This window comes from Variovorax paradoxus, from assembly GCA_016806145.1.
Classification (GTDB): domain Bacteria; phylum Pseudomonadota; class Gammaproteobacteria; order Burkholderiales; family Burkholderiaceae_C; genus Variovorax.
On record CP063166.1, the window covers coordinates 1 to 55,961 of the forward strand.

The following is a 55,961-nucleotide window of genomic DNA, read 5'->3' on the forward strand; positions in this document are numbered from 1 at the left end:
ATGTCTACTGACGGCATCGGCGAAAGCCTCTGGCAGGCCTGCGTCGACCAGCTCGCGCAGGAGCTGTCCGAACAACAGTTCAACACCTGGATCAAGCCCCTCACCGCCGAGGTCGCCGACGACCTCTCGCGCATGACGGTGTTCGTCGCCAACCGCTTCAAGCTCGACTGGATCCGGGCCCAGTACGCCGGCAAGATCGCCGGCATGGCCGAGAAGATCTACGGCCAGCCTGTCGCCATCGAGTTAGCGCTTGCTCCTCGGGAAATCCCCGTGCGTGCTGCACCGGTGGCGGTCATGACCGAAACCGACGTGCCGCGCGACGTGGCCGGCCCGGGCGAGGAACCGCCGGCCGCCGGCTTCAAGAACCGGCTCAATTCGGGCCTCACCTTCGACACCCTGGTCGAGGGCACGGCCAACCGCATGGCGCGCGCCGCGGCGATGCACGTGGCCGGCATGCCGGGGCATCTGTACAACCCGCTTTTCATCTACGGCGGCGTGGGCCTGGGCAAGACCCATCTCATGCACGCGGTGGGCAACCGGCTGCTGGCCGACCGGGTCGATTCCAAAGTTCTCTACATCCACGCCGAGCAGTTCGTCTCGGATGTGGTCAAGGCCTATCAGCGCAAGACCTTCGACGAGTTCAAGGAGCGCTATCACTCGCTCGATCTGCTGCTGATCGACGACGTGCAGTTCTTCGCCAACAAGGACCGCACGCAGGAAGAATTCTTCAACGCCTTCGAAGCCCTGCTGGCCAAGAAGTCGCACATCGTGATGACCAGCGACACCTATCCCAAGGGCCTCGCGGACATCCACGAGCGGCTGGTCTCGCGCTTCGACTCGGGCCTCACGGTGGCGATCGAGCCGCCCGAGCTCGAGATGCGCGTGGCGATCCTGATCAACAAGGCCCGCGTCGAGGGCGCCGAGATGCCCGAGGAAGTCGCCTTCTTCGTGGCCAAGAACGTGCGCTCCAACGTGCGCGAGCTCGAGGGTGCGCTGCGCAAGATCCTGGCCTATTCGCGCTTCAACCAGAAGGAGATCTCGATCGCCCTGGCGCGCGAGGCGCTGCGCGACCTGCTGTCGATCCAGAACCGGCAGATCTCGGTGGAAAACATCCAGAAGACGGTGGCCGACTACTACAAGATCAAGGTCGCCGACATGTACAGCAAGAAGCGCCCGGCCTCGATCGCGCGGCCGCGGCAGATCGCGATGTACCTGGCCAAGGAGCTGACGCAGAAGAGCCTGCCCGAGATCGGCGAGCTGTTCGGCGGACGCGACCATACGACCGTGCTGCACGCGGTGCGCAAGATTTCGGGCGAGCGCCAGCAGCTCACCGAGCTCAACCAGCAGCTTCACGTGCTCGAGCAGACGCTCAAGGGTTGAAACTGAAAACCGAAGTCAACCAGGCCGGACGCCGCGACAGCGGAGAATGGCGGTCTGTGCGGGGCGGTGGGGCCCCGACCGACCAAGCTGATTCAAAGAGATAAGAGAAGAGGTAGAAGACATGATCGTCCTGAAGGCAACACAAGACAAAGTCCTCGCCGCGCTGCAGTCGGTGGCGGGCATCGTGGAACGGCGACATACCCTGCCGATCCTCGCCAACGTGCTGATCCGCAAGACCGGCGGCCAGATCCAGCTGACCACCAGCGACCTCGAGATCCAGATCCGCACCACCGCCGAGCTCGGCGGCGACGAAGGCAACTTCACCACCACCATCGGCGCGCGCAAGCTGATCGACATCCTGCGCACCATGCCGGCCGACCAGACCGTGAGCCTCGAGTCGAGCGCGAGCAAGCTGGTGCTCAAGGGCGGCAAGAGCCGCTTCACGCTGCAGTCGCTGCCCGCCGAAGACTTCCCGCTGGTGCAGGAAGCCGCCAACTTCGGCCCGGTGTTCAGCGTGCCGCAGAAGACGCTGAAGGACCTGCTCTCGCAGGTCTCGTTCGCGATGGCCGTGCACGACATCCGCTACTACCTCAACGGCATCCTGTTCGTCGCCGAGGGCAAGCAGCTGAGCCTGGTCGCCACCGACGGCCACCGCCTGGCCTTCTCCTCGGCCACGCTCGACGTGGAAGTGCCGCGCCAGGAAGTGATCCTGCCGCGCAAGACCGTGCTCGAGATGCAGCGCCTGCTGTCCGACGCCGAAGGCGCGATCGAGATGCAGTTCGCCAACAACCAGGCCAAGTTCAGCTTCGGCGGCATGGAGTTCGTCACCAAGCTGGTCGAGGGCAAGTTCCCCGACTACAACCGCGTGATCCCGAAGAACCACAAGAACTCGGTCACGCTGGGCCGCGCGCCACTGCTGGCCAGCCTGCAGCGCACCGCGATCCTGACCAGCGAGAAGTTCAAGGGCGTGCGCCTGAACATCGAGCCGGGCACCTTGCGCATCGCCTCGAACAATGCCGAGCAGGAAGAAGCGCAGGACGAGCTCGACATCGACTACGGCGGCGACGCCATCGAGATCGGCTTCAACGTCACCTACCTGATCGACGCGCTGGCCAACATGGGCCAGGACATGGTGAAGCTGGACCTGGCCGATTCCAACAGCTCCGCGCTGTTGACCATTCCCGACAACGCGTCCTTCAAGTACGTCGTGATGCCGATGCGGATCTAGTCACCCCGCGTCGCCACAGCGCCTTGCGCACACAGCCCGCGGTTCGCCCCCGCGGGTTTGCGCTTTCAAGAGGCCTGAAAAACCGGGTGCCCGCGAGTCCGTGGACCCCGTGAATCCGTGAGAGATAGAGGAATATCCGAATGAGCGCAGAAGAGAACAAACCGGAAGTGCCGCACACCGAACCGGTCTACACACCCGAGATCGACAACGCGGTGCCGATCGAGGTCAAGCCCGACACCTCCTATGGCGAAGGCTCGATCACGATCCTCGAAGGCCTCGAGGCCGTTCGCAAGCGCCCCGGCATGTACATCGGCGACACCTCCGACGGCACCGGCCTGCACCACCTGGTGTTCGAGGTCGTCGACAACTCCATCGACGAAGCGCTCGCCGGCCACTGCGACGACATCGTCGTCACCATCCATTCCGACAACTCGATCTCGGTGACCGACAACGGCCGCGGCATCCCGACCGGCGTGAAGATGGACGACAAGCACGAGCCCAAGCGCTCGGCCGCCGAAATCGCCCTCACCGAGCTGCACGCGGGCGGCAAGTTCAACCAGAACAGCTACAAGGTCTCGGGCGGCCTGCACGGCGTGGGCGTGAGCTGCGTGAACGCGCTGAGCGTGATGCTGCGCCTGGTGGTGCGGCGCGAAGGCAAGATCCACGAGCTCGAGTTCAGCCGCGGCTTCGTGCAGGACCGCCTGCTCGAAACCGTGAACGGCTTCGAGGTCTCGCCGATGAAGATCATCGGCGACACCGACAAGCGCGGCACCGAGGTGCACTTCCTGCCCGACACGGAAATCTTCAAGGAGAACAACGATTTCCACTACGAGATCCTCTCCAAGCGCCTGCGCGAGCTGAGCTTCCTGAACAACGGCGTGCGCATCCGCCTGAAGGACGAGCGCACCGGCAAGGAAGACGACTTCTCGGGCGCCGGCGGCGTGCGCGGCTTCGTGGAGTTCATCAACAAGGGCAAGACCGTCCTGCACCCGAACTCGTTCTACGCGGCGGGCGAGAAGCCGGCCGACACCTACGGCGGCATCCCCGGCACGCACATCGGCGTCGAGGTCGCGATGCAGTGGAACAGCGGCTACAACGAGCAGGTGCTGTGCTTCACCAACAACATCCCGCAGCGCGACGGCGGCACCCACCTCACGGGCCTGCGCGCGGCGATGACGCGGGTCATCAACAAGTACATCGAAGAGAACGAGCTGGCCAAGAAGGCCAAGGTCGAGGTCACCGGCGACGACATGCGCGAAGGCCTGTGCTGCGTGCTCAGCGTGAAGGTGCCCGAGCCCAAGTTCTCGAGCCAGACCAAGGACAAGCTGGTGTCGAGCGAAGTGCGCGCGCCGGTGGAGGACATCGTCGGCCGCCTGCTGACCGACTACCTGCAGGAGCGCCCGAACGACGCCAAGATCATCTGCGGCAAGATCATCGAGGCCGCGCGCGCCCGTGAAGCCGCGCGCAAGGCCCGCGAAATGACGCGCCGCAAGGGCGTGCTCGACGGCATGGGCCTGCCGGGCAAGCTGGCCGACTGCCAGGAGAAGGACCCGGCGCTGTGCGAGGTCTACCTGGTGGAGGGCGACTCCGCCGGCGGTTCCGCCAAGCAGGGCCGCGACCGGAAGTTCCAGGCCATCCTGCCGCTGCGCGGCAAGATCCTGAACGTCGAGAAGGCGCGCTACGAGAAGCTGCTGACCAGCAACGAAATCCTCACGATGATCACCGCCCTGGGCACCGGCATCGGCCGTGCCGGCGCGACCACCGCGGGCGGCGGCGCCGACGACTTCAACGTCGCCAAGCTGCGCTACCACCGCATCATCATCATGACCGACGCCGACGTGGACGGCGCGCACATCCGCACGCTGCTGCTGACCTTCTTCTACCGCCAGATGCCCGAGCTGGTCGAGCGCGGCCACATCTACATCGCGCAGCCGCCGCTGTACAAGGTCAAGGTCGGCAAGGAAGAGCAGTACCTGAAGGACGGCAATGCGCTCGACGCCTTCCTGCTCAAGGTCGCGCTGAAGGACGCCAGCATCGAGACCGGCGGCGCCACCTCCACCACGCTCAGCGGCGACACGCTGGCCGAGCTGGCGCGCAAGCACCAGGTGGCCGAGGCCGTGATCCACCGGCTGCGCAACTTCATGGACGCCGAGGCCCTGCGCGCCATCGCCGACGGCGTGGCGCTCGACCTCGACACCACGCCCGCGGCCGAGGCCTCGGCCGTGGCGCTGCAGGCCAAGCTGCGCGAGCTCAACACCACCGGCGTGCCAGCCGAGGTCAGCAACGAGTTCGACGCGCGCACCGATAAGCCGCTCTTGCGCATCAGCCGCCGCCACCACGGCAACATCAAGAGCAGCGTGATCACGCAGGACTTCGTGCACGGCGCCGACTACGCCGCGCTGTCCGGCGCCGCCGACACCTTCCGCAACCTGCTGAGCCCCGAGGGCGCCGTGGTGCGCCGCGGCGAGGGCGAGCGCGCCAAGGAAGAGAAGGTGCTCGATTTCCGCCAGGCCATGCTGTGGCTGATCGGCGAGGCCGAGCGCGCCACCGCGCGCCAGCGCTACAAGGGCCTGGGCGAGATGAACCCCGAGCAGCTGTGGGAGACCACCATGGACCCGACCGTTCGGCGCCTGCTGCGCGTGCAGATCGACGACGCGATCGAGGCCGACCGCGTGTTCACGATGCTGATGGGCGACGAGGTGGAGCCACGCCGCGAGTTCATCGAGCAGAACGCGCTGCGGGCGGCGAACATCGACGTCTGAGTCGATTTCCGCCCTCACCCTCACGCCGCCGTGGTTCGTACCCGGCGGCGTTTTTCATGGGGCGCCCGATCGCCGCGCCCGGCGCTTTCGCACCATTCGCATGCCGCTTCGCGGCGGAGTGCGCGCACGCAACGCGGGCGGCTCGCGCGGGCGACCAAGGGTTTGTCTGAGGGTGGGCGACCACACAGTCTGTAAACGCTTGTCACAAGCCCGTCACCAGCTATTAAAACAATAGCGTTCAAAGCCTCGGCGAGGATCGTTCCTCGTAAACGCTATATCTAGCCCGAGTCTTGCTAAGCAAAATCCTCGACGAATTCCGCGTCACCCCTGATCGAGGACACCGAAGCAATGAAATCCATGCGTCTCAGCCGGTCCCTGGCCGCCCTTGCAACGTGCGGTGCGGCCGCCTTCCTCGGCGCGACCCTTCCGGCCCACGCGGCCCCGAATCCGCCCATCCAGACCGCCCAGGGCGTCGAATACATGTGCGGCGGCAACAGCAAGGACGAAGCCGCGTTCATGCAGATGGTGTCGCCGCGCTGGGCCGCCACGATCGAGCTCGGCATCAACGGCAGCCCCGCGCAGCGCGCGAGCTTCCCGGCCCGCGCCAAGGTCGAGGTGCGCGAGCGCTACACCGGCCGCGCGATCATGGAAGCGCAGTCGCAGGGCCCGTACATGCTCGCGCGGCTCGACCCGGGCGCCTACGACGTCAACGTCACGCTCGGCGGCCTCACGCTGACGCAGCCGCTGGTGGTGTTCGCGGGCGTGCCCGCGAAGGCGACCTTCATGTGGCCGTCGAACTTCGACATGGCCTCGGTGCTGCCGCCGCAGCCCGAAACCCAGGCGATGGCGCAGACCAGCGCCGCGCGCTGAGGCGCCGCCCGCGCGCTTCCACGGCCGGCGGCCACCCGCCGCGCCGTCTCGTTAAGTCCTGTCTAAGCCGTGCGCCGCACAGTGGCGCCGTGGTTTTCCGCCACGAGAGCAAGGAAAGAAAGGACTGACCATGACCCCCCTGATTTCACCGCGCGCGCGGCCGCTGGCCGCCGCCCTGCTGTGCGGCGCCCTCGCGTTCGGCGCGCTCGCCACCTCCGCGCAAGCCGCGTTCAACCCGCCGATCCGCATGTCGCACGGCATCGAATACATGAGCGGCGGCATCGGCAGCGACGAGGCGAAGCTGATGGAAACGGTCCTGCCGCGCTGGCCGGCGAGCTTCGAATTCGCGATCAAGGACCACCAGGGCGCGGACTTCGCGGCCGACGTGCACGTGACGGTGCGCGATGGCCGGGGCGTGGCGCTGCTCGACAACGTGGTGGCGGGCGGGCCGTTCATGGTGGCGCGGCTCGAGCCCGGCAGCTACCAGGTCGAGGCCACGCTGCGCGGCCAGACGCTCAAGCAGCCGCTGCAGGTGGTGTTCGGCACGCCCACCAAGGCCACCTTCCTCTGGCCGGCGGGCACCGACATGGCCGCCGCCGGCACGCGCGCGGTGCAGTAGGCACGCGAAGGTACGGCGGCACGGGCGCCGGGTGCATGCGCTCACCTCGCCACCGGCGGCCCGGTGCCGGCCGGCCCGGCATGCTGCGCTACTGAAAAAATAGCGTTGCGGCGACTTGAATGCACGGCATGCGCCTTGCAGATGACGTGTCCCGGGCAGTGCCCGAACCCATTGCCCCGATGCCGATCCGTCCCCTGAGCGTGCTGACCGCGCTCCTGCATGCCTACATCGCCCTGCGTCTGCTGCCCACGGCCGCGGTGCTCACGCCGGCGTGGCCGATCGGTCTGCTGGCGCTGGTGGTGTCGGCGCTCACCATCCCGCTGCCCTTCCTGTCGCGGCACGCGCCGCGCAAGAAGCCGCTGCACGGCGCACTGCAATGGACCGGCCTGCTGAGCATGGGCTGGTTCTCGTCGCTGTTCGTGCTGACGCTGGTGCGCGACGCCGGCCTGCTGCTGACCTGGATCGCGCAGCGCGTGGCCGGCCTCGCGGTGCCGTGGGACACGCTGCGGCCCTGGAGCGCGCTGGCGGTGTTCGCGCTGGCCACGCTCGTCTCGCTGATCGGCTTCGTCAATGCGCGCCGCACCGCCGACGTGAAGCACGTCGACGTGCCGATCCGTGGGCTGCCGGCCGCGCTCAAGGGCTTCACGATCGTGCAGCTCAGCGACATCCACGTCGGCCCGACCATCCGCAACAGCTACATCCAGCGCATCGTCGACGCGGTGAACCGGCTCGGCGCCGACGCGATCGCGATCACCGGCGACCTGGTCGACGGGAGCGTGCCCGAACTGCGCGAGCACATCGCGCCGCTGGCCGGGCTGCGCGCGCGCCACGGCACCTTCGTGGTGACCGGCAACCACGAGTACTACGCGGGCGCCCATGCCTGGATCGACGAACTGCGCCGCCTCGGGCTTCAGGTGCTGCTCAACGAGCACGTGGTGCTGCAGACGCGCAACGTGCGCGGCGCGCAGAACGACGAGGAAACCTTCGAGAGCCAATTGGTGCTGGCCGGCGTGACCGACTACACGGCCGGCCATTTCGACGCCTCGCACGAGAGCGATCCGCAGCGCGCGCTCGACGACGCGCCGCCGCTGGTGCACACGCGCGTGCTGCTCGCGCACCAGCCGCGCAGCGCGCCGAAGGCGGCCGCGGCCGGCTTCCAGCTGCAGCTCTCGGGCCACACGCATGGCGGCCAGTTCTTCCCGTGGAACCTGTTCGTGCCGATGCAGCAGCCCTTCACGGCGGGCCTGCACCGGCTGCAGGACATGTGGATCTACGTGAGCCGCGGCACCGGCTACTGGGGCCCGCCCAAGCGCTTCGGCGCGCCGTCCGAGATCACGCTGCTGACGCTGATGCCGGCACGCGGCTGAGCGAGGCTCAGCTTGCGGCCTGCTGCGCGCCGAGCCGCCGCGCGTTGGCGGTGGCCACCGCGTGGATCGGCTTCAATCCCTCGCTCGCGATGCGCGCCGTGCTGTTCGGCCAGCGCTGGGCCGCGTTCGCGGCGCGCGAGGCCGCGCGGATCAGCGCATCGCCATGCTCGGCGGCCTGCGCCGGCGTGACGCTGCCGGCCAGCGAGAGGAAGGCCGCGGCGCCATGCAGGCATTGCTGGCAGATGCGGCTCGCGAGGCCGATCTGGCTGCTGTGCCATTGCCGCGCCATCGCGAACCCCGAGGCATGCGCGGCCTCGAGCTTCTCGTCGCCCATGCGCCGGAATTCGACCAGGTCGTCGGCACTTGGCGCGAGCCCCGCCTGCGCGATGCGCTCGGTGCGCAGGCGAATCACGGTGCCCGATGACAGCAGCATCTCCTGCGTCTTGAGCGCGAGCTCGGTCCATTCGCGCAGCGGCCACAGCGGCCACGACGAAACGCTGAAGGAGGGAAGGGAAGAGGTGGATGACATCGTGGGAGCGGCGTAATGCCTGCGAGGGAGATCGGCCCACTATAGGCCTGTCGCGCTGCGAATGCTGCAGTGCAACAAGAAGCCGAGCGCAATTCGTGGCGTCTCGCGCATGTTGTTGGCGAAGTCCTACCCCTCGACGTGGAAATCGCGCATCGGCACGACACAAAACTGAACGCAAAGTGAATATGACCTCTCGGTTTTCATCATTCGCTTTGGCGCTCCGGATCATGAGATTCAAAACACCCGCCCCGCTCCGTGCCGCCGCGCTGGCCGGACTGCTGGGCTTGCTGGGCGCCAGCGCCCACGCCTTCGAGGACGGCCAGCGCGGCTTCTACGTGGAAGGCGGGCGCGCCCCCCACGGCCAGATGGGCAGCACCAATGCCTTCACCGTCGGGATGACGCTGCCCTGGTCACCGCGACAGCCGGTGCAGGAAGGCGCGCTCACCTCCTACTGGGACGTCTTCCTCAGCGATTGGCACGCGCCCGCGCTCGACGACGGCCGGCGCGACTACGTGCAGATCGGCGCCATCTACACCTGGCGCTGGCGCTTCGCGCACGGCACTTCGCCCTGGTACGTCGAAGGCGGCGTGGGCGGCAGCGTGATGGACCACGTCTACCGGACGCCGGACCGCAGCTTCAGCACCGCCTTCCAGTTCACCGAGGTGCTCGGCGTGGGCCGCAGCTTCGGCGAGCACGGGGAACACGACCTGTCGCTGCGCGTGCAGCACTTCTCCAACGGCGGCATCAAGAAGCCCAACCCCGGCGAGAACTTCGTGCGGGTGCGCTACACCTATCACTTCTGATGCGCGACGCGGGCCCGGCGCACGCGCCGCGCGCGCAGCTCGGTCGCGAAGTAGGCCAGCGTGGCGACCACCAGCGGCAGCAGGTAGTAGAGGCCGCGGTAGGCGAGCAGGGCAGCCAGCAGCTGCGCCTCGGCCACCTGGTGCGCGAGCAGCGCGACGAACACCGCTTCCAGCACGCCGAGCCCCGCCGGCACGTGCGTGATCACGCCGGCCACCGCGGCGACCAGCAGCACGGCCAGCACCTGCGGATAGGCGACCTGGCCCTGCAGCAGCAGCCAGATCACGCCACCGATCAGCGACCAGTTGGTGCACGACAGCAGGAACTGCAGCAGCGCCATGCGCAGGGTCGGCGTGCGCAGCTCGTGCCCGCGCACATGCCAGCGCTTCTCGTGCGCGAAGGCGCACACCAGCAGATAGACCGCGGCCAGCACCAGCAGCGCCGCGCCCAGCAGCCGCAACTCCTCGCCATCCACCTTCCACGCCGGCGGCAGGCCCAGCGGCCAGAAGAAGAAGGCGGCACCGGCCACCACCAGGTAGCCGATCCAGTTGGTGAGCATGCTGAAGCCCAGCACGCGCGTGATGGTGTCGTTGCGCAAGCCCAGCCGCGAATAGAGCCGATAGCGGAAGGCCACGCCGCCCACCAGCGAACCGAGGTTGAGGTTGAAGGCGTAGCTGATGAAGGTCACGCCCATCACCGTGCCGGCGCGCAGCGGGTGGCCGGTGAGATGGCGCCCCAGCAGGTCGTAGGTGCTGTAGAGCGCGAAGCTGCAGGCCGCGAGCAGGCCGGCGCCGAGCAGCGTGAGAAGCGGCAGCGCCGTGATCGCGTCGCCGACCTCGTGCCAGTCGATGGAACGCGCCTGGCTCACGAGCAGCCAAGCCACGAGCCCGAAGAAGCCCCACACCAGCGTTCGCTTGGCCCAGGGCCAGGCGCGGCGCCAGCCGCTGGCGGGCAACGCATGCAGGCGGCCGCCAGCCGCCGTCGTCATGCGGCCTCCGTCGACGCGGGCGCGCCCTCGACGCCGTCGCCGTGGTCCCGGCGCCGCCGGTCGCCGAGGTCGGTGACCTCCACCGGCTTGAGCCGCGGCACATGGCGCGGCAGCCAGCCGAGCAGCGAGGGATACCAGCGCATCAAGTGGAAGATGAAGAAGCTGCGCACCAGCCGCCAGCCGCTCCATTCGCTGGCGAGGTCGGCCGTGTCGATCTGCTTGCAGCTGTGTTGCATCAGGTGGTCGAGGCGCTCGTACAGCAGCGTGTTGAAGGCCGCGTCGCGCACCACCACGTTGGCCTCGAGGTTGAGCGACAGGCTCAGCGGATCGAGGTTGCTCGAGCCCACGGTGCTCCAGCGGTCGTCCATCAGCGCGACCTTGCCGTGCAGCGGCCGCTCGCAGTATTCGTAGATGCGCACGCCCGCATGCAGCAGGTGGTGGTAGAGCATGCTCGCGGCCGTCTTCACGATCGGCATGTCGGGCTCGCCCTGCAAAATCAGCCGCACGTCGACGCCGCGCCGCGCCGCGCGCCGCAGCTCCTTGATGAGCCGGTAGCCCGGAAAGAAATAGGCGTTGGCGATCACGATGCGCTCGCGCGCGCTGCGGATCGCGGCGCGGTAGTGGCGCTCGATGTCGTTGGTGTGGTGGCGGTTGTCGCGCGTGACGAACATCGCTTCCACATCGCCGACCACCGTGTCGCCCACGGGTGGCGCCTGCCTGAGACGGCGCCGGAACCAGCCCGGCCCCTTGCCGCCGAGCGCGATCGCACGCAGCGCGAAATGGTGGATCTGCGCCACGATCGGCCCGGTGAGTTCGACCGCGTAGTCCTGCTTGGCCTTGGGGCCGAAGTCCATCAAGTGGTCGGCCGAATAGTTGATGCCGCCGACGAAGGCGCGCTCGCCATCGATCACCACGATCTTGCGGTGCATGCGGCGGAACACGTTGAGCCGCTGGCCCAGGAAGCGATGGCCCGGATCGAACACGCGCACCTTCACGCCGGCCTGGCTCAGCTCCTCGAGGAACTCGCGCGAGAGATCGGGCGAGCCGAAGCCGTCGATCATCAGGTCGACCTTCACGCCGCGCCGCGCCGCTTCGCACATGGCGGCATGCAGGTCGAGACCCACCTTGTCCTCAAACAGGATGAAGGTCTCGATGACCACTTCGCGTTGCGCCGCGCGGATCGCCTCGAACACGCGCGGGAAGAACTGCTCGCCGTTCTCCAGCAGCTCGATGCGGTTGCCCGCGACCCAGGGGTTGCCGTTGCTCATGGATGGATGCGCCTTCAGAGATCGATCTCGGCCACCAGCGGCGCATGGTCGGACAGGTGCGACCAGGGCCGGCGCGGCAGCACCACCGGTGCGTGCACGCCGGCATTGCGCACGTAGATGCGGTCCAGCGGCAGCACGGGGAAGCGCGAGGGGAAGGTCTTGGCCGCACGGCCGTGCGCGTGCACGAACACCTCGCGCAGCGACGCGCCCTCGGCCAGGGTCGCATGCGCGCGGCCGCGCCAGTCGTTGAAGTCGCCCGCCACGATCAGCGGCGCATCGGCCGGCACCTCGTCGCGCACGATGTGGCACAGGAGCTCGAGCTGCTGCTGCCGATGCGCCTCGGCCAGGCCGAGGTGGGCGCAGATCGCATGCACGTCGACCGTGCGGCCCGGCAGGCGCAGCACGCAGTGCAGCAGCCCGCGTTTCTCGGGACCGGCCACCGACACGTCGTGGTTGCGGTGGTGCACGATCGGAAACTTCGACAGCAGCGCATTGCCGTGGTGGCCCTTGGGATAGACCGCGTTGCGCCCGTAGGCGAACTGCGGCCACATCGTGTCGGCCAGGAATTCGTAGTGTGGCGCCTCGGGCCAGTTGCTCACGCGCCGCGAATGGCGCGAATGCGTGCCCAGCACCTCCTGCAGGAACACCACGTCGGCGCCCACGGTTCGCACCGCGTCGCGCAGCTCGGGCAGGATGAACTTGCGGTTGAGTGCGGTGAAGCCCTTGTGGGTGTTCACCGTCATGACCTTCAGCGACACGGGCGCGGCGGCAAGTCCCGCCACGGTCGCGGGGCCGGGCGGGTTGGCGCCCACGGCGTGGGCGGCTTCCGCGTTCGCGGCGGATTCGTTCGTGAAGATCGGTGTGGAGGACATCGGATTTCGGGTTGTACGTGCTCGATCCGGGCCCGCCTGTAGGAACGCGCCACCTTCTTGTGGCGCCTCCAGCCCTCCGACGCGAGAGGCTCGCCGCGCCTTCGCGCGTGGCCGGCCGGCTCCTACAGGCAGCCCTGACGCACCCCCACAAGGCCGCGACGACACGACTCCTACGGTGAATTCAGGACGTCGGGAAAGGCGTCCGCGATTTCTTCACCCACATTCACGAGACGCAAAGGAAACCGATCATGAAACACGCACAGCAACGACTTCTTCGAGCTACCCTGCTGGCCGGCCTGATGGGTGCCGGCAGCTTCGCGATGGCGCAGACCTCCTCGATGCCCGCGGCGCCCGATCCGGCGGTGGGCGGTCAGGCCAGCACGCAGTCGCCCACGGGCGTGGCCAACCCCACGCAGCGTCCCGACGGCTTCGAGCCGGTGTCGCGCGAGGCCGTGAAGGCCGAGGCACGCGCCCACAACCGCAACAACACCAACACGCTGGTGCCCAAGGGCGAGGCGAGCACCACGATGAACGGCCAGCCGAACATGGTGATGGCACCGACCGGCGACCAGTCGCGTTGGGAAGTGAGCCAGCAGGGCCGCAAGGTGAAGCCGCACTTCGGCCAGCCGGGCGAGCGCCCGGAAGTGCCGACCAACCCGACCGAGAAGACCGGTACGCCGAAGTAACCGGGTCGAGCCGAAAAAAGGCCCGCAACGCGTGAAGCGTTGCGGGCCTTTGTCATGGGCCGCCCTCGACGCTCGGGTCGAGGGCTTCGTCGGCTCAACCCTTGGCCGGTTGGGCGTCGGGGCCGCCATGGTGGCCGCCGCGATGGAAGCGATGGCCGCCGAAGTGCATGCTCTCGGCGTCGAAGGTCTTCTGCTGCTCGGGCGTGAGCGCGGCATAGAAGGACTTCGTGGCGTCGGCGCGCTTGGCGAACATCGCGCTGCGTTCGGCCTGGCGGGCCTGCATGCGTTCGATGCGCTGCGGCGTGGTCAGCTTGGCGAAGTCGGCGCGGGTCATGCGCTGGCCATCGGGACGCGGGCCGGGCGGCTGCGTCGCGCTGGTGTAGCTGGACCATGCGCTTTCCTGCGAGGCATTGAGCTTCAGCTTGTCCTTGAGGGCCGCGAGCCGCTTGGCGCGATGTTCCTGCATGCGTTCCAGACGCTTGGCCGGATCCATGCGCTTGTGCTCCGCGTGGGCCTTGCGCTGCGGCGCCGCGCCGTCGGCCTGCGCCACGGCAGCGGCGGGTGCCGCGGTCGTGGGCGCCGGCGTCTGGGCGAAAGCGCCCGACGATGCGAGGGCGGCCGAGCCCAGCAGGCCGGCCCAGAGGATGCGTTGGCGGAGAGAGATCATGAGAGTGCTTCCTTTCGAAGAACCGCCGCCGATGGGCAGCTGGTGAGACGAAGTGTGGAAGCCTTCTGTAACCCGTCGGTGAGCCCTGCGTGAGCCTGCGTAAAGAATGGTGAATGGCGACGCGGGCCGTCGTGGATTTCCGGCGCGCGAGCTACTTGGGACGCGGCCTCTTCAGGCCCCGGTCAGGCGACTTGAGCTTGCCGGTGCGCAGTTGCCGCACCGCCTGCGCCACCGCGCGCGCGACGTTGCGCACCTCCTCCTGCAGGTCGGCATCGGCATCGAGCGTGTCGTGGCTGGTGGCATAGGGCTCGTAGTAGCCGATGTAGCGGTCGAGCTGCGCCGCATTGCCCGCATCGATCAGCCCCATCCAGTCGAGCCAGTCGCAGAGGTTGCGCCGCACGCTCTCGATGCCGGCCACGTCGCCATGCACCACCACGCCGTAGGCGCGGCCATCGAGGTGCTTGGGATAGCCCCAGCCCTCGAGCTCGAGCGCCTTGGCCTCTTCGGCCTTCTTGCCGTGCGTGCTGGTGGGATCGGGGTTGCCGCCATCGGCGCACACCAGCCGGTCGATCATCAGCTTGAGCGGGCTCGTGGCCTGGTACCAGTGAGCGGGCGTGAGCACGATCACGCCATGCGCCGCGGTCCAGCGTTCGTAGATCTCGTTCATCCAGTCGCCGGTCTGGCGCAGCGAATGGTTGGGATAGCAGCTGCAGGGCCAGTGGCACAGCGGCATCGCGGTCGAGACGCAGCCCTTGCACGCGTGGATCTCGCGGCCGTAGTCGGAGGTCAGCAGGCTGAGGTCGAGCACGTCGGTCTTCACGCCGCTGCCCTCGAGCACCTCGCGCGCGAGCTGCGTCAGCCGCCAGGTCTTGGAGATCTCGCCGGGACAGGTGCCGTCGTTGCGCGGCGAGCCATTGACCAGCAGCACGCGCGAATGGCTCTGCGGATCGGCCCACTTCGCATGCGCGGCGTCGATGCGCGCCTTGGCCTCGAGCCATTCCACCGAGAGCTCGTAGTCGGGATCGGCATAGCCGGGCCCGGCCTTGCGCGTGACCGGCGCCTTGCGGCCCTCGTGGTAGGCCTCCCAGGCAATCAGCTCGATGCGCCGCAGCGATTCGGACTCGGCCTGGAAGGCCGGGTCCTGGAAGTCCTGCATGAAGCGTTCATGGAACTCGGCGCGCTGCAGCGTGGCGGGCGCCTGTCCTTTTCGGATCGTGGGGGGCATGCGGGCAACGTAGAAGCCCCGCCGAGTCTCGCGCGACGCCTTGCATGCCGACACGCGGTAGGCGCAGGCCGCACCGCCGCGTCGGCGCAGGCTCAGCCGAAGCGGCCCTGGCGGAAGTCGTCGACCGCCTGCTTGATCTGCTCGGGCGTGTTCATCACGAACGGGCCGTACTGCACGATGGCTTCGTTCAACGGGTGGCCCGCGATCAGCAGCGCGCGCGCCGGGCTGTGGTTGGTCGAGCCCGCGCGCAGCAGCACGCCGTCGCTGCCGGCCTCGTTCGCGAGGATGGCCATGCGCCGCGTCGGCACCTCGCTGCCCGCGATCCACAGCGATTCGCGGAACACGTAGACCAGCGCGTTGTGCGACGGTGGCAGCGGCTGCGCGAACTCGGCGCCCGGCGGCAGCGTGATGTCGAGGTACAGCGGCTCGGTGCGCTCGCGCCGCACGGCGCCCTCGATGCCGTGGCTCGCGCCGGCGATCACGCGCACGTGCACGCCCGCGGCGGTGGTGAACTCGGGGATCTCCGCGCTCTGGATGTCGCGGTACCAGGGCTCGCGCAGCTTCTCGTCGGCCGGCAGGTTGAGCCAGAGCTGGAAGCCTTCCATCAGGCCCTCCTGCTGCTCGGGCAGCTCGCTGTGCACCAGGCCGCGGCCCGCGGTCATCCATTGCACGCCACCGTTCTCGAGCAGGCCCTCGTGGCCCGCGCTGTCGCGGTGCCGCATGCGTCCGGCGATCATGTAGGTGACCGTCTCGAAGCCGCGGTGCGGATGGTTCGGAAAGCCGCCGACGTAGTCGCCGGGGTTGTCGCTGCCGAAGGCATCGAGCATGAGATAGGGATCGAGCCGCTTCTGCAGCGGCTGGCCGAGCACGCGCGTGAGCTTCACGCCGTCGCCATCGCTGGCCGACACACCGGCCACGATGTGGTCGATGCCGCGTGGCGCGGCCACGGGCTCGGTGGGATGGTGGAGATGATGGTGGTTCGTGTGGGTCATCCGGCCATGGTGGCACCAATGGCCCGACCGCGCCACCCGAGGGGGCGGGCGCTCAACCCCCGGCCGCGGCCTCGAAGCGCGCGCGCATGTGCTCGGGGTACCACTGCGTGAAGCGGATCGCGCCGACGATGGCCACGACCGTGACCGCGATGCCCACCCACAGCGGCAGCGAGGGCACATAGACCATCGCCACGTCGGCCAGCACCATCAGCGCGAAGGCCACGGCCCAGGCGGCGGTGATGACCATGTTGACCAGCTTGAAGCCCGGCAGCACCCAGACCTCGGGCGGCGTCTGCTCCTTCGCGTACTGCAGGGTGAAGGGCTGGCCGATGGCCATCGAGGCCAGCACCACCAGCAGCAGGCCCGCGTCGACGCGCAGCCGCACGCCGAGCAGCGACCACTCGGTGTGGGTGGCGAGCGCGTACGCGGCGAGGCCGCCGAACAGCAGCACGGTGCCGATCTCGAGCACCTTGACCGTGCGCTTGGGCGTGAGCCAGTCGCGCAGCAGCAGCACGGCCGACAGCGCCGCCGCGGCCGAGAGCGCGGGCACCACGCCGAGCAGGCGGTCGAACAGCGCGAAGACGATGAAGGGCGCGAAGGCCAGCAGCATGCTCATGACGACGCTCCGAAGCGAACGGTGGGTTGCGCATCGGCCCGCACGGCGGCGCCGGGCACGCTGCCCTCGGCATCGAACCAGTTGCCATGGAAGCCCACGGGCACGCGGTGCGGCAGCGCGGCGGTGCACAGCGGGCCGTTGGCCACGGCGCGCGCATCGAAGACCGCGAGCTCGCTGGTGTGGGTGGCGCCGCGCCAGATGGTGGCGAGCAGCCAGCCGTCGCCTTCTTCGGCCTGCGCCGAGCGCGGCACGAACACGGCCTCGGACATCGTGTCGGGCGCCGGCAGCCTGTAGATGCCGCGCTCGCCGTTGGCATGGTCGACGTGCGCGAGGCCCGCGAAGTTGCGCCGCGCCTCGGTGGGCCCCTCGTCGTCGCGCAGCACGTACCAGCCGTGGCGGTAGGGCAGGCCGGCGAAGCGGTCGTCGATGCGCGGGAACTCGCCGGGGCGCGGATCGAGCACGGTGCGCGTGAATTCGCGCGCCGGGTTCGCGAGCTCGAACCGCCAGCGCACCAGGCGCGCGGGCGGATCGCCCGCGCCGATCGGCGAGCCGTCGGGACGCGGGAACAGCGGCGGCGTGTCGAACTGCATCACGTCGGCATACAGGCTGCCGTCGGCTTCCCAGGCATTCATCACGTGGAACACGTAGCAGGCCGGGCCGCGCCACCAGACGATGTCGGCGCTGCTGCCGCCGCGCGGCATCAGGCCGACGCGCGTGCCGAACTCGGGCTCCCAGGCATAGGGTGGGCGGCCCTGCTGCGCGCGCTCGAGGCTGGCGGTGATCGGCATGATCGGGAACATCACGTGGCCTTCGGTCACCATGAAGTCGTGGACCATGCTGGCATAGGGCGCCTCGAAGCTCTCGAAGCGCGTGACGCGGCCGTCGGCCGCGATGGCGCCGAAGCTCATGCCCGCCGACAGCGGCGCGGGCGTGCCGTAGCCGAAGAACAGCAGTTCGCCGGTGCGCGGATCGGTCTTGGGATGGGCCGTGAAGCTGCCGTGCAGGCGGCCGTCGAGGTCGGTGGCGCCGAGCGTGTCGAGCCCGGGCAGCGTCAACTCGATCGGCAGGTGCGCTTCTTCCAGCGCGAGCATGCGGCCGGCATGGCCGATCACGTTGGTGTTGCCGGTGCCGTCGTCCTCGCGCTTCGGCGCCTCGCCCTCGGTGCTCTGGAAGCCGACGCGGCGCCGCTCCTGCCCTTCGACCGTGGCCTGCCAGCGCTGGGTGCGCACCCAGCGGTTGCGGTAGTGCACCGCGCCGTCGGCGATGTGGAAGGCATGCAGCATGCCGTCGCCGGCGAACCAGTGGGCGCGCGGATCGGGCGCCACCGGGTTCGGGCCGTTGCGCACCAACGTGCCGCGCAGGCCGGCGGGCAGCGCGCCCTTCAGCGGCAGCGGACCGACGTCGGTCTCGAAGTCGATCGGGCCCATGTTGGAAGGCGGGGCGCTGCGGGTGACGGCATCGTTCATCGGGGTTCCTTCGGATCGTCGGCCGGGGCCGGTAGGGGGTTGGAAAAGCGGGGAGGGCTTATCTTTCCAGTGGAAATATCGTCGAGCCATCCGATGAAGTCAAGAGATTTTTCCAGTGGTAAGATTTTTGGATGCCTGCTGCTTCCCGTCCGCGCCGTTCCCGTTCCACGGAACCGGCCACCGCCGAATCTTCGCCGGCCACACCGGCCGAGTCCGCCGCGCCGGCCCGCCGCTACCACCACGGCGCCTTGCCCGATGCCTTGCTGGCCGCGGCCGAGACCGTGCTGCGGCGCGACGGCATCGCCGGGCTCGGCCTGCGCGCGATCGCGCGCGAAGCGGGTGTGTCGCACACCGCGCCCAAGCACCATTTCGGCGACACCACCGGCCTGTTGAGTTCGCTCGCCGCCGTGGGGTTCCATCGCCTGGCCGACGCGATGCGCACCTCGGCGCCCGAGGGTGCCGACGCCAGCGCGCGGCGCAATGCGATCGGCCGCGCCTACGTGCATTTCGCGCACGGGAACCCGGCGCTGTTCGGACTGATGTTCCGCACCGAGAAGATCGACATGCTGCATCCCGTGCTGGGCGCCGCGGCCGCCGAGGCGATGCGCGTGATGGCCTCGATCATCGGCGGCGCGCCGCGGCTGCCCGACAGCCCGCCCACCTCGCTGAGCAATGCCGAAGCCATGCAGATGACCTCGGCCTGGGGCTATGTGCACGGGCTCGCGGTGCTGCTGATCGATCACCGGCTGCGCGGCATCCTCAAGCTCGCGCCGGGCTTCGACGATCCGCTGGCGCTGGTCGACGCGGCACTGGACGAGGTGCGCTTCGGGCTGGAGCTCGAGCCGCGCGACTGAGCCTGCCGCTTCAGCTCGAAGGCTGCCAGTACCGGTACTGCCAGCGCGTCTCGAAACCCGCGCGCCGGTACAGCGCCAGCGCGGGATCGTTCTGCGCCTCGACCTGCAGGAACACCTTTTCGAACCCGCGCTCGAGCGCCACCCGCGCCAGCCCCGCGAGCACGCGCCCGGCCAGGCCACGCCCGCGCTGCGCGGCGTCGGTGCGCATGCCGTGCACGCTGGCCCAGCCATGGCCGAAGGCCATCGCGCCCGCGGCCACGGTGCGGCCGCCTTCGCGCACGCTCGCATAGAGCGAACCCTGGGCGCGCGCCAGCACGCGCACGCGGTGGGCGCCATCGACGGGATCGAAACCCTCGCCGAGGAACAGCGCCGCCCAGGCCTCGTCGGGCGCGGTGTCGACCTCGGCCGGCAACGCGCCGGCCGGTGCCACGGCCTGCATCTGTCGCAAGGTTGCGGTCTGCACCAGCGTGGGCTTGGCGCCGCGATAGCGCCGGGCTTCGAGTTCGGCACGCAGGCCGTCGAAGCATTCCAGGTCGGCCAGCCGCAGCATCGGCGGGAGCCCCTGCGCGGCGTAGCGCTGCTCGATCCGCTCGAGCGTGCCCTCGGCCGCCGGCGCATGGCGCAGCGGCACCGCGGAGCGGGCACGCGAGACCGTGCCGTGATCGAAGGGCAGCAGCCAGCCCTCGATGTCGCCGACGACATCGGGCGACACGGCCGCGACCGTGGCGCGCTCGATCGCTTCGACCTCGGCGCTCATGGGTTCGGCTCCGGCGGCGCGAACTTCGCGCTGGCCACGCTCTTGAGCAGCGCCTCGCGCTGGTTGCGGCTGATGCCGCGCACGCCCTCGGCCACCCACTTCACGCGGTCGGGATCGATGGCGCCGTCGCGCCGCCACTGCTCGAGCACCGCCTGCGGCTTGTGCAGCATGGCCGCGAGCCAGACCGCCTGCGCGGGTTCGAGACTGCGCGCGCTGCGCTTGAAGTAGCGCTTGGCCGCGGCTTCCGCGCCGCACAGGTTGCCGCCCCAGGGCGCGTTGTCGAGATAGAGCTGCAGGATGCGCGCCTTGCCCAGCGTCTGTTCCATCTCGACCGCGTAGAGCAGCTCGCGCAGCTTGCGCTCGGCCGTGCGTTCGCTGCCGGTCGCGAGCAGCTTCGCGAGCTGCTGCGTGAGCGTGCTGCCACCGCGCTTCTGCGCGCCTTCCTTCTGGTTGTTGTCGATCGAGGCCAGGATCTCGGTCAGGTCGTAGCCGGTGTGGGTGAAGAAGCGCTGGTCCTCCGCGGCGATGACCGCGCGCGCGAGCCAGCTGTCGTTGGTCAGCTTGGCCGAGGGGCCGCAGCTGGTGCGTGCGCCCAGCATGGCCTCGGTGCCCAGGCCCTCGACCGTGAACTGGCTGATGGTGGGCAGCACCGAGAAGGTGGCTTCGGGCAGCACGACGTGGCCGCGCAATGCCAGCGTGCCGCCGATGCGCGCGCGCTGCAGCTCGGGCAGACCGGGCACGAGTACCGCGTACCAGCGCGCGATCGGCGCGTCCTGGATATCGATGCTGAGCTGCAGGTTCTTCGGCGCGAGGCGGCCTTCCCATTTGCCCTGCAGCGTGGCGGCTGGATCGCCCGCGGGCGATCCCTGCGGCGTGGCGCCGAGCGTGCCGTTGAGCGTGTTGCCGTCGCGGCGCACCGTGGCCACCAGCTGCTGCACGCGGATCGGCTGCGCGCCGAGTGCCGGCAGCTCCACGCTGCATGGCGCGCAGTGCAGCTCGAGCAGGCCGTCGGCCGCCTTCCAGGCGAAGCGCACGGTGCCATGGCCGGTATCGAGCGAACGACCGTCGAGCCATGGCGCGAACCAGGGCGAGGTGGCGATGCGCACCGCGGTCGGCACGCCGGTCTCGAAGGCGAGCGGACCGGCCTTCACCGTGGTGCGCCATTCGCCGGGCGCGGGCGCCAGCGCGAGCTTGACGATCAGGAAGATGGCCACGCCGGCCGTGATCACCAGGGCCAGCAGGCCGAAGAGGAAGAATCTGAGAGTTTTTTTCAGCAACGGGTTCACATCGGTCTCGCCACGGTGACGGCTTGCCACGGTCCGTTCGACCGGCCGCTGGCTGCCGCCCAGTACCAGGCTGAAGTGTCGGTGAAAGCGGCGCCGTCGGCGTCGACGATGCGCTCGCAGACGCGTAACTTTTGCCCGCCGTGCCGTTGCGCAACAAAACAGCGCCACAAATGCGATTCGCCGGCCTGCACCTGCTGCTCCAGCCGCTCCTGCGCGATGCGGTAGCCGAGCGCCCGATAGCAGTCGGCGGCCGGATGCAGCATGCGCGTGGGCTCGCGCACCTCGCGCATCACCAGGGTCTGGCGGCCGTCGGTCATGCGGCCGATGGCGCCCGGGAAACGGTCGGCGAAGCGCTGCTCCACCTCGCTGAGCGCGAGCGGCCGCAGCGCGGCGCCGTCCCATTCGCGCGGCCACTCGGTCGTGCTCGCCACCGGCGCGGCCACGGCCGGCGCGCGCAGCGCGGCGGCGCCCGACCACAGGATGCACAGCAGCATCGCGACGGCGAACAGCGTCTTGTGGCCCATGCGGTTGATGAAGTGGTTCGCGAACAGCCGTTCAATGAGCAGTGTCGACACGGCGGCCTCCCTGGGTGGTGATCAGGCCCGGAACGGGCCGCATGACGAAATCGAGGCCCGCATCGCTGCGCTCGCGCGCCATCAGCCGCGCGATGGCACCGCACACCAGCGCCAGCACGACCAGGCCCAGCGCGTTGTGCGCCCACGGCGCCAACGGATGGCCGGCGCCCTCGCAGGCGATCAGCACGCTGTTGCGCACGATGTTGCCGGCCAGCACCGCAAGGCCGACCAGCGGCAGCCGGGCCAGGAAGCCACGGTCGGCGCGCCGCGCCCACAGCGCGACGGCGCAGGCCGTGAAATAGCCGAGCCAGACCATCTGCACGCCCGAACACGGCGCATCGACGATCACCATCCGGCCATCGATCAGCAAGGTGCTGCCTTCGCGCGCCACCTCGAAGCCCGGTGCCAACAACCAGCGGCTGGCCTCGGCCGTCACCACGCGCAACGGATAGCCGGCATAGAACTGCAACGACGAGAGCAGCGGCAACGCCAGCACCGCGAGGCCCGCGACCGGCACGGCCGCCACGCGGCGCGGCAGGAAGGCCATGAGGCCCGCTGCCAATGACAGCACCGCCAGCAGGCCGGCCGCGAGCGGCGGCAGCGCGGGCAGGCCGCCGAGGCCGGTGCGCAGCACGGTCGCCGCGAGCGTGCCGGCACCCGCGAGCGTGAGCCAGCCCAGCCGTGGCGCGGCGCGCAGTTCACCGCGGCACTGCCAGGCCAATGCCGCGAGCGCGACCAGCGCCAGCAGCCCGAGCGGATCGTCCGATCCGTCGACCATGCGCCGCAGCATCCAGCCCCAGGTCGGCACCAGCGCGGCGAACTGCAGGGCCAGCCAGCCGGCGGCCGGGAATCGGTCGATGCGGATGCCCCAATCCACGATGCGTGGATGGCGGTGGGCAAGCGTTGCCAGTGACATGGTGTCGTGCTCCCCGCGTCAAGCCGTGAAACGGCGCGAATCATGGCGGCGCGCGCGGCGGCGCAGCATCGCCAGCATCGACAGCACGACCGCGATGGCGCCCAGCGTCTCGGGTTCGGGCGTGCTCGGCACCTCGGCACCGAGTGCGCCGCCGTCCACCGCGCTGTCGCTCACGCCCTGTGGCATCGGCAGCGGCTGGTTCACGCTCGCGCTGTCCTGCGGCGCGGCATTGCGCACCACCTTGTCGACCGCGATGAAGCTGGTGTACTGGGTCAGCAGGCTGTACTTGAGGCCGAGCTCGGTGATGCGGTCCTTGAAGGCGGCGCTGCCTTCGAGCGCTTCCTGGTCGCTCAGGCTCTGGATGCGATGGCGCGCCCACAGCGTGCGCAGCGCGGCCGTGTCCTGGCGCGTGCGCGCATCGATGCGCACTTCCTGACGGTACAGGCCTTCGGCGCCCTGGCCCTCGACGATCACGCGCCCGCGCGCTTCGCCGCGCCACTTGCCGAACACGATCACCGGCCGTTCACCCAGCACGTCGGGCAGCGCCTGCGGTTCCACGTCGTACACGTCGAGCCCACCGAAGGTGGCCTTGACGCTGGTCAGCACCGGCGACTCGACCATGCGGCGGAAACGCGCGGCCTGCTCGGGCGCCTGCACCGGGTCGGTGATGATGAAGGGCTCGCCCATGCCGGCACGCGCGATGCCTTCCATCAGGCTGCGGTTGACCGAGGAGCCGATGCCGAAGGCGAACACGTTGGCCTTCGACAGGTTGTTGCGCACCAGCTCGAAGGCCTCGCGCTCCACCGTCACGTAGCCGTCGGTCACCACCACCACGGTGCGCGAGACCTTCTCGTCCTTCGGTTCCGCGTACACGCGCTTGAGCGCCGGGATCAGCTCGGTGCTGCCGCCGCCGTTGAAGTTCTTGATGGTGGCCAGCGCCTGTTCGATGTTGGCGCGGGTCGCGGGCACCGAGGCCGGCGACAGCATCTTGTTGCTGCCCGAGAACAGCAGCACGTTGAAGGTGTCGCTGGGGCGCAGGCCGCCGATCAGGCGCTCGAGCACCACCTTCGCGGTATCGAGCGGAAAGCCGTGCATCGAGCCCGAGATGTCGACCACGAAGATGTAGTCGCGCGGCGAGATGGCACTGGCGGCCACGGCCTTGGGCGGCTCGACCATCGCGAGGAAGAAGTTCTCGGCGTTCTCGCCCTGGCCCTTGTAGAGCATCAGGCCCGATTCGATCTTCTCGCCCGCGAGGCGGTAGTCGAGCACGAAGTCGCGGTTGTCGGCCGGGCGGCCGTCGGCGGCCAGCACGATCTCGGCATGGCGGTCCTCGTCGCTCTTCTTCACGTCGATCGCGTGCGTCGCCGAGCGGATCTCCTTCAGGCCCATCGGCGTGTCGATGCTGGCCTTGAGCCGGAAGGTGGTGCCGGCCGCGACGCCCGCGCGCAGCGTCGGCTGGCCGACCCAGGGCGCCTGCGCATTCGAGGACTGCGGGCTGTTGTAGCGCGGGCCCACCACGGTGGGGAACACGAACGCGTAGTTGCCCGACTGCGGCACCAGCAGCTCGCTGTAGCGCAGCTCCACCTTCACGTCGTCGCCCGGCAGGATGTTGGCGACGTTCATCTGGAACACGTTCGGCAGGTACTGCTCGAGCAGCGCGGCTGTCTTGCCCTCGCGCTTGGCGGTGTCGTACTCGATCTTCGCCTGCTGCTTCTCGCGGATCTGCGCAGTGATCAGGCGGTCGCCCAGGCGCACGTTGAGACCGCTCACGGCCGCCTGGGTGGAGCCCGGGAACACGTACTTGGCCTCGATGGGCCGCTGGCCCTCGTTGCGGTAGGTCTGGGTCACCGTCACGTCGGCGATCACGCCCGAGATCTTCACCGAGACCTCGGTGCCCTTGAGCGGCAGCCGGTCGATCGAGGGATCGTCGCTCTTCACGAAGAAGTACGGGCTCTCGGTCTTCAGGCGCGGCCCGGCTGCTTCCTGCGCATGCACGGGATTCAGGCTCAGCGCGACGAAGCCCGCGACCGCGAGGCTCAGCGTCGCCAGCCAGAGCCAGCGGCCGGGTCGGTGGGTGGAGGGGGTGTGCATGTCGGGTCCTCTTCTCTGTGTATCGGATGGCCCGCACTGTCGCCAGCCCCCGAGAAGGCAATGGGAAGGCTTCTTGAAGTCCGCCGCGCTGTGTGAAGTCCGCGTGAAGTCGCCGCGCCGCCTCGCTTCACACGGGCTTCGGATCGCACGGCGAGCATCCGGTCCGTCGTCAACGAGGAGAGAAAACATGCTTCAACTGCTGAAGGATTCGATGCTGGCCAAGGTGGGCGGGCTGCTGCTCTTGGTGCTGCTGCTGTGCATTCCGCTGGCCGAGATCGACCGCATCAACAACGAGCGCGGCGACAGCCAGCGCGAAGCCGCCGCCGAACTGGCCGCCACCTACGCGGGCCCGCAGACCGTGGTCGGCCCGCTGCTGCTGGTGCCCTACGTCGAGCGCTGGATGGAGCCGCTGCGCGACGCGCAGGGCAAGGTGATCGGCCAGGAGGCGCGCAGCAAGGAGATGGCGCACGTGGTCTTCCCCGACAAGCTGCACATCGAGGGTTCGATGACGCCGCAGCAGCGCTACCGCGGCATCTTCAAGATTCCGTTCTACACGCTCGACGCCACCCTGTCGGGCGGCTTCGCGGCCTTCGACCCCGAGGCGGTCGCGCACAGCGAGCCCGGGTCGAAGATCGAATTCAAGGCCCCGCTCGTGGCCTTCAACGTGAGCGACCTGCGCGGCCTCGACGGTTCGCCCGCGCTGACGGTGAACGGCGCCGAACTGCGACTGCGCCAGCGCGTGCCCGGTCTGCCCGACGAATCCTGGTTCGCCAACGGCATCCACGCGCCGCTCGGCGGCGCGGCCCTGGCCGCATGGCAGTCGCGCGCGCCGCTGCCCTTCGAGATGAAGCTCTCGCTGGTCGGCCAGGACACCCTGTCGATGGTGCCGATCGCGGAAGAAACCAGCGCGCACCTGAAGTCGCCCTGGGCCCATCCGAGCTTCGGCGGCCGCTTCCTCGCGGCGCAGCGCGAGGTCACGCCGCAAGGCTTCGATGCACACTGGCGCGTGTCCTCGCTCGTGAGCTCGGCGCGTGAGCAGGTGCGCGTCGACCTGGCGGGCCGCGCCGACGCGACGGCGGCCTCGGCCAACGGCAATGTGCGCGCCAGCGCGCAGCCCTTCAACCCGCAGAGCTTCGACGTCTCGCTCGCGCAGCCGATCAACGTCTATTCGATGAGCACCCGCGCGGGCAAGTACGGCGCGCTCTTCATCGGCCTGGTGCTGATGGCGGCCTTCATGTTCGAGCTGTTCCGCAAGCTGCGGCTGCACCCGGTGCAGTACGGCCTGGTGGGCCTGTCGATCGCGATCTTCTTCCTGCTGCTGCTGGCGCTGTCCGAGAAGCTGGCCTTCTGGCTCGCCTATGCGGGCGCGGCCGGCGCGAGCGTGCTGCTGCTGGGCATCTACTTCGCCGAGGTGCTCGGCAGCTGGAAGCGCGGCGGCGGCTTCGCGGCCTTCGTCGCGGTGCTCTACGGTGCGCTCTACGGACTGCTGGCCTCCGAGAGCAATGCGCTGCTGCTCGGCGCGCTGCTGATCTTCGGCATGCTCTCGGCACTGATGCTGATGACGCGCAAGGTCGACTGGTATGCGCTGTCGCGCCGGCCCGAAGCCGCACCGGCGGCCCTCACCGATCCGGCATGAAAGCGCTGCGCGTCGCGCTCGGTGCCCTGGGCTGGCTGGCGCTGGTCGCTCTCTGCTTCTGGGCCTGGCACCTGAAGGATCCGCACCTGCGCTTCATGCGCGCCTGGGAAGTGCCGCTGCTGCTCGCGCTCGCGGGCGGCGGCGTGGCGATCGTCTGGCGCTTCGCGCGCCGTTCGCTGCGGCCGATGCTGCTCGGGCTGCTGTGCGCGGTGATGCTCTGCAGCGGGGCCGACGAACTGTCGAGCCGCCAGCGCCGCTCGGAAGTGCTCGCCGCGTCGGACGCGCAGGCACGCAGGCTCGGCGCGCACTTCATCGTCGGCTACGAGAACGCAGAGATGCCGATGCTGCGCGAACTCGCGCGCCAGGGTTCGATCGGCGGCATCTTCGTGACCGGCCGCAACGTCAGGGGCCGCAGCGCGACGCAGCTGCGCGAGGAGATCTCGAGCCTGCAGCAGTTGCGCACCGAAGCCGGTCTGCCGCCGCTGATCGTCGCGACCGATCAGGAAGGCGGCACCGTGTCGCGGCTCTCGCCGCTGATCGAACGCCAGCCGCCGCTCGCCACCCTGATCGATGCCGACGTGCCCGAGAACGACCTCGCGCAACGCGCCCGTGCCTACGGAGAGCAACAGGGCAGGGCGCTCGCCGCGCTGGGCATCACGCTCAACTTCAGTCCCGTGGTCGACCTGCGCACCGGCCGCGCGCCGGGCCGCTGGGACCTGCACACCCGCATCGACGAACGCGCGATCTCGGCCGACCCGGCCCTGGTCGCCGAGGTGGCGCGGGCCTACGAACAGGGCCTCGAAGCGGCCGGCGTGCAAGGCACGCTCAAGCACTTTCCGGGACTGGCCGGCGTGGCCGAGGACACGCACCATGCGGCCGGTTTCCTGCGCACGCCCGCGGCCCAACTTGCAACACATGACTGGAAACCGTTTCAAGAGGTGTCGGCTTCGACACAAGCGGCTGTCATGCTCGCCCATGTGATCGTTCCAGAACTCGACCCCGACCATCCGGCATCGTTCTCGCGCAAAATCGTGCAGTCCGTGATTCGCGGCGCGTGGGGGCACGACGGCCTGCTCGTCACCGACGATCTCACGATGGGTGCAGCCTACGACCGGGGCCTGTGCAACGCCACGGTGCGTGCGCTGAATGCCGGCGTGGACCTGCTGCTGGTCGCCTACGACCACGACAAGTACTTCGACGCGATGCACTGCGCGCGGCAGGCCGAGGGCCGCGGCGCCATCGACGCCGCCATGCTGGCCGCGAGCGCATCGCGACTGGCCCGGAACCCGCGCCTGCGCGGACTCTCTCAATAGCAGGACCTCCCTCATGTTCAATCCCTTCAAGCCCCGCTCACCCGACGCCCCCGAACCACCGCGCTGGCAGCGCATCGCCGTCTGGAGCGCCATCGTCGCGGGCTCGGGCGTGCTGGTGCTCGCGGTCGCGGGCGCCGTCGCCATCGCCCTGATCTCGCCGCGCCTGCCCGACAGCTCCGAACTCGCCGACTACCGGCCCAAGCAACCGCTGCGCGTGTTTTCGTCCGACGGCGAACTGCTCGGCGAATTCGGCGAGGAGCGCCGCAACCTCACGCCCTTCGCGGCGATCCCCAAGGTCATGAAGGACGCGGTGCTCGCGGTCGAGGACGCGCGCTTCTACGACCACGGCGGCGTCGACTACAAGGGCTTCGTGCGCGCGGCGGTGGCCAGCCTCAAGGGCGGACGCAAGCAGGGTGCCTCCACCATCACGATGCAGGTGGCGCGCAACGTCTACCTGAGTTCCGAGCGCACGCTGAGCCGCAAGGCCTACGAGATCCTGCTGTCGCTGCGGCTCGAGCAGCAGCTGACCAAGGACCAGATCCTCGAGATCTACATGAACCAGATCTACCTCGGCAACCGTGCCTACGGTTTCGCCGCGGCATCGGATGCCTACTTCGGCAAGCCGCTGGCCAACATCACGATCGCCGAAGCCGCGATGCTCGCGGGCCTGCCCAAGGCACCGGGCACCAACAACCCGGTGGCCAATCCGCGCCGCGCCCGCGCGCGCCAGCTCTATGTGATCGACCGCATGCAGGAGACCGGCTTCATCACCGCCGAGCAGGCGGCCGAGGCCAAGAAGGAGGAGTTGCACCTGCGCGATGCCGCCGACCCGAACCGGCTGCATGCCGAGTTCGTGGCGGAAACGGTGCGCCAGATGATGCATGCGCAGTACGGCGACAGCATCTACACCAGCGGCATGAAGGTCTACACCTCGCTGGTGGCGGCCGATCAGTCGGCGGCCTACCGCTCGCTGCGCCGCGGCATCATGGACTACGAGCGCCGCCAGCCCTACCGCGGCCCCGAGAAGTTCGTCGACCTGCCCGACGATCCGAAGGAAGTCGACGAGGCGGTCGACGACGCGCTGGCCGAGCATCCCGACAACGGCGACGTGATCGCGGCCGTGGTGCTCGAGGCCTCGCCCAAGCAGGTCAGCGCGGTGCGCGCGAACGGCGAGGCGATCGAGATCACGGGCGAAGGCCTGCGGCCCGCGCAGTCGGGCCTGGCGGCCAAGGCGCAGCCCAACATCAAGATCCGCCGCGGCGCGGTGATCCGCGTGGCGCGCACGGCCAAGAACAACTGGGAGATCACGCAGCTGCCCGAGGTCGAGGGCGCCTTCATCGGCATGGACCCGCGCACCGGCGCGATCAAGGCGCTGGTCGGCGGCTTCGACTACAGCAAGAACAAGTTCAACCACGTGACGCAGGCCTGGCGCCAGCCCGGTTCGAGCTTCAAGCCCTTCATCTATTCGGCCGCGCTCGAGAAGGGCTTCACGCCCGCCACCGTGGTCAACGACGCGCCGCTGTACTTCGAGCCCGGCGCCAACGGCGGCCAGCCCTGGGAGCCGAAGAACTTCGACGGCGGCTTCGAGGGCCCGATGCCGCTGCGCACCGCGCTGATGAAATCGAAGAACCTCGTGACGATCCGCGTGCTGCAGTCGATCGGCACCGACTACGCGCAGGACTGGATCACGCGCTTCGGCTTCGACAAGGACAAGCATCCGGCCAACCTGCCGATGGCGCTCGGCGCGGGCTCGGTCACGCCGCTGCAGATGGCCGCGGGCTATTCGGTGTTCGCCAACGGCGGCTACCGCGTCAATCCCTACCTCGTGACGCGCGTGACCGATGCCAAGGACAAGGTCCTGATGGAAACCGAGCCGGCGGCGCTCGACGAGAGCAACCGTGCGATCCCCGCGCGCAACGCCTACCTGATGGACTCGCTGCTGCAGAGCGTGGTGCGCAACGGCACCGGCTTCAAGGCCTACCAGGCGCTCAAGCGCGACGACCTGTTCGGCAAGACCGGCACCACCAACGATTCCTTCGACACCTGGTTCGCGGGCTTCCAGCCCACCATGGTCGGCGTGACCTGGATCGGCTACGACACGCCGCGCCAGCTCGGCGTGCGCGGCGAGACCGGCGGCAGCCTGAGCCTGCCGATCTGGACCGGCTACATGCAGACCGCGCTGCGCGGCGTGCCGGTGACGCAGTTGCCCGAGCCGCCGGGCCTGGTGCACGTGGACGGCGAGCTCTACTTCGACGACTACGCGCCGGGCCGCGGCGTCGCGAGCCTGGGTCTCGAGCCCGAGGCCGCGCCCCAGCCGGTCGAGGTGCTGACCGGCGTGCCGATCGGCGCGCCGCCGCCGCCCGAGGAGCGCAACCGCATCCTGGACTTCTTCCGCTAGGGCCCGCGGGCCGCGGGGGCCGCGCCGGGGTCTCTACACTCGGCGCACTCCCTTTCCTCCCGTCCGCCCGTTCCCAAGTCCATGGAAATCCTCACCCTGGTGGCGCTGATCGCCATCGGCGCCTACCTCCTCAAGTCCCACGACCAGCGCCGGCGCATCGCGCTGCTGGCAAGCCACCTGGGCAACTATCAGATCGAGAAGCTGATGGAAAACCTCACCGAGGGCTACCTGCGCTGCCTCGGCGAGGACGATCCCGAGCGGCGCCAGCAGGTCTGGGGCGTGCTCGACGCGACCGAGGCGCGGCTCGCGGCCCAGTTCGCCAATTTCGCGGCCGAGTTCGCGCGCGTCGATGCCGCGCAGACGCGCGTGAGCACCTCGCCGCTGGCGACGCTGCCCTATGCGCACCTGATGTTTCCGCGCGAGACCTTCGACCTGCGCACGGCCTTCGCGATCCATGCGCGCGGCATCAACGAGGTGATGCACAACCGCGCCGGCCGCAGTCCCAAGGACAAGGCCTACATGCTGTCGGCCGAGCTGTTCCTGATGCAGCACACCTGCCACTGGTTCTGCAAGTCGAAGATGGTGGCCTCGGCGCGCATGCTGGCGCGCCACAAGACTCCGTACGAACAGCTGATCGCCTCGGTCAGCGAAGGCACGCGGCGCGACTACCTCGCGCTGATCGGGCGCCAGTAACAGCTCAGGGCGACAGCAGCGGCAGCGTGAGCGTGGCCACCGCGCCGCCGCGCGTCGCGTTGCCGAGCTCGATGCGGCCGTGGTGCAGCGCGGCGATCTCCTTGACGAAGGCCAGGCCCAGCCCGGTGCTCTTCTTCTGGTTGTGCGGCCGCGCGAGCGAATAGAACTTCTGGAAGACCTTCTCCTGCGCGTAATCGGGAATGCCCGGCCCGCGGTCGCGCACGCTCACGCGCGCCAGCCGCGAGGTGGTCTCCAGCGTCATGCCGACCTCGCTGCCGGTCGGTGAGAAATCGATCGCGTTGTCGAGCAGGTTGCTGATGGCGCGCCGCAGCAGGAAGGGATCGCCCTCGACCGAGGCCTCGGCCCGGATGTCCACCTGCACGCGGATGTTGCGCTGCGCCGCGGCGCTGCGGGCGCTGATCGCGATGTCCTCGATCAGCGAAGCCAGCGCCACCGGCTGCGTGCGCTCGAGCGCGCGCCGGGTCTCGAGCGCGGTCAGCTCCATCATGCGGTCGACGATTTCCTGGATGCGCTGGGTCTCGCGCGCGATGTTGGCGAGGAAGCGCTCGCGCTCCTCGTGCGGCATCGACGGTTCCTGCAGCAGCTCGGCCGCGCCGCGGATCGCCGACAGCGGGCTCTTCACCTCGTGGGTGAAGGTCTGCACGTAGTCGGCGACGTAGTTGCGGCCGGTCAGCGTGTCGCGCATCTCGCTGAAGCCGCTGCGCACCGCATCGACCGCGCGCCGCGCCATGCGCCGCAGGCTCAGGCTGCGCTGCGCGCGCACCCAGCCCCAGTAGTCGCGGATCAGCCCGAAGGGCCGCACCAGCCAGACCGAGACGATCACCGCGAGCAGCAGCAGCGCCAGCGCCGAACCCACGCCGACCCAGATCGTGCGCGCCCGCGCGTCCTCCACGAACTGGCCGAAGCTCTGCACCGGCTTGCCCACGCTGACCATGCCGACGATCTCGTTGTTCCAGCGGATCGGCGCGCCCACGTACATCACCGAGGTGCGCGGATCGACGTCGACGTCGCGCGAGGTGCGCGCGCCGTAGAGACCGGCCAGCGTGCGGCTGACGTCGCTCCATTTCGAATAGTCGGCGCCCAGGTGCCGGCCGAGCGAATCGAACATCACGCGGCCGCCGCGGTCGGTCACGTAGACGCGCAGCTCGACCCGGTTCTTGTGCAGGTTGTAGATCTGGGCCGAGAACTCGCGCGCGTAGAGCGTGCGGAACAGCGGCTCGAGCCGAGCGGTGTTGATGGCACCCGCGATCACGTCCTGCTCGACCAGGCTGGCCACCAGCTGCGAGGTCTCGACCAGCGACTCCTCGGCCGACTCGCGGTAGCGCGGATCGATGTCGGAGACGACGCGGTACAGCAGGAAGGCGATGCCGATCGTGTAGATCAGCAGGATGCCGATGAAGATGCGCGTGCGCCGGGTCACGAGATCCTGGCGGGCAGTTCTTCGTTGAGGGCGTAGCCGGTGCCGCGCAAGGTGCGGATCGGCTCGACCTCGGGCGCGATCGCCTTGAGCTTGGCGCGCAGGGTCTTGATGTGGGCATCGACGGTGCGGTCGAAGCTCTCGCTCGCATCGTCCCAGACCCGCTCGAGCAGTTCGTCGCGCGTGAACACGCGTCCCGGGCGTTGCACCAGCAGGCGCAGCAGGCCGTATTCGTAGCGCGAGAGTTCGAGCAGCCGGCCGTAGTAGCGGATCTGCATGCGCTCCTGGTCGAGCACGAAGGGCTGGCTGGGCGCTGGAGGGGTCTGAGGCGCCGCAGGCGCCGACTGGGGCGCTGCGCCATGGGGGACCCCCTGTCCGGACGCGCCGGCGCCGCCAGGCGCTCCTGAGGGCCCGGGCGCGCCGCGTGCGCTGCGCCGAAGGATGGTGCGCACGCGCGCCACCAGTTCGCGCGGCGAGAAGGGCTTGGCCACGTAGTCGTCGGCACCGAGCTCCAGCCCCACCACGCGGTCGATCTCGTCGCTGCGCGCCGTGAGGAACAGCATCGGCACCTCCGGTCCGCCCATGGCCTGGTTCAGCGCGCGCAGCCGCTTGAACAGCTCGAAGCCGTTCATGTCGGGCAATCCCACATCCAGTATCGCCAGCGCCGGCGCCTCCTGCGCGAACTGCGCCAGCGCGTCTTCCGCCGTGGCACACCAGACCGGCGTGAAACCGTCGCTCTTGAGCACGTACTGGAGGGTGTCGGCGATGCCCGATTCGTCCTCGGCGATCAGGATCCGCGGTTTGAAGCTCATCCGGCGATGGTAGCGAGCGCCGCGGGGCGGACGCCAGCCACGTCGACGGCGTTGCAACGGCGCGCGGCCTTCGGACTTTTTTTCGGGCGCGACCTTCGGTCTCTCTCTATTTCTTATTCTTCTTATTCAAATTAGTAGTAGTAGATAAGGGTCCGCCCCTTCTGTGGACAGGCCGCTTTTTTCGTTATGTGACAAGCACTTGTCATACCGCGGTCACTGTGCGCAGCCGTGCTTCCGTGCTGTCGCGGCCAAAGGGACAACCTGGCGCATCCGCCCGGCCCTGTGGATAACCACCTGCTTGTGCCAGAACTCTCCCCAGAGTTGTCCTTTGACAGCCTTCCGGAAATCTGCGAAAGGCGTTTTTCGGGTAAGGAAATTCATTGCCTATTTTTTAAGCGGTCTGTAGATTCCCCATAAAAATCAATAACTTGCCGCGCCCCTACAAAGTAGTTCTGTGGTTATCCACAGAGTTGCACCCGCTTTGTGGGGAGAACGCGCGGCGGAACCTTCACCCAGTCTTCCGACCGAACTTCGTCCTTCACCTTGTGGAAATTCCAGCCGTGACACCTTCCGAAACCCAGGCCATCGTGACCCTCAGCCTGCTGGCTGCCTTCGTCGACGGCGAAAAGCACGAACGCGAGCGCGCGGAGATCAAGCGCATCGCCGAAGGGCTGTCGCAGACCGACGGCCTGAACCTGCCGACGCTCTACCAGGACGTGCTGATGAAGCGCGTCTCGCTGCCGTCGGTGGCGGCGCAACTGCAGAGCACCGAGGCGAAGCAGCTCGGCTACGAGATGGCGGTGTGCGTGTGCGATGCCGACGGCGCACAGTCGCAGGCCGAGCGCATGTTCCTGACCGACGTGCGCACCTCGCTCGGGCTCGATGCCTCGGCGGCGCAGTTCTCGAACCAGGCCGAGGAGATCGCGGCGGCCGGGGCGGTGGCCGGTGCCTCTGCCGGCGCGGTGGTGGCCGCGGCGCCGGTGCCGGCCGTCGCGGCGGGCGCATCGCCGCTCACGCCCGACAGCGCCGAGCTCGACAAGTCGATCCTCAACGCCGCCATCCTCAACGGCGCGCTCGAGCTGCTGCCCGAGACGCTGTCGACCATGGCGATCATTCCGCTGCAGATGAAGCTGGTCTACCGCATCGGCAAGGCGCACGGCTACGAGCTCGACAGCGGCCACGTCAAGGATTTCATCGCCACCGTGGGCGTGGGCCTGACCTCGCAGTACCTCGAGCAGGCCGGGCGCAAGCTGCTGGGCGGGCTGCTCGGCAAGGTGGGCGGCGGCCTGCTGCGCGGCGTCGGCAAGCAGGCCGTGAGTTCGGGCATGAGCTTCGCGACCACCTATGCGCTGGGCCATGTCGCCAAGCGCTACTACGCGGGCGGCCGCACGCTGTCCACGCAGATGCTCAAGGACGCCTTCTCGGGCGTGGTGCAGGAAGGCCAGGGCCTGCAGTCGCGCTACCTGCCGGCGATCCAGGAGAAGGCCCGCACGCTCGACGCGGGCAAGGTGCTGTCGCTCGTGCGCGGCGCCTGAGTCGTCAGGCGGTCTTCGACAGATCGTCGAGGATCGGACAGTCGGGCCGCGCATCCCCGTGGCAGCAGTGCACCAGGTGGGCCAGGGTGCTGCGCATCGATTGCATGTCGGCGATGCGCTGCTCCAGTTCCTCGAGGTGCTTCTGCGCGATGCGCTTCACGCTCGAACTCGTGCGCCGGCGGTTGTGCCACAGGCCCACGAGCTCGGCGATCTCCTCCATCGAGAAACCCAGGTCGCGCGAGCGCTTGATGAAGCGCAGCGTGTGGATGTCGGCCTCGCCGTACTGGCGGTAGCCGCTGTCGGTGCGCGCCACCGCGCTCAGCAGGCCCAGGCCCTCGTAGTGGCGCACCATGCGCGCGGAAACGCCCGACAGCCGGGCGGCCTCGCCGATCGCCACGGGGCCGTGCGTGACCGGCACCGTCACTGCACCCGGTAGCCGGCGTTCTCGATCGCCGCCACCAGATCCTGGCGCGGCTGCTGGCTCAGCACGTCGACATGACCGGTCTCGAGATCGACCGTGACCTGGGCCTCGGGGTCGACCGTCTGCACCGCGTTCTGCACGGCGTTCACGCAATGTCCGCAGCTCATGCCCGCGACCTGGAATTTCTGGCTCATCGTTTCTGCTCCTTCGTGGATGGAAAGGGGGCGTTCGCCCGTTCGGAAACCGCAGTCTGAACCTTGCCACGATGTCAATGTCCAGTCCAGGGACTCTTTTTGCCGCGCTTGACCTTGCCATGGTGTGAAGCTTTAGCCTTCGAACCATGGAAAACGTACAAGAACGGCCGTTGCCGAATCTCACGCTCGACCTCTCGGTCGGCGGCATGACCTGCGCCTCCTGCGTGATGCGCGTGGAGCGCGCGCTCAAGGGCGTGCCCGGCGTGCAGGACGTCGCCGTGAACCTCGCGACCGAATCGGCGCGCGTGGTGGCGCAGGCGCAGGGCGGCGAGGACATCGATGCCCGGCTGCGCCGCGCGGTGCGTTCCGCGGGCTACGAGCCGCGCGCCGCGGCCGATGCGCAGGAGGAGGCGGCCGCGCTCTCGCCCTGGCACGGCTTCGGCCCGGTGGCGGTCGGCCTCGTGCTGTCGGCGCCGCTGATGCTGCCGATGGTCGGCGAGTTCTTCGGCCGCGACTGGATGCTCGATCCCTGGCTGCAGCTGCTGCTCGCGACGCCGGTGCAGTTCTGGCTCGGCGCGCGCTTCTACCGCGCGGGCTGGCATGCGGCGCGTGCGCTCACCGGCAACATGGACCTGCTGGTCGCGCTCGGCACCAGCGCGGCCTACGGACTCTCGCTCTGGCTCTGGTGGCGTTCGGCCACCGGCGAGCATGCGGGCCACGCGATGGCGCCGCACCTGTACTTCGAGGCGTCGTCGGTGGTCATCACGCTGGTGCTGCTGGGCAAGTGGCTCGAGGCGCGCGCCAAGCGCCAGGCGACTTCGGCGATCCGCGCGCTGCAGCAGTTGCGGCCCGAGGTGGCGCACCTGGTCGGCCCGCGCGGCGAGAGCGACGTGCCGCTGGCCGAGGTGCTGGTGGGCGACCGCCTCGCGGTGCGCCCCGGCGAACGCGTGCCGGCCGATGCGCGCGTGGTCGAGGGCGAATCGGAGGTCAACGAGTCGATGCTGACCGGCGAGCCGCTGCCCGTGCCCAAGGGCCCGGGCGACCTGCTGACCGGTGGTGCCGTCAATGGCGACGGCCGGCTGGTGGTCGAGGTGCGCGCGGTCGGTGCCGAGAGCGTGCTCGCGCGCATCATCCGGCTGGTCGAGGATGCGCAGGCCGCGAAGGCGCCGATCCAGCGGCTGGTCGACAAGGTGGCGGCCATCTTCGTGCCGGTGGTGCTGGTGATCGCGCTGCTCACCTTCGGCGGCTGGATGCTGCTCGGCGGCGCCGACATCGAGACCGCGCTGATCCACGCGGTGGCGGTGCTGGTCATCGCCTGTCCCTGCGCGCTGGGCCTGGCCACGCCGGTGGCGGTGATGGCGGGCACGGGCGTGGCGGCACGGCACGGCATCCTCATCAAAGACGCGCGTTCGCTCGAACTCGCGCACCGCGTCGACACGGTGGCCTTCGACAAGACCGGCACGCTGACGCTGGGCCGGCCGGTGCTGAACGCGCTCGTGCCCATCGCGCGTGGTGTCGATGCCGACGCATTGCTGGCCGTGGCCGCGAGCCTGCAGAGCGGCAGCGAACATCCGCTGGCGCGCGCCGTGCTCTTGGCCGCCGCCGATAAAAAGCTGGCGGTGCCGGCGCTGCGTTCGATGCAGGCCATGCCCGGTCGCGGCGTGCGCGGCGAGGTCGAGGGCGAATTCGCCGGTGCCTGGGCGCTCGCGAGCCTGCGCTGGTGCCGCGAGCTCGATGCCGATGTCGATGCCGCCGAGGTCGACCGGCTGCAGGCACAGGGCGCCACGGTGTCGGCGCTGCTGCGCTTCGATGCCAGCGGCGCGGCCGAGGCGCTGGCGCTGCTGGCCTTTGCCGACGAGCCCAAGCCACAGGCGGCCGAGACCGTCGCCGCGCTGCGTGCGCGCGGCCTGCGCGTGGTGATGATCTCGGGCGACAACCTGCGGGCCGCGCGCGCCATGGCGGCGCGGCTCGGCATCGCGCCCGAGGACGTGCGCGCCGAGGTGCTGCCGGCCGACAAGGCGCAGCAGGTGAGCGCGCTGCGCCGCGACGGCCACGTGGTCGCGATGGTGGGCGATGGCGCCAACGACGCACCGGCGCTCGCGGCCGCCGACGTGGGCATCGCGATGGCGCCGGCCGATGGCGGCACCGACGTGGCGATGGAGGCCGCGGGCATCACGCTGATGCGCGGCGATCTCGCGCTGGTGGCGCAGGCGCTCGACCTCTCGGGCCGCACCGTGGCCAAGATCCGGCAGAACCTGTTCTGGGCCTTCGCCTACAACGTGGCGGGGATTCCGTTGGCGGCCTTCGGGCTGCTGAGCCCGGTGGTGGCCGGGGCGGCGATGGCGCTGTCGAGCGTCAGCGTGATGGCCAACGCCTTGCTGCTGCGGCGCTGGAAGGGTTCCTGAAGCTTCTCAGTCGAGCAGCAGCGCCATCAGGTGATCGTCGATGTAGTCGGCTTCGCCGGCGCGCTTGTAGAACTTGCGCAGCGTGCCCTCGCGCTCGAAGCCCAGCTTCTCGTAGAAGCGCAGCGCGGGTGCGTTGTCGCTCTCGGCATAGAGCTCGATGCGCTTGACGCCGGCCGCGCGCAGTTGCTCGATGGCATCGCTCACCATGGCCAGCGCCACGCCGCGGCCATGGAAGGCCGGGTCCACCGCGAGCGTGCCGAGGCAGGCGACGTGCGCCACTCGGCCCGGGTAGCGCGTGGCGCGGTAGAAGCCAGCCATGCGGCCGTCGACCTCCCAGATGTGGAAGCAGCCGCTGCGCACCAGTTCCTCGTGGATCGGCCGGAAGTCCGCGAGCGGCATCGGGTCGTAGCCGAGGAAGCGCACCACCTTCTCGTGCATGTAGAGGGCATGGACGGCAGCGAGGTCGCGGGAAGTGGCAAGTCGGCGCACGGTGGCTCCATGGTCGGTGTGGGTCTGGGGCCCGCAGGATAGCAATCCCGCGCCGCAGCTCAACCCGCCGCGAGCAGGATGGCGCCGGCCAATGCCAGCAGCAACGCCTGCGCGGGCCAGGCCCAGCGCAATCGCAGCCGCGCATCGAGCACCGCGCCCACGGCCCAGAAACCCGCGACCGTCAGCGCCAGCAGTTCGAGGCCAGTGCGAAACGCCATGTCGTCCGCGCGCCAGAGAAAGGCCAGCGTCATGCCGACCCAGCCCGCGAAATGCAGGGTGGCCGCGATCGCGCGCGCACGGCCGACCGGCGGGTCGTCGAGGGCGGCGGCGGCCTCGAGCGAGAAGTCGGGTTCGGGAAAGCGCGCCGCCACGTCGGCCGGCCGCCAGCCCGGCGATCGCCAGAACACGCCGAGCTTGTCGCGCCAGCGCCGCGTGTGCCAGGCATCGCGCGCGAGCGGCGCATAGGGGCCGAGCACCGCGCGCAGCGGATCGAAGCCCGCGAGCGGCTTGCGCGTGCCGTAGACGCAGCGCTCGCGCTCCTCGGCGAAGGTGCCGAACAGGCGGTCCCACACCACCAGCATGCCGCCGTAGTTGCGGTCGAGGTAGTCGTCGTTGACGGCATGGTGCACGCGGTGGTTCGAGGGCGAGGAGAACACGCGGTCGAACCAGCCGAGCTTGCCGATGTGCTCGGTGTGGATCCAGAACTGGTAGACCAGCACGATCAGCCCCGCGAGGCCGAACTGCTCGGGCGGCACGCCGACGACGGCCATCGGCAGGTAGAAGGCCCAGCCGAGGAAGGCGACCATGCTCTCCTGCCGCAGCGCGGTCGAGAAATTGAAGCGTCGGCTCTGGTGGTGCACCGCATGCGCGGCCCAGAACAGCGCCGACTCGTGTCCCGCGCGATGCAGCCAGTAGTCGCAGAAGTCGAACAGCAGCACCGCGGCGATCCAGCCGAGGGCGCTGTCCCAGAAGCGCGCGTCGGTGCAGAGCGCGACATGCGGATAGACCAGCGCGTAGAGGCCGATCTGGAACAGCTGCGTGCAGACCGCGAGCGCCTGGCTCAAGAGGCCCTGGCTCAGGCTCGCGACCGTGTCGCCGAAGCGGTAGGTGTTGCGCCGCTGGAGCCAGCCCCAGGCGAACTCGCAGGCCATCAGCAGCACGAACACCGGCACGACGAGAACCACCAGCCGATGCACTGCCTGCCTGAGCCTTCCTGCGCGCGAAAAAAATCTTCAGCGAAGTTTCAGCGAGATGGTGCGTCGATGCGTCCCGCGACGAGCACGGCGTTGGTGCCGCCGAAGGCGAACGAATTCGACATCGCCCAGCGCATGCCGGGCATCGCGCGTGCCTCGCCGCGCACGAAAGCCAGGTCGAAGGCTGCGTCGGGCTCGCGCAGGTTGGCGATCGGCGGCACGGCCTCGTGCGCCAGCGCGCGCAAGGTCGCGATCAATTCGATCGCGCCGCCGCCGCCGAGCACGTGGCCGTGGATCGCCTTGGTGGCGCACACCGGCGTCGCGCTGCCGAACAGCTCGCGCACCGAAGCGGCCTCGGCCGCATCGCCGGCCACGGTCGCGGTGCCGTGGGCATTCACGTGGCCGATCTGGGTGGCATCGATGCCGGCGTCGCGCAGCGCCGCGCGCATCGCGCGCACCTGGCCCGCGCTGTCGGGGTTGGTGATGTGCGTGCCGTCGCAGTTGGTGGCGTAGCCGGCCAGCACGTAGGACGCACCGTCACCCGTGTCGCCTGGGTCGGCCACGCCGCGCGAACGCGCATGCGCTTCCGACTCGAGCACCAGCGCCGCGGCGCCTTCGCCGAGCGCGAAGCCCGCGCGATCGCCCGAGAAGGGGCGGCAGGCGGTCTCGGGTGCATCGGCCGGCGGCGCGGCCATCACGCGCATCGCCTGCCAGCTCGCCATCACGCCGGGCGTGAGCATGGCGTCGTGGCCGCCGACGATGGCGACATCGATCCAGCCGCCGCGGATGGCGCGCATCGCCTCGCCGATCGCCACCGCCGAGGAGGCACAGGCGCAGGCATAGGCGATGGCCGCGCCGTGCGCGCCGAAGTGCAGCGCGAGTTCGGCCACCGCCGCGTTGGGCATCACGGTGAGCACGGTCGTCGGCCGCATGCGGCGCTGCTCGGCGTAGAGCGCCTGCGTGGTGTTGTCGAAGCTGCCCGCGCCTGCGAGGCCGCTGCCCCAGAAGATGCCGAGCCGTTCGGGATCGACGCTGTCGCGCGTCAGCCCGGCCTGCGCCGCGGCATCCTGCGCGGCCGCGAGCGCCATCGCGGTGCCGCGATCGAGCGGCAGGCGCGAGGTGCTGCGCACGCCGTTCGAGTCGAAGTCGCAGGCGGCCACCGGGATCTCGACGCTGTCCATGCCGGGGATCGCGAGCGTGTGCGAGCGCACGGCCGATCGGCCATGGAACAGCGCGTCGTCGAAGGCCTCGAGCGTGCGGCCGATCGGCGTGACGAAGCCGATGCCGCTGACGCGCACCGGCGGCGCCGCGATGCGCTGCGCCGAGGCCGCGATCACCGCATGTTCGACACCGCTGCTCATGCGTGCGCCGCCTCGGGTGCATGCACCGCACCCACCGTCGCGGCGCTCTCCGCATCGATCACTTCGCACAGGCGCTGCAGCGTGATGCCCGCTTCGCGCGGATCGAGCCGATCCTCGGGAATGCGCAGGTGGAAGGCGTCCTCGACCGCGAAGACGAACTCCATCAGCGCGAGCGAGTCGAGGCCCAGGTCGGCGAGCGCGGTCTGCGGCGCGACCAGCTTCGCTTCGACGTGGAAGTCGTTCTCGAGGATGCGCGCGATGCTGTTGAAGGTGGGCGAAGTGGACATGGGGCTTGATCCTTTCAGGCGAAGCGTGATGCACGATCGTCGTGCGGGAGTGCCATCGGTCGGCGCTGCGAATGCAGGGAACGCACGCGTCGCCGCGTCACCTTGCGTGGTTCATTGTGGAGTGGGAACGATGGCATCGCGGTGGCGAACGCATTCCTTTTCAGGAAGCCTTCAGCGAGGAAATCGGGGCATCGGCGCCCGTGCCATGCGCGACCTCGTCGGCGAACGCGACGGTCTCGCGCACCACCTGCTGGCGGTCGTTGTCGATGGTGATCATGTGGTAGCTGTTGCTCACCACGACGCTGCGGAACGACCGGCAGCGCAGGCCGCGCGCGAGGATCTCGAGGTTGGCCACGCTGGCCACTTCGTCCTGCTGCGCATGCAGCGCGAGCACGCGGTCGCACTGCACGCGATGCAGGTTGGCGCGCACGTGGTGGATCAGCCGATGGTGTTCGCGCAGGTGGCTCACGCCGATCACCGAGCTGCCGGCGCGCGAGATCTTGCGGTGCCGCAGTTCGCGCTCGATCCAGGCGCGCACGCGTTCGTTCTTCACGCCGTAGGGCGGGCGTTCGCGGTACTGCCAGAAGCGGCCCAGCGGCGTGTAGTAGGCCAGCGGCAGCAGCACCTGCGTGCGCGGGATGGCCCAGCCGTCGAAGCGCAGCGTGGTCGACATCAGCACCAGCGCATCGACCGCGTCGCCGCAGCGGATGGCGGCGCCGAGCGCGAGCGACGAACCCGCCGAGATGCCCACCAGCAGCACGCGCTCGTGCGTCTCGCGCAGGGCCGCGACCTGGGCCTCGATGCTGTCGAGCCAGTGCTGGAAGGGCGCGGCCTGCTGCATCGGTGCATTGGCGTCGAAGGAGTAGCCGGGGATCGACATCGGATGCACCGCGTAGCCGCCGTCGCGCAGCGCGGACTGCACGGTCAGCAGTTCGTCAGGTGTGCTGCACAAACCATGCAGCAGCACGACCGCGGTGCGTTGCACCGCGGGGTGCACGAAGCTCAGCAGGCCGGAGGGTTCGCGTGCGCTCATGACGATGCGGCCCCGATGAAAAGGGCCCGTGCGGCGATGGGCTGTCGTATGCTCATGCCGTGTTTATCGCGTGTCGTACTGACCGCCTGCTGACCCTCCCGCGAGCAAGAATAGGCACCTCAACCCACTCGAAAATCATGCGAATCCTGCTAGTCGAAGACGATGCCGTGCTGCGCGACGTGATGCTTCGCAGCCTCGCGGACGCCGGTCACCGCGTCGATGTTTCCACCAACGTCGAGGACGCCGACCACCTGTGGCGCGTGCAGCCCTTCGATGCGGTGCTGCTCGATCTGAACCTGCCCGCCACCGCGAGCGCGACCAGCGGTCTCGCGAGCGGACTCACCGCGCTGCGACAGGCGCGCGCACGCGGGGACCGCACGCCGGTGCTCGTGCTCACCGCGCGCGGCCGCACCGAGGAACGCATCGCGGGCCTCGATGCCGGTGCCGACGACTACCTCGGCAAGCCCTTCGACCTGGCCGAGGTCGAGGCGCGTCTGCGTGCGCTCGTGCGGCGCGCGAAGGGCACCGAAGACATCGTGCTGCTGGGCCAGCTGAAGCTCGACCGCAAGGCACGGCGCTTCTCCACCGCGAGCGGTCCGCTCGACCTGCCGGCGCGCGAGTTCGAAGTGCTGTGGGAACTGATGAGCCCGCCGGGCCGCACGGTGAGCAAGCGTGCGCTGTCCGACAAGCTCTCGAGCTTCGACGAATCGCTGGGCGACAACGCGCTCGAGGCCTTCATCTCGCGGCTGCGCAAGAAGCTGGTCGGTTCGGGCGCGAGCATCCGCACGCTGCGCGGCATCGGCTACCTGCTCGAAGCCGAAGTCTGAGCGCGCCGCGACCGTGAGCGACAGCGAAACAGCGCACGCGCGGACCACGCCCGGACCGCCGCGCGCGGTGCCCACGCTCACGCGGCGCGTGCTGCGCAACGTGCTGGTGCCGCTCGCGCTGAGCTGGATGGTGGGCGCGGTGATCGCGCTGGTCATCGCCAACTACTTCTCCGAGCAGGCCTTCGACCGCGGCATGCTCGACGACGCTTACGCACTGTCGGCCAACGTGCAGGCGGGCGAGCGTGGCATCGAGCTGCTGCTCACGCCGCGCGAGGTGGCCACGGTGCTGTTCGACCAGATCGACAAGGTCAACTTCTCGGTGCAGCGGCTCGACGGCACCTTGATCTCGGGCGCCGACGACCTGCAGGCGCCACTGCCCGTGAACGGCGCGCGCTACCGCTTCTCCGACGTCACCTACCAGGGCAAGCCGATGCGCGCGGTGGTGCTCGAGCACGATGCCGAGCCCGGCGTGGCGATGCCCTACCGCGTGGTGATCGCGCAGACCACGCTGAGCCGCACGGCGCTCGTGCGGCAGCTGCTGGGCTATGCACTGGCGCCGCAGGTGCTGCTGCTGATGATGCTCGCCGTATGGCTCTGGCATGGGATCCGCAGCGATCTGCGCCCGCTCGGCGACCTGCAGCAGGCGCTCGATCGGCGCGACGTGCGCGACCTCTCGCCGGTGGCGGTGGTGCGGACCTCGCGCGAGCTGCAGCACCTGGGCGAGGCGGTCAATGCGCTGTTCGAGCGGCTGGGCCACAGCGTGCGCGGGCAGCGCGAATTCGTCGGCAACGTGGCGCACGAGTTGCGCACGCCGCTCGCGGGCATTCGCGCGCTGGCCGACTACGGGCTCGCGCAGCAGAAGCCCTCGGTGTGGCGCGAGCAGCTCGAGCAGGTGGCCAAGAGCCAGGAGCGCGCGAGCCACCTGATCGATCAGCTGCTCGCGCTCGCGCTGGCCGACGAGGCCAGCACCAGCCTCGAGACCGCGCCCGTGCGGCTCGATGCGCTGGCCGAGCAGACGGTGCTGCGGCACCTCGCGCGCGCCGACGCGCGCGGCGTGGACCTGGGCGCGCGCGGCCTCGACGACAGCGTGACGGTGCAGGCCAACGAGGCCCTGGTGGAAGGCATCCTCGACAACCTGATTGACAACGCGTTGCGTTATGGCGGTCGCACGATCACGGTCGAGGTCAGCGGCGAGGTGCTCAGCGTGATCGACGACGGACCCGGCATTCCGCTCGATGCGCAGCGCCTGTTGATGCAGCGCTGGGCGCAGGGGCCGGCGGGGCAGAAGCTGGGACAGGGCTCGGGGCTGGGCCTGTCGATCGTGGCGCGCTATGCGGAGCTGCTCGGCGCCGAGCTGCGGCTTGCGGCGGCCGAGCCGACGGGCTTGAAGGTCAGCGTGGATTTCACGCGCAGGGCCTCGTAGCCGCAACGGATGCGCGCGCGCTTCGGCGCGGCGTTCATCGCAGGGCCTTGCGCAGGAAGACGCGCGTGCGGTTCTCGAGCACCAGGCGCCGGTACTCCACATAGCCGATGCGTTCGTAGAGCGCGCGGTTCTCGCTCATCTTCTCGTTGGTGAACAGGTAGATCGAATCGAAGCCCTGGCGCAGCGCCTCGCGCTCGGCGAGCTCGAGCAGCGCGCGGCCCGCGCCGCTGCCCTGGTGCTTCGGTAGCACCGCGATCACGTCGATCAGGAAGCCTTCGTCGGTGATGTCGAGCACGAGCGCGGCCGCGATCTCGGCGGCATCCTGAGCATTGGCGGCGACCCACACCTGTTGCAACTCGATGGCGGTTGCGTAGTCCTTGCCCATCGGCAGTGGCACGACCGGCAGGCGCGGCAGGTAGACGCTGAAGGCGGCGATCGCGCAGTCGCGGATCGCGGCGGCATCGGCCGCTTCGGCGCGGCGCACGGTCCAGCGCGGCGCCTCGTTCATTCGGCGATCTCCACCTCGGCCTCGATCTCCACCGGGATGTTGAACGGCAGCTCGGCCATGCCGACCGCGCTGCGCGCATGTGCGCCGACCTCGGGCCCGAAGAGCTCGAGCACGAGGTCGGAGAAGCCGTTGATGACCGAGGGCTGGCGGTCGAAGCCCGGGGCCGAGGCGACCATGCCGAACACGCGCGTCCAGGCCGTGATGCGGTCGAGGTCGCCGAGCGCGCGCTGCAGGCTGCCGAGCATCGCGAGCGCGGTGAGGCGCGCGGCCGCGTAGCCCTGTTCCACGTCGAGCTCGCGCCCGAGCTTGCCCAGCGGCGCGGCGATGCTGCCGTCGGGATTGAGCGGGCCATGGCCCGAGACGAAGGCGCGTTGCCCGACGATGCGCACGAAGCGAAAGGGCAGCACCACGCCCGGTGGCGGCTGGACGGCGGGCGGAAGGACGAGGCCGCGCGCGGCCAGCTGTTTCTCGATCTGCGACATGGCGCAACGGTACCCGAAAGCACCGTGCGCCGGTCGCCCGCGGGCTCAGGCCAGCGCGGGGTAGTCGGTGTAGCCCTTGGCGCCGCCGCCGTACAGGGTGGCCTTGTCGAGCTCGTTGAGCGGCGCGTGCTCGCGCAGGCGGCGCACCAGGTCGGGGTTGGAGATGAAGGGCTTGCCGAAGGCCACGAGGTCGTCGCCTTCCTTCACGGCTTCTTCCGCGAGCGGGCGGTCGTAGCCGTTGTTGACCATCCAGGCGGCCTTGCCGCCGGCCTCGCGGTAGGCGGCCTTGAGCGCTTCGTAGTCGAAGGGCCGGTCGGCGATCTCGCGCGGGCCGCCGGTGGCGCCTTCGATGATGTGGATGTAGGCCAGGTCGAGCTTCGCCAGTTCCTTCACCACGTAGGTGAACAGCGGCTGCGGGTTGCTGTCGTGCACGTCGTTGGCGGGCGTGACCGGCGACAGGCGGATGCCGGTGCGGCGTGCGCCCACGGCGTCGGCCACGGCGCGCGTGATCTCGAGCAGGAAGCGCGCGCGGTTCTCGATGCTGCCGCCGTAGTCGTCGCCGCGCTGGTTGCTGCCGTCCTTGAGGAACTGGTCGAGCAGGTAGCCGTTGGCGCCGTGGATCTCGACGCCGTCGAAGCCCGCGGTCTCGACCGCGTTGCGCGCGGCGGTGGCGAAGCCGTGGACGATGCCGGGGATCTCGCCGGCGTCGAGCGCGCGCGGCTCGGAGGTCTCGGTGAAGGTCGGCACGCCGTCATGGATCAGCACGGTCTTGGTCTTGGCGGTGATGGCCGAGGGCGCCACCGGCTGGCCGTTGTCGGGCTGCAGGCTGGTGTGCGAGACGCGGCCCACGTGCCACAGCTGCACCACGATCTTGCCGCCCTCGGCGTGCACGGCGTCGGTCACCTTCTTCCAGCCGTCGAGCTGCTCGGTGCCGTAGAGGCCGGGCACGTCGGCATAGCCCTGGCCCTGCTGGCTGATGGCGGTGGCCTCGGTGATCAGCAGGCCGGCACTCGCGCGCTGCGCGTAGTAGGTGGGCGCGAGCGCGGTCGGGATGGCATTGGGCGAGCGGTTGCGCGTGAGCGGCGCCATCACGATGCGGTTGGCGAGCTTCAGGTCGCCGGCTTGGACGGGGTCGAAAAGGGTGGACATGGCCGTGGCTCTGGGTCGAGTGGGTTGAAGGGACGGTGTGAACAGCGAAAGAAGCGCAAGGGTAGGGGTGGGGCCTCAACCCTGCTGCCACGGGGTTGTCGTCTTGGTGCTAGGCGATACGCCGGTGCAAATGCAATCGGGTGGCATTGCCCGGGCGTTCGCAGAAAAGCGAACGGCCGGCGAGTCGCCGGCCGTCGAGGGGCGAAGCGCGGCGTTGCGCTCCGGCGGTGCGGAATTACTTCAGCAGGCCTTCGGCCTTCATCGCTTCCTGCACGGCGGGACGCTCGCTCACGCGCGCGCGCCAGGCCTGGATGTTCGCGAAGCCCGCGAGGTCCACACCGGTGGGCTTGGCCCAGTTGGTCACGGTGAACAGGTAGCCGTCGGCCACGCTGAACTGGTCGCCCATCAGGTACTGCTTGTTCGCGAGTTCGCCGTCGAGCCAGGTGAAGCGCGAAGCGAGCTTGTCGCGCGCGATGGTCTTGGCTTCCTCGGGCATGGCCGGGTTGAACAGCGGGCTGAAGCCCTTGTGGATCTCGGTGCCGATGAAGGTCAGCCACTCCTGCAGGCGGTAGCGCTGCATGGTGCCGGCGGCGGGCGCGAGGTTCTTGGTCGGCACGAGGTCGGCGATGTATTGCAGGATCGCGGGGCCTTCGCGCAGGCGCGTGCCGTCGTCGAGTTCGAGCATCGGCACGTAACCCAGCGGGTTGATGCCGTAGTAGTCCGTGCCGTCCTGCAGCTTGTGGCTCTTGGTGCTGGCGAGCACCGGTTCGAAGGCGAGGCCGGCTTCGTGCATCGCGATGTGCGGCGAGAGCGAGCAGGCGCCCGGCGAGTAGTACAGCTTCATGCGAAAAACTCCAATCGATCGTTGAAATGGTTCTTTGGAACGCACCGGATGCTAGCGGGTTTGGGCTGCGCGGGTTTGTCCTACGGGTGCTTGGGCTCGGTGACTATCGGGGCGCCGAGCACCGCTTTCTATTCTTCGGGCACCGAGGGCTGCGACCCGCGGCAAAGGAGTCACTCGATGTTGAAGTACGCCATCATTTTCGCGGTCATCTCCCTGGTGGCCGGCCTGCTGGGTTTCGGCGGCGTCGCGGCGGGCGCCGCGGGCATTGCCAAGGTGCTGTTCGGCCTGTTCCTCATCCTGGCCGTGATCTTCATCGTGCTCGCCGCACTGGGCGTGGGCGCGGTGAAGAAGGCGCTCGACTGATGCACCGGCACCGGTCGGTGCGCTGGCCGCGCACGCGCTCGCTGGGCCAGCTGCTGCAGAGCCCCGCGCATTGCGTGCTGCGGGTGCTGCTGGTGACGCAGACGCACTGGCAGTTGCCCGAACACCGTTCGCGCCGAAGGCGCGCTTGAGCCAGGCGAAGAGGGAAGGGGAGCCCCATGCACATCTCGCACATCGAGGCGCAGCTGGACTATGAAGTCGGCGCGCCGGCCCATCTGCTGCTGAACATCGAGGCGGCCCGCGCGGGCGCGCAGGCGGTGATCCGCGAGACCCTCACGATCGAGCCGGCGGCCGAGGTGCAGGTGTTCTGCGACGAGGCCAGCGGCAACCGCTTCCTGCGCTTCGACGTGGCGCCGGGCCCGCTGAAGATCGCCTACACCGCGACCGTTCAGCGCACCCAGGTCGACGTACCGCACGACCTGCCCGAAGTGCCGGTCAACGAAGTGCCCGACGAGGTGCTGCACTACATGATGCCGACGCGCTACTGCGAGTCGGACCTGATGGCGCGCTGCGCCTACCAGCTCTTCGGCGACCTGCCGCCCGGCATCGGCCGCGTGCAGGCGATCGTCGACTGGATCCACGACAGCATCACCTACGAGTCGGGCAGCACCGACTCGACCACCACGGCGCGCGAAGTGTTCGTGCAGCGCGCCGGCGTGTGCCGCGATTTCGCGCACCTGGGCATCACCTTCTGCCGCGCGCTCAACATCCCGGCGCGGCTGGTCGTGGGCTATGTGGCCTTCGAGGAACCGCCGCAGGATTTCCATGCGGTGTTCGAGGCCTGGCTCGGCGGACGCTGGGTGTTGTTCGACGCCACGCGCATGGCGCCGGTCGACCGCCTCGTGCGCGTGGGCACGGGACGCGACGCGAAGGACGTGGCCTTCTGCACGATCTTCGGCAGCGTGAGCATGCGCGACAAGCAGATCGTGGTGACGGAGCTGCAGGACCAGAGCGTGGCACCGCCCGTGGAACCGCCGGCCAGCGGCGCGCTCGTGGGCATCGAGAAGCCCGTGCCGGTGGTGGAGTTGGCCACCTCCGCTTGACTCCGCATAGTTTGCTATCAAAAACATAGCAAACTATCGAGTCCCATAGGGGCCTGGCGGGCTTTTAGAGTCGCACAACCAGCTTGTCCCCACAGTGGGCGCGAGCAGGGTGGGCCGATTAAAATCATGGCCCTCCTTTGCGCCGCGCACGCGTCAGTGCGCCCCCTCTCATGCTTTATCCCGAAGAATTCGACGTGATCGTCGTCGGTGGCGGCCATGCCGGCACCGAAGCCGCGCTCGCTGCCGCCCGCATGGGCGCGAAGACGCTGCTGCTGTCCCACAACATCGAGACGCTGGGCCAGATGAGCTGCAACCCCTCGATCGGCGGCATCGGCAAGGGCCACCTGGTGAAGGAGGTCGACGCGCTCGGTGGCGCGATGGCGATCGCCACCGACGAGGCCGGCATCCAGTTCCGCATCCTCAATTCGAGCAAGGGCCCGGCGGTGCGCGCCACGCGCGCCCAGGCCGACCGCGTGCTCTACAAGGCGGCGATCCGCCGCCGGCTCGAGAACCAGCCGAACCTGAGCCTGTTCCAGCAGGCGGTCGACGACCTGATGGTCGAGGGCGATCGCGTGGTGGGCGCGGTCACGCAGGTCGGCATCGCCTTCCGCGCGCGTACCGTGGTGCTGACCGCGGGCACCTTCCTCGACGGCCGCATCCATGTCGGCCTCGACAACTACCAGGCCGGCCGCGCGGGCGATCCGCCGGCCGTGAGCCTGTCGGCGCGCCTCAAGGAACTCAAGCTGCCGCAGGGCCGGCTCAAGACCGGCACGCCGCCGCGACTCGATGGCCGCAGCATCGACTTCTCGAAGTGCACCGAGCAGCCCGGCGACGGCATGCCCGGTGGGGCAGGGCCGATGCCGGTGTTCAGCTTCCTCGGCAAGGTCGAGATGCATCCGCAACAGATGCCGTGCTGGATCACGCACACCAATGCGCGCACGCACGAGATCATCCGCTCGGGTTTCGACCGCAGCCCGATGTTCACCGGCAAGATCGATGGCGTCGGTCCGCGCTACTGCCCGAGCGTCGAGGACAAGATCAATCGCTTCGCCGACAAGGACAGCCACCAGATCTTCCTCGAGCCCGAAGGCCTGACCACCAACGAGTACTACCCGAACGGCATCTCGACCAGCCTGCCTTTCGACATCCAGTACCAGCTGGTGCGCTCGATGCCCGGGCTGGAGAACGCCCACATCCTGCGTCCCGGCTACGCGATCGAGTACGACTACTTCGACCCGCGCGAGCTCAAGAGCAGCTTCGAATCCCGCGCGATCCAGGGCCTGTTCTTCGCCGGGCAGATCAACGGCACGACCGGCTACGAAGAAGCGGCGGCCCAGGGCCTGTTCGCCGGCATCAATGCCGCGCTGCAATGCCGCGGTGAAGACGCCTGGCTGCCGCGTCGGGACGAGGCCTATCTCGGCGTGCTGGTCGACGACCTGATCACCAAGGGCGTGACCGAGCCCTACCGCATGTTCACGAGCCGCGCCGAGTTCCGGCTGCAACTGCGCGAAGACAACGCCGACATGCGCCTGACCGAAGCAGGGCGCAAGCTGGGCCTGGTCGACGATGTGCGCTGGGATGCTTTCAGCCGCAAGCGCGACGCTGTTTCACGTGAAACAGAGCGGCTCAAGTCGATCTGGGTGAACCCGCGCAACCTGCCGGCCGCCGAGTCGGTACGGGTGCTCGGCAAGGCGATCGAGCACGAATACAACTTGGCCGACTTGCTGCGCCGGCCCGATGTGAACTATCAGACCCTGATGTCGCTGGACGGCGGCAAGTATGGTGCCGAGGCCCAGCTCAACGAAACCGAGATCGAGCAGATCGAGATCTCGGCCAAGTATTCGGGCTACATCGAGCGCCAGAACGACGAGGTGGAACGCGCCGCCCACTTCGAAAGCCTCAAGATGCCGGCCGATTTCGACTACGGCCAGGTCAAGGCCCTGAGTTTCGAGGTGCGCCAGAAGCTCGCGAAGCACAAGCCCGAGACCCTGGGCCTGGCCTCGCGCATCTCGGGTGTGACGCCGGCGGCGATCTCGCTGCTGCTGATCCACCTGCGCAAGGGCGGCCACAAGGCCTTTTCCGCGACCAAGGAAGCAGCCACCGAGCCGCAGTCGGCCGAATGACGGCGACGATCGAACGGCTGCGCGCGGGCGCGGAGACGCTGGGCGTGGCCTTGTCCGAACGCCAGGCCGAGCAACTCACGGCCTATGGCGCGCTGATGCTCAAGTGGAACAAGGTCTACAACCTCACGGCACTGCGCGATCCCGAGAGCGTGCTGACCCACCACCTGCTCGACAGCCTCGCCGTGATTGCGCCGCTGCAGCGCGAGTGGGCAGGGCAGGGCAAGCTGCTCGACGTGGGATCGGGGGCAGGATTGCCGGGCGTGGTCATCGCGATCCTGCGGCCCGACCTCGACATCACCTGCCTCGATGCGGTCGCAAAGAAGATGGCTTTCGTGCAGCAGGTGGCGGGCGAACTGGCGCTGCCCAACCTGCGTGGGCTCCATGCCCGGGTCGAGAAGCTGGAAGGCCGCTTCGATCTGATCAGCTCGCGCGCTTTCGCGTCGCTGCCCGATTTCTTCTCGGGCTCCTCGCATCTGCTGGCCGACGGCGGCAAATGGCTCGCAATGAAGGGCAAGAATCCGGCCGATGAACTCGCCGGACTGCCGGCCGAAGTCGCGGTGTTTCACGTGGAACAACTGACGGTGCCCGGCCTCGACGCCGAGCGTTGCATCGTCTGGGCGCGAAAACAGGCCTGATCTAGTCCCTGCAAGGCGACGGCGTCCGTCGTCTTGCCAAAAGAAAGGCGCGGGCCACCCAAAACCGGCCTTTCGGCCAATCGCCGCGCCACCTGCCTCGCTTAGACTCGACGGCTCCCCTTTCCCTCTTTCCACGAGGCAATTCCCATGTTCGGCATCGCTGACTATGGCGCGTTCGTCGCCGCCATCATCCTGTTCCTCCTGATTCCCGGCCCGGGCAATCTGGCGCTGATCACGTCGACCAGCAAAGGCGGGATTCGCGGCGGCCTGGCGGCAACCCTGGGCGTGATTGCAGGCGACCAGGTGCTGATGTGGGCCGCGGTGGCAGGCGTGTCGGCCGTGCTGGCCGCCTACCCTGCGGCCTTCAAGGCGGTGCAATGGCTGGGTGCCGCCTACTTGGCCTGGCTGGGCTTCAGGATGCTGCGCGCCAAGCCCGGCTCGGCACCGATCCTCAACATCCGCCCGAGCCACTTCATGCGGCAAGCGCTGATGATCACCTTGCTCAATCCGAAGGCGATCGTGTTCTACATGGCCTTCTTCCCGCTGTTCGTCGATCCGGCCCGCCACCAGGGCATCGTCACCTTCGGCGCGATGGCTGTGACGATCGCGGCGCTGACCTTCCTCTACGGCCTGACCTCCACCTTGCTGACCCACTTCCTGGCCGAGCGCATCCGCGCCAATCCGCGGATCTCGGCCGTGCTCGAGAAGCTGGCCGGTGTCTTCCTGATCGCCTTCGGCGTCAAGCTCGCCGCCTCGAACTGATCCTCCTCCATGGCCAAGATTTTCTGCATCGCCAACCAGAAGGGCGGCGTCGGCAAGACCACCACCACCGTCAACCTCGCCGCCGGCCTGGCCAAGGTGGGCCAGCGGGTGCTGATGATCGACCTCGACCCGCAGGGCAATGCCACCATGGGTTCGGGCATCGACAAGCGCCAGCTTGAGACCACGGTGTACGACGTGCTGCTCGAATCGGCCTCGGTGGCCGAGGCGCGGGTCCGGGCCGACAAGCTCGCGGAGGGCGGCTACGCCTACGACGTGCTCGGTGCCAACCGCGAGCTGGCCGGTGCCGAAGTCGAGATGGTCGCGCTCGATCGCCGCGAGAAACGCCTGCGCACCGCGCTGGCCGCGGTCGGTGCCGAGTACGACTTCGTGCTGATCGACTGCCCGCCCAGCCTGAGCCTGCTGACGCTCAACGGCCTGTGCGCCGCGCATGGCGTGATCGTGCCGATGCAGTGCGAGTACTTCGCGCTCGAGGGCCTGACCGACTTGGTCAACACCATCAAGCAGGTGCACGCCAACCTCAACAAGAACCTGCAGATCATCGGCCTGCTGCGCGTGATGTTCGATCCGCGCATCACGCTGCAGCAGCAGGTCAGCGAGCAGCTCAAGGCCCACTTCGGCGACAAGGTGTTCGACACCGTGATCCCGCGCAATGTACGGCTGGCCGAGGCGCCGAGCTACGGACTGCCGGGCGTGGTCTTCGATCCGGCGGCGCGCGGCAGCCAGGCCTTCATTGCCTTCGCCGAGGAGCTGATCGCCAAGATGCCGCCCGCGAGCGCCTTCGCCTCGGGCGCGGTGGCGCCCAGCACGCCGCCGGCACCGGGCCGCAGCTCGCCCGATCTGCCGATTCCCGAGGACGTGCTGGCGCCGGTGGGCGAGCCCAAGTCCAGCAGCGAAAACAACGGCTGACCCTTATCCCATCTACATAGTTAGCTATAAAAATAATAGCAAATGAGCGCTGAACCCCGCGTCCTCCTCTTGCCCGGCTGGCAGAACAGCGGCCCCGGCCACTGGCAGACCCTCTGGGAAGAAAAGCACCACGACCACCGCGTGGAACAGCATGAATGGATGCGGCCGCTGCGCGGCGACTGGTCGGCGCGGCTCGAGGAGGAAGTACTGGCTTCGCCCGGCGACGTGGTCTTTGCCGCCCACAGCCTGGGCTGCATCCTGGTGGCGGCCTGGGCCGCCCATTCGCGTAACACCGCGCGGGTGCGCGGCGCGCTGCTGGTCGCGCCCGGCGACCTCGAGCGCGAGGATGTGCGCCAGATGATCCCGGGCTGGGCGCCGATCGTGCGCCAGCCGCTGCCATTCCCGGCGGTGCTGATCGCCGCCAACGACGACCCCTACTGCGAGGCCGCCCGCTCGCGCCAGATGGCGAGCGACTGGGGCGCGCGCTTCGTCGACGCGGGCGCGCGCGGCCACCTGAATGCCGAATCCGGCCTGGGCGACTGGACCGAGGGCCGACAACTCCTGAACGACGTGTCGAAAGAAAAGAACTGATGGCGACCAAGAAACCCAAGGGCCTGGGCCGCGGCCTCGAAGCGCTGCTCGGCCCGACGGCCGCCCCTTCCAGCGACAACGCCGGCGACGGCGGCTCCGGCGAGAACGGCGCGTCGCAGAACCCCAACAGCCTGCGGCTCGACCAGATGGTGGCCGGCGTCTACCAGCCGCGCACCCGCATGGACGAGGGCGCGCTCTACGAGCTGGCCGAGAGCATCAAGGCGCAGGGGATCATGCAGCCGATCCTGGTGCGCCGGCTCGACGAAGCCTCGGCCGCGGCCAAGAACGCCGAGTTCGAAATCATCGCGGGCGAGCGCCGCTTCCGTGCCGCCAGGCTGGCGGGCCTCGAGAGCGTGCCGGTGCTGGTGCGCGACGTGCCCAACGAGGCCGCCGCGGCGATGTCGCTGATCGAGAACATCCAGCGCGAGGACCTGAACCCGCTCGAAGAGGCCCAGGGCCTGCAGCGCCTGGTCAGCGAGTTCGGCCTCACGCACGAGGCCGCCGCCCAGGCCGTGGGTCGCTCGCGCAGCGCCGCCAGCAACCTGCTGCGCCTGCTCAACCTGGCCGAGCCCGCGCAGGCGATGCTGATGGCCGGCGACATCGACATGGGCCATGCGCGCGCGCTGCTGGCGCTGGACCGCGGCACCCAGATCACGGCGGCCAACCAGATCGCCGCGAAGAAGATGTCGGTGCGCGAGGCCGAGGCGCTGGTGAAGAAGCTCGCGGCCGAATTCAGCCTCGCGGCCACGCCACGGCGCAGCGGCCAGACCGGCGAGAAGTCGCGCGACCTCGAGCGGGTCGAGGAAGAACTGGCCGACCTGCTGACCGCCGAGGTCGAGGTCCGCATCAAGAAGCGCAGCAAGCGCGGCGGCAAGATCGAGGAGAGCGGCGAGCTCGCCATCCACTTCGGCTCGATCGACGCGCTCAACGGCCTGATCGAGCGGATCCGCCGAACGGCCTAAGCCGCTTCGCGGCGTCCTCCGACGTCCGCTTGATTGTTCCAGTCATCCATTGCGCGTATCCTCGCCGCAGCTTTTTTCCACCCGATCTCGCCGAGGGAGCCTTCCATGAAGTTCATCACCACCCGTTTCCCGTTCGCGGCCGTGGCCGTGGGCGCGTTGCTGCTCACGGGCTGCGCCACCACCGACATGCAGATGGGCAGCCAGTCGGCTAAGACCATGGCCACCGGCAGCGCCGCCGGCGGCGCCACCTCGGGCGAGAGCAGCCAGCTCGAGCGCTGCGAATCGCCGCTGGGCACCGTCTCGCTGATCGAGAACGTCAACGCGGGCTGGTACACCATCCTCACGGGCGAATACCGCCTGCCGCCTACTGCAAACCTGTTGCGTTTGCTGGTGCAGCAGTCGAACTGCTTCGTGGTGGTCGAGCGCGGCGCGGCCGGCATGAACGCGATGACGCGCGAGCGCGCGCTGCAGCAGTCGGGCGAGATGCGCGGCGGCAGCAACTTCGGCCGCGGCCAGATGGTCGCTTCGGACTACGGCCTGTCGCCCGAGATCGTGTTCAGCAACAGCGACGCGGGCGGCCTCGGCGGTTCGCTCGGCGGCCTGGTGGGCGGCAACCGCGGACGTGCGCTGGCCGCGATCGGCGGCAGCATGCAGACCAAGGAAGCCTCGGCGCTGCTGACGCTGATCGACAACCGCTCGGGCGTGCAGGTCGCGGCTTCGGAAGGCAGCGCCTCCAAGACCGACTTCGGCGCCTTCGGCTCCGTCATCGGCCGCAGCGCCGGCGGCGGCCTCGGCGGCTACACCAACACCGCGCAGGGCAAGGTGATCGCGGCGGCCTTCATGGACGCCTTCAACCAGATGGTCCGCTCGCTGCGCAACTACAAGGCGCAGACGGTGCGCGGCCAGGGCCTCGGCGGCGGTGGCCGTCTCGGCGTGGATGGTGGCGCGGCGCCGTCGCAGACCTACGTGCCGGCCGAGCAGCCGCAGCAGCCGGCGCGCCGCCGCAAGTAGTCGAGCGCAGGGCCTGCGGGCCCGCCCAGCAAAAAACCCGGGGCTTCTCGCGAAGCCGCCGGGTTTTTTGTCGGATGCGCGGGAGGGCGCGTTCAGAGCTGGAAGATCTTGCCCGGGTTCATGATGTTCTTCGGATCGAGCGCGCGCTTGATCGTGCGCATCATGTCGATCGCGCCGGCACCGGCCTCGGTCACCAGGAAGTCCATCTTGTGCAGGCCCACGCCGTGCTCGCCGGTGCAGGTGCCCTCGAGCGCGAGCGCGCGGCTCACC

The 55,961-nt window shown here is 69.2% G+C and carries 55 protein-coding genes (1 of these 55 running past the window's edge); 27 read left to right on the forward strand and 28 right to left on the reverse strand.

The window, feature by feature from the left end; translation table 11 throughout:
- The 6 genes from dnaA (at position 1) to INQ48_00030 (ending at position 8,226) form a co-directional block, all read left to right on the forward strand.
- Positions 1–1,380 (forward strand): chromosomal replication initiator protein DnaA, encoded by a 1,380-nt coding sequence (gene dnaA / locus INQ48_00005; protein ID QRF57686.1) that lies wholly within the window; start codon positions 1–3, stop codon positions 1,378–1,380.
- A 121-nt stretch (positions 1,381–1,501) separates the two neighbouring features.
- Positions 1,502–2,608, forward strand: a complete 1,107-nt coding sequence (locus INQ48_00010) for a DNA polymerase III subunit beta (GenBank protein ID QRF57687.1) — start codon at positions 1,502–1,504, stop codon at positions 2,606–2,608.
- A gap of 140 nt (positions 2,609–2,748) precedes the next feature.
- A complete protein-coding gene (gene gyrB / locus INQ48_00015) occupies positions 2,749–5,370 on the forward strand; it encodes a DNA topoisomerase (ATP-hydrolyzing) subunit B (GenBank protein QRF57688.1) in 2,622 nt (873 codons plus the stop codon).
- Between the two features lie 348 nt (positions 5,371–5,718).
- Positions 5,719–6,240, forward strand: a complete 522-nt coding sequence (locus tag INQ48_00020) for a hypothetical protein (protein QRF57689.1) — start codon at positions 5,719–5,721, stop codon at positions 6,238–6,240.
- A 130-nt stretch (positions 6,241–6,370) separates the two neighbouring features.
- Positions 6,371–6,859, forward strand: coding sequence for a hypothetical protein (locus INQ48_00025; GenBank protein QRF57690.1), 489 nt, complete (start codon positions 6,371–6,373; stop codon positions 6,857–6,859).
- Between the two features lie 119 nt (positions 6,860–6,978).
- Positions 6,979–8,226 (forward strand): metallophosphoesterase, encoded by a 1,248-nt coding sequence (locus tag INQ48_00030; GenBank protein ID QRF57691.1) that lies wholly within the window; start codon positions 6,979–6,981, stop codon positions 8,224–8,226.
- 7 nt (positions 8,227–8,233) lie between these two features.
- Here the strand turns inward: INQ48_00030 and INQ48_00035 are convergent, their stop codons facing one another.
- The gene (locus INQ48_00035) at positions 8,234–8,755 is read right to left on the reverse strand and encodes a hypothetical protein (GenBank protein QRF57692.1); all 522 of its coding nucleotides are present in this window, start codon (positions 8,753–8,755) and stop codon (positions 8,234–8,236) included.
- 227 nt (positions 8,756–8,982) lie between these two features.
- On the opposite strand from INQ48_00035, the gene INQ48_00040 reads away from it, so the two are divergent.
- Complete coding sequence (locus INQ48_00040) at positions 8,983–9,558, forward strand: acyloxyacyl hydrolase (GenBank protein ID QRF57693.1); 576 nt, start codon at positions 8,983–8,985, stop codon at positions 9,556–9,558.
- On the opposite strand, the gene INQ48_00045 is transcribed toward INQ48_00040, so the two are convergent.
- The 3 genes from INQ48_00045 to INQ48_00055 are packed head-to-tail and all read right to left on the reverse strand — an operon-like array spanning position 9,549 to position 12,555.
- The gene (locus INQ48_00045) at positions 9,549–10,544 is read right to left on the reverse strand and encodes a UPF0104 family protein (protein QRF57694.1); all 996 of its coding nucleotides are present in this window, start codon (positions 10,542–10,544) and stop codon (positions 9,549–9,551) included. The two genes, INQ48_00040 and INQ48_00045, sit on opposite strands and share 10 nt — an antisense overlap.
- Positions 10,541–11,812: a cardiolipin synthase ClsB gene (gene clsB / locus INQ48_00050; protein QRF57695.1), complete on the reverse strand. Its 1,272-nt coding sequence runs from the start codon at positions 11,810–11,812 to the stop codon at positions 10,541–10,543. Before clsB ends, INQ48_00045 begins: the two co-directional genes overlap by 4 nt.
- Positions 11,813–11,826: 14 nt before the next feature.
- Positions 11,827–12,555, reverse strand: a complete 729-nt coding sequence (locus INQ48_00055) for an endonuclease/exonuclease/phosphatase family protein (GenBank protein ID QRF60554.1) — start codon at positions 12,553–12,555, stop codon at positions 11,827–11,829.
- A 377-nt stretch (positions 12,556–12,932) separates the two neighbouring features.
- On the opposite strand from INQ48_00055, the gene INQ48_00060 reads away from it, so the two are divergent.
- Positions 12,933–13,370: a serine/threonine protein kinase gene (locus INQ48_00060; GenBank protein QRF57696.1), complete on the forward strand. Its 438-nt coding sequence runs from the start codon at positions 12,933–12,935 to the stop codon at positions 13,368–13,370.
- A 94-nt stretch (positions 13,371–13,464) separates the two neighbouring features.
- Here INQ48_00060 and INQ48_00065 read toward each other — a convergent pair whose 3' ends face one another.
- The 5 genes from INQ48_00065 to INQ48_00085 all read right to left on the reverse strand — a co-directional run bounded on the left by INQ48_00065 (position 13,465) and on the right by INQ48_00085 (position 18,336).
- Positions 13,465–14,037: a Spy/CpxP family protein refolding chaperone gene (locus INQ48_00065; protein QRF57697.1), complete on the reverse strand. Its 573-nt coding sequence runs from the start codon at positions 14,035–14,037 to the stop codon at positions 13,465–13,467.
- Between the two features lie 151 nt (positions 14,038–14,188).
- Positions 14,189–15,262, reverse strand: coding sequence for a flavodoxin family protein (locus INQ48_00070; GenBank protein ID QRF57698.1), 1,074 nt, complete (start codon positions 15,260–15,262; stop codon positions 14,189–14,191).
- Between the two features lie 92 nt (positions 15,263–15,354).
- A complete protein-coding gene (locus tag INQ48_00075) occupies positions 15,355–16,254 on the reverse strand; it encodes a pirin family protein (protein ID QRF57699.1) in 900 nt (299 codons plus the stop codon).
- A gap of 52 nt (positions 16,255–16,306) precedes the next feature.
- Complete coding sequence (locus INQ48_00080; GenBank protein QRF57700.1) at positions 16,307–16,870, reverse strand: hypothetical protein; 564 nt, start codon at positions 16,868–16,870, stop codon at positions 16,307–16,309.
- Positions 16,867–18,336: a carotenoid oxygenase family protein gene (locus INQ48_00085; GenBank protein ID QRF57701.1), complete on the reverse strand. Its 1,470-nt coding sequence runs from the start codon at positions 18,334–18,336 to the stop codon at positions 16,867–16,869. The genes INQ48_00080 and INQ48_00085 overlap by 4 nt, the downstream gene beginning before the upstream one ends.
- A 131-nt stretch (positions 18,337–18,467) precedes the next feature.
- On the opposite strand from INQ48_00085, the gene INQ48_00090 reads away from it, so the two are divergent.
- On the forward strand, positions 18,468–19,190 hold the full coding sequence (locus INQ48_00090; protein QRF57702.1) for a TetR/AcrR family transcriptional regulator: 723 nt from the start codon (positions 18,468–18,470) through the stop codon (positions 19,188–19,190).
- Positions 19,191–19,200: 10 nt separating this feature from the next.
- On the opposite strand, the gene INQ48_00095 is transcribed toward INQ48_00090, so the two are convergent.
- From INQ48_00095 to INQ48_00115, 5 genes are read right to left on the reverse strand one after another with little or no spacing between them, the layout of a single operon-like run.
- Positions 19,201–19,947 (reverse strand): GNAT family N-acetyltransferase, encoded by a 747-nt coding sequence (locus INQ48_00095; GenBank protein ID QRF57703.1) that lies wholly within the window; start codon positions 19,945–19,947, stop codon positions 19,201–19,203.
- The gene (locus INQ48_00100; protein ID QRF60555.1) at positions 19,944–21,221 is read right to left on the reverse strand and encodes a transglycosylase domain-containing protein; all 1,278 of its coding nucleotides are present in this window, start codon (positions 21,219–21,221) and stop codon (positions 19,944–19,946) included. The genes INQ48_00095 and INQ48_00100 overlap by 4 nt, the downstream gene beginning before the upstream one ends.
- A gap of 8 nt (positions 21,222–21,229) precedes the next feature.
- Positions 21,230–21,808: a hypothetical protein gene (locus tag INQ48_00105; protein QRF57704.1), complete on the reverse strand. Its 579-nt coding sequence runs from the start codon at positions 21,806–21,808 to the stop codon at positions 21,230–21,232.
- Entirely contained in the window at positions 21,789–22,724 is a 936-nt protein-coding gene (xrtQ, locus tag INQ48_00110) for an exosortase Q (protein ID QRF57705.1), read from the reverse strand. The genes INQ48_00105 and xrtQ overlap by 20 nt, the downstream gene beginning before the upstream one ends.
- Before the next feature lie 18 nt (positions 22,725–22,742).
- On the reverse strand, positions 22,743–24,815 hold the full coding sequence (locus INQ48_00115) for a VWA domain-containing protein (protein QRF57706.1): 2,073 nt from the start codon (positions 24,813–24,815) through the stop codon (positions 22,743–22,745).
- Between the two features lie 187 nt (positions 24,816–25,002).
- Here INQ48_00115 and creD point away from each other — a divergent pair, with 187 nt between their 5' ends.
- The 4 genes from creD (at position 25,003) to INQ48_00135 (ending at position 30,855) form a co-directional block, all read left to right on the forward strand.
- Positions 25,003–26,451: a cell envelope integrity protein CreD gene (gene creD, locus INQ48_00120; GenBank protein ID QRF57707.1), complete on the forward strand. Its 1,449-nt coding sequence runs from the start codon at positions 25,003–25,005 to the stop codon at positions 26,449–26,451.
- A complete protein-coding gene (locus INQ48_00125) occupies positions 26,448–27,764 on the forward strand; it encodes a glycoside hydrolase family 3 protein (protein QRF57708.1) in 1,317 nt (438 codons plus the stop codon). The genes creD and INQ48_00125 overlap by 4 nt, the downstream gene beginning before the upstream one ends.
- Positions 27,765–27,777: 13 nt before the next feature.
- Complete coding sequence (locus INQ48_00130) at positions 27,778–30,162, forward strand: penicillin-binding protein 1A (protein ID QRF57709.1); 2,385 nt, start codon at positions 27,778–27,780, stop codon at positions 30,160–30,162.
- Positions 30,163–30,243: 81 nt separating this feature from the next.
- Positions 30,244–30,855 carry a hypothetical protein gene (locus tag INQ48_00135; protein ID QRF57710.1) on the forward strand — a complete coding sequence of 204 codons (612 nt, stop codon included), beginning with the start codon at positions 30,244–30,246 and terminating at the stop codon, positions 30,853–30,855.
- A 4-nt stretch (positions 30,856–30,859) separates the two neighbouring features.
- Here INQ48_00135 and creC read toward each other — a convergent pair whose 3' ends face one another.
- Together creC and INQ48_00145 are read right to left on the reverse strand one after the other, a co-directional pair.
- Positions 30,860–32,296 (reverse strand): two-component system sensor histidine kinase CreC, encoded by a 1,437-nt coding sequence (gene creC / locus INQ48_00140; GenBank protein ID QRF57711.1) that lies wholly within the window; start codon positions 32,294–32,296, stop codon positions 30,860–30,862.
- Positions 32,293–33,105, reverse strand: a complete 813-nt coding sequence (locus INQ48_00145; GenBank protein QRF57712.1) for a response regulator — start codon at positions 33,103–33,105, stop codon at positions 32,293–32,295. Before INQ48_00145 ends, creC begins: the two co-directional genes overlap by 4 nt.
- A 560-nt stretch (positions 33,106–33,665) precedes the next feature.
- Here INQ48_00145 and INQ48_00150 point away from each other — a divergent pair.
- Positions 33,666–34,640, forward strand: coding sequence for a TerB family tellurite resistance protein (locus INQ48_00150; GenBank protein QRF57713.1), 975 nt, complete (start codon positions 33,666–33,668; stop codon positions 34,638–34,640).
- Positions 34,641–34,644: 4 nt separating this feature from the next.
- Here INQ48_00150 and cueR read toward each other — a convergent pair whose 3' ends face one another.
- Both cueR and INQ48_00160 read right to left on the reverse strand, forming a co-directional pair.
- Positions 34,645–35,064, reverse strand: a complete 420-nt coding sequence (gene cueR, locus INQ48_00155; GenBank protein QRF57714.1) for a Cu(I)-responsive transcriptional regulator — start codon at positions 35,062–35,064, stop codon at positions 34,645–34,647.
- Positions 35,061–35,255, reverse strand: coding sequence for a heavy-metal-associated domain-containing protein (locus INQ48_00160; protein QRF57715.1), 195 nt, complete (start codon positions 35,253–35,255; stop codon positions 35,061–35,063). Before INQ48_00160 ends, cueR begins: the two co-directional genes overlap by 4 nt.
- A gap of 146 nt (positions 35,256–35,401) precedes the next feature.
- Here INQ48_00160 and INQ48_00165 point away from each other — a divergent pair, with 146 nt between their 5' ends.
- Positions 35,402–37,660: a copper-translocating P-type ATPase gene (locus tag INQ48_00165; GenBank protein ID QRF57716.1), complete on the forward strand. Its 2,259-nt coding sequence runs from the start codon at positions 35,402–35,404 to the stop codon at positions 37,658–37,660.
- A gap of 6 nt (positions 37,661–37,666) precedes the next feature.
- On the opposite strand, the gene INQ48_00170 is transcribed toward INQ48_00165, so the two are convergent.
- The 5 genes from INQ48_00170 to INQ48_00190 all read right to left on the reverse strand — a co-directional run bounded on the left by INQ48_00170 (position 37,667) and on the right by INQ48_00190 (position 42,023).
- Positions 37,667–38,149, reverse strand: coding sequence for a GNAT family N-acetyltransferase (locus INQ48_00170; protein QRF57717.1), 483 nt, complete (start codon positions 38,147–38,149; stop codon positions 37,667–37,669).
- 59 nt (positions 38,150–38,208) lie between these two features.
- Positions 38,209–39,345: a sterol desaturase family protein gene (locus INQ48_00175; GenBank protein ID QRF57718.1), complete on the reverse strand. Its 1,137-nt coding sequence runs from the start codon at positions 39,343–39,345 to the stop codon at positions 38,209–38,211.
- Between the two features lie 47 nt (positions 39,346–39,392).
- Positions 39,393–40,703 carry a beta-ketoacyl-[acyl-carrier-protein] synthase family protein gene (locus tag INQ48_00180; protein ID QRF57719.1) on the reverse strand — a complete coding sequence of 437 codons (1,311 nt, stop codon included), beginning with the start codon at positions 40,701–40,703 and terminating at the stop codon, positions 39,393–39,395.
- A complete protein-coding gene (locus INQ48_00185; GenBank protein ID QRF57720.1) occupies positions 40,700–40,990 on the reverse strand; it encodes an acyl carrier protein in 291 nt (96 codons plus the stop codon). The genes INQ48_00180 and INQ48_00185 overlap by 4 nt, the downstream gene beginning before the upstream one ends.
- 160 nt (positions 40,991–41,150) lie before the next feature.
- Entirely contained in the window at positions 41,151–42,023 is an 873-nt protein-coding gene (locus tag INQ48_00190) for an alpha/beta fold hydrolase (protein QRF57721.1), read from the reverse strand.
- Between the two features lie 137 nt (positions 42,024–42,160).
- Between INQ48_00190 and INQ48_00195 the strand changes: the two genes are divergently transcribed.
- Together INQ48_00195 and INQ48_00200 are read left to right on the forward strand one after the other, a co-directional pair.
- Complete coding sequence (locus INQ48_00195; protein QRF57722.1) at positions 42,161–42,850, forward strand: response regulator transcription factor; 690 nt, start codon at positions 42,161–42,163, stop codon at positions 42,848–42,850.
- 13 nt (positions 42,851–42,863) lie between these two features.
- Positions 42,864–44,273 (forward strand): sensor histidine kinase N-terminal domain-containing protein, encoded by a 1,410-nt coding sequence (locus tag INQ48_00200; GenBank protein QRF57723.1) that lies wholly within the window; start codon positions 42,864–42,866, stop codon positions 44,271–44,273.
- 34 nt (positions 44,274–44,307) lie between these two features.
- Here INQ48_00200 and INQ48_00205 read toward each other — a convergent pair whose 3' ends face one another.
- From INQ48_00205 to gstA, 4 genes are all read right to left on the reverse strand, one after another.
- The gene (locus INQ48_00205; protein ID QRF57724.1) at positions 44,308–44,781 is read right to left on the reverse strand and encodes a GNAT family N-acetyltransferase; all 474 of its coding nucleotides are present in this window, start codon (positions 44,779–44,781) and stop codon (positions 44,308–44,310) included.
- Positions 44,778–45,263 (reverse strand): RidA family protein, encoded by a 486-nt coding sequence (locus INQ48_00210; GenBank protein QRF57725.1) that lies wholly within the window; start codon positions 45,261–45,263, stop codon positions 44,778–44,780. Before INQ48_00210 ends, INQ48_00205 begins: the two co-directional genes overlap by 4 nt.
- Positions 45,264–45,308: 45 nt before the next feature.
- A complete protein-coding gene (locus INQ48_00215; protein QRF57726.1) occupies positions 45,309–46,412 on the reverse strand; it encodes an alkene reductase in 1,104 nt (367 codons plus the stop codon).
- 235 nt (positions 46,413–46,647) lie between these two features.
- Positions 46,648–47,256, reverse strand: coding sequence for a glutathione transferase GstA (gene gstA / locus INQ48_00220; protein QRF57727.1), 609 nt, complete (start codon positions 47,254–47,256; stop codon positions 46,648–46,650).
- A 177-nt stretch (positions 47,257–47,433) separates the two neighbouring features.
- On the opposite strand from gstA, the gene INQ48_00225 reads away from it, so the two are divergent.
- The 10 genes from INQ48_00225 (at position 47,434) to INQ48_00270 (ending at position 55,691) form a co-directional block, all read left to right on the forward strand.
- Positions 47,434–47,619: a DUF1328 domain-containing protein gene (locus INQ48_00225; protein ID QRF57728.1), complete on the forward strand. Its 186-nt coding sequence runs from the start codon at positions 47,434–47,436 to the stop codon at positions 47,617–47,619.
- Positions 47,619–47,768: a hypothetical protein gene (locus INQ48_00230; GenBank protein QRF57729.1), complete on the forward strand. Its 150-nt coding sequence runs from the start codon at positions 47,619–47,621 to the stop codon at positions 47,766–47,768. Before INQ48_00225 ends, INQ48_00230 begins: the two co-directional genes overlap by 1 nt.
- Positions 47,769–47,795: 27 nt before the next feature.
- Positions 47,796–48,680 carry a transglutaminase family protein gene (locus INQ48_00235; GenBank protein QRF57730.1) on the forward strand — a complete coding sequence of 295 codons (885 nt, stop codon included), beginning with the start codon at positions 47,796–47,798 and terminating at the stop codon, positions 48,678–48,680.
- Between the two features lie 170 nt (positions 48,681–48,850).
- A complete protein-coding gene (mnmG, locus tag INQ48_00240) occupies positions 48,851–50,803 on the forward strand; it encodes a tRNA uridine-5-carboxymethylaminomethyl(34) synthesis enzyme MnmG (protein QRF57731.1) in 1,953 nt (650 codons plus the stop codon).
- A complete protein-coding gene (gene rsmG, locus INQ48_00245) occupies positions 50,800–51,438 on the forward strand; it encodes a 16S rRNA (guanine(527)-N(7))-methyltransferase RsmG (protein ID QRF57732.1) in 639 nt (212 codons plus the stop codon). The genes mnmG and rsmG overlap by 4 nt, the downstream gene beginning before the upstream one ends.
- A 147-nt stretch (positions 51,439–51,585) precedes the next feature.
- On the forward strand, positions 51,586–52,200 hold the full coding sequence (locus INQ48_00250) for a LysE family transporter (protein QRF57733.1): 615 nt from the start codon (positions 51,586–51,588) through the stop codon (positions 52,198–52,200).
- Positions 52,201–52,209: 9 nt separating this feature from the next.
- Positions 52,210–53,127, forward strand: coding sequence for an AAA family ATPase (locus INQ48_00255; protein QRF57734.1), 918 nt, complete (start codon positions 52,210–52,212; stop codon positions 53,125–53,127).
- 42 nt (positions 53,128–53,169) lie between these two features.
- Complete coding sequence (locus INQ48_00260) at positions 53,170–53,718, forward strand: alpha/beta hydrolase (GenBank protein ID QRF57735.1); 549 nt, start codon at positions 53,170–53,172, stop codon at positions 53,716–53,718.
- Complete coding sequence (locus INQ48_00265; protein QRF57736.1) at positions 53,718–54,680, forward strand: ParB/RepB/Spo0J family partition protein; 963 nt, start codon at positions 53,718–53,720, stop codon at positions 54,678–54,680. Before INQ48_00260 ends, INQ48_00265 begins: the two co-directional genes overlap by 1 nt.
- A 105-nt stretch (positions 54,681–54,785) precedes the next feature.
- Positions 54,786–55,691, forward strand: a complete 906-nt coding sequence (locus INQ48_00270) for a peptidoglycan-binding protein (GenBank protein ID QRF57737.1) — start codon at positions 54,786–54,788, stop codon at positions 55,689–55,691.
- Positions 55,692–55,783: 92 nt separating this feature from the next.
- Here the strand turns inward: INQ48_00270 and INQ48_00275 are convergent, their stop codons facing one another.
- A protein-coding gene (locus INQ48_00275; protein QRF57738.1) for an FAD-binding protein crosses the window boundary here: on the reverse strand, positions 55,784–55,961 show its final stretch. Its footprint extends 1,247 nt past the window's final position; the window shows 178 of its 1,425 coding nt (coding positions 1,248–1,425); its start codon lies beyond the right edge, outside the window — the gene reads right to left on this strand; the stop codon is at positions 55,784–55,786.

Bases quoted from the DNA above. Each gene is read 5' to 3' on its own strand.
- INQ48_00045 (QRF57694.1), bottom strand. From the start codon at position 10,544: ATGACGACGGCGGCTGGCGGCCGCCTGCATGCGTTGCCCGCCAGCGGC.
- INQ48_00135 (QRF57710.1), top strand. From the start codon at position 30,244: ATGGAAATCCTCACCCTGGTGGCGCTGATCGCCATCGGCGCCTACCTC.
- INQ48_00090 (QRF57702.1), top strand. From the start codon at position 18,468: ATGCCTGCTGCTTCCCGTCCGCGCCGTTCCCGTTCCACGGAACCGGCC.
- INQ48_00270 (QRF57737.1), top strand. From the start codon at position 54,786: ATGAAGTTCATCACCACCCGTTTCCCGTTCGCGGCCGTGGCCGTGGGC.
- INQ48_00180 (QRF57719.1), bottom strand. From the start codon at position 40,703: ATGAGCAGCGGTGTCGAACATGCGGTGATCGCGGCCTCGGCGCAGCGC.
- dnaA (QRF57686.1), top strand. From the start codon at position 1: ATGTCTACTGACGGCATCGGCGAAAGCCTCTGGCAGGCCTGCGTCGAC.
- INQ48_00060 (QRF57696.1), top strand. From the start codon at position 12,933: ATGAAACACGCACAGCAACGACTTCTTCGAGCTACCCTGCTGGCCGGC.
- clsB (QRF57695.1), bottom strand. From the start codon at position 11,812: ATGAGCAACGGCAACCCCTGGGTCGCGGGCAACCGCATCGAGCTGCTG.
- creD (QRF57707.1), top strand. From the start codon at position 25,003: ATGCTTCAACTGCTGAAGGATTCGATGCTGGCCAAGGTGGGCGGGCTG.
- INQ48_00115 (QRF57706.1), bottom strand. From the start codon at position 24,815: ATGCACACCCCCTCCACCCACCGACCCGGCCGCTGGCTCTGGCTGGCG.
- INQ48_00165 (QRF57716.1), top strand. From the start codon at position 35,402: ATGGAAAACGTACAAGAACGGCCGTTGCCGAATCTCACGCTCGACCTC.
- INQ48_00260 (QRF57735.1), top strand. From the start codon at position 53,170: ATGAGCGCTGAACCCCGCGTCCTCCTCTTGCCCGGCTGGCAGAACAGC.
- gyrB (QRF57688.1), top strand. From the start codon at position 2,749: ATGAGCGCAGAAGAGAACAAACCGGAAGTGCCGCACACCGAACCGGTC.
- INQ48_00210 (QRF57725.1), bottom strand. From the start codon at position 45,263: ATGTCGCAGATCGAGAAACAGCTGGCCGCGCGCGGCCTCGTCCTTCCG.
- INQ48_00070 (QRF57698.1), bottom strand. From the start codon at position 15,262: ATGCCCCCCACGATCCGAAAAGGACAGGCGCCCGCCACGCTGCAGCGC.
- INQ48_00020 (QRF57689.1), top strand. From the start codon at position 5,719: ATGAAATCCATGCGTCTCAGCCGGTCCCTGGCCGCCCTTGCAACGTGC.
- INQ48_00030 (QRF57691.1), top strand. From the start codon at position 6,979: ATGCACGGCATGCGCCTTGCAGATGACGTGTCCCGGGCAGTGCCCGAA.
- INQ48_00160 (QRF57715.1), bottom strand. From the start codon at position 35,255: ATGAGCCAGAAATTCCAGGTCGCGGGCATGAGCTGCGGACATTGCGTG.
- INQ48_00085 (QRF57701.1), bottom strand. From the start codon at position 18,336: ATGAACGATGCCGTCACCCGCAGCGCCCCGCCTTCCAACATGGGCCCG.
- INQ48_00080 (QRF57700.1), bottom strand. From the start codon at position 16,870: ATGAGCATGCTGCTGGCCTTCGCGCCCTTCATCGTCTTCGCGCTGTTC.
- xrtQ (QRF57705.1), bottom strand. From the start codon at position 22,724: ATGTCACTGGCAACGCTTGCCCACCGCCATCCACGCATCGTGGATTGG.
- mnmG (QRF57731.1), top strand. From the start codon at position 48,851: ATGCTTTATCCCGAAGAATTCGACGTGATCGTCGTCGGTGGCGGCCAT.
- INQ48_00190 (QRF57721.1), bottom strand. From the start codon at position 42,023: ATGAGCGCACGCGAACCCTCCGGCCTGCTGAGCTTCGTGCACCCCGCG.
- INQ48_00230 (QRF57729.1), top strand. From the start codon at position 47,619: ATGCACCGGCACCGGTCGGTGCGCTGGCCGCGCACGCGCTCGCTGGGC.
- INQ48_00250 (QRF57733.1), top strand. From the start codon at position 51,586: ATGTTCGGCATCGCTGACTATGGCGCGTTCGTCGCCGCCATCATCCTG.
- INQ48_00195 (QRF57722.1), top strand. From the start codon at position 42,161: ATGCGAATCCTGCTAGTCGAAGACGATGCCGTGCTGCGCGACGTGATG.
- INQ48_00010 (QRF57687.1), top strand. From the start codon at position 1,502: ATGATCGTCCTGAAGGCAACACAAGACAAAGTCCTCGCCGCGCTGCAG.
- INQ48_00125 (QRF57708.1), top strand. From the start codon at position 26,448: ATGAAAGCGCTGCGCGTCGCGCTCGGTGCCCTGGGCTGGCTGGCGCTG.
- INQ48_00255 (QRF57734.1), top strand. From the start codon at position 52,210: ATGGCCAAGATTTTCTGCATCGCCAACCAGAAGGGCGGCGTCGGCAAG.
- INQ48_00215 (QRF57726.1), bottom strand. From the start codon at position 46,412: ATGTCCACCCTTTTCGACCCCGTCCAAGCCGGCGACCTGAAGCTCGCC.
- INQ48_00130 (QRF57709.1), top strand. From the start codon at position 27,778: ATGTTCAATCCCTTCAAGCCCCGCTCACCCGACGCCCCCGAACCACCG.
- INQ48_00040 (QRF57693.1), top strand. From the start codon at position 8,983: ATGAGATTCAAAACACCCGCCCCGCTCCGTGCCGCCGCGCTGGCCGGA.
- INQ48_00075 (QRF57699.1), bottom strand. From the start codon at position 16,254: ATGACCCACACGAACCACCATCATCTCCACCATCCCACCGAGCCCGTG.
- INQ48_00235 (QRF57730.1), top strand. From the start codon at position 47,796: ATGCACATCTCGCACATCGAGGCGCAGCTGGACTATGAAGTCGGCGCG.
- INQ48_00025 (QRF57690.1), top strand. From the start codon at position 6,371: ATGACCCCCCTGATTTCACCGCGCGCGCGGCCGCTGGCCGCCGCCCTG.
- INQ48_00205 (QRF57724.1), bottom strand. From the start codon at position 44,781: ATGAACGAGGCGCCGCGCTGGACCGTGCGCCGCGCCGAAGCGGCCGAT.
- INQ48_00145 (QRF57712.1), bottom strand. From the start codon at position 33,105: ATGAGCTTCAAACCGCGGATCCTGATCGCCGAGGACGAATCGGGCATC.
- INQ48_00225 (QRF57728.1), top strand. From the start codon at position 47,434: ATGTTGAAGTACGCCATCATTTTCGCGGTCATCTCCCTGGTGGCCGGC.
- INQ48_00265 (QRF57736.1), top strand. From the start codon at position 53,718: ATGGCGACCAAGAAACCCAAGGGCCTGGGCCGCGGCCTCGAAGCGCTG.
- INQ48_00185 (QRF57720.1), bottom strand. From the start codon at position 40,990: ATGTCCACTTCGCCCACCTTCAACAGCATCGCGCGCATCCTCGAGAAC.
- INQ48_00095 (QRF57703.1), bottom strand. From the start codon at position 19,947: ATGAGCGCCGAGGTCGAAGCGATCGAGCGCGCCACGGTCGCGGCCGTG.
- gstA (QRF57727.1), bottom strand. From the start codon at position 47,256: ATGAAGCTGTACTACTCGCCGGGCGCCTGCTCGCTCTCGCCGCACATC.
- INQ48_00035 (QRF57692.1), bottom strand. From the start codon at position 8,755: ATGTCATCCACCTCTTCCCTTCCCTCCTTCAGCGTTTCGTCGTGGCCG.
- INQ48_00065 (QRF57697.1), bottom strand. From the start codon at position 14,037: ATGATCTCTCTCCGCCAACGCATCCTCTGGGCCGGCCTGCTGGGCTCG.
- INQ48_00055 (QRF60554.1), bottom strand. From the start codon at position 12,555: ATGACGGTGAACACCCACAAGGGCTTCACCGCACTCAACCGCAAGTTC.
- rsmG (QRF57732.1), top strand. From the start codon at position 50,800: ATGACGGCGACGATCGAACGGCTGCGCGCGGGCGCGGAGACGCTGGGC.